Genomic DNA, 57,671 nt, shown 5'->3' with positions numbered 1-57,671 from the left:
TGGAAATACGCAATAATGAATCAATGTCGTTTCCTTAAAGCCGCAGATCACGCCGGTGCGTGACAAGTTGCGCAGATTTGGTATCGGCTTTAACGGCAACAATGTCGCAAAAAAACGCCGCAGGCGCAATCAGCGTATCTGCGGCAACCATAAAAATTGTTTAGGGGAACGGCATTGAATCGTAAATGGGGAATAGAGCGGCGGGCATAAAACGGACGAACCTGGAACCTTTATTGGAATTTGAATACAGATAGATTCGTGGGTGAAAATGGGGTTGCCCATCGAGGCAGAAACGGATCTGACCTTAAACATGAAACCTTAAACCCTGAACAAAAAACGCTACCATGGAAAATAAACTACAGCAGGACCATTTTAAAGTGGCTGTTTCAAAAAAAGAAGAAGAGCAACAATATTTGCAGGGCCGGGGCGCACAGATCAATACACCCAACCGGTTCCTTAAAAATGAAACGGTAAAGGAACATATTGAAGCCATCGATGATTGGGGGGAGGCGAATGTACCTACCCAATACCTGGAACAGGAGGCGAGGACGATTGTGAATAAAGTGGAAAGTCCGGATGTGGGGATGGCTTATAGTATGAATGCCTATGCCGGATGTGAGCATGGCTGCATTTATTGCTATGCCCGTAATGTGCATGAATACTGGGGGTACAGCGCAGGGCTGGATTTTGAACAAAAGATCATTGTAAAAAAAAATGCACCGCAGCTGTTGCGCAAACAACTGATGCATCCCGGGTGGACGCCACATCCGATCATGCTGAGCGGGAATACGGATTGTTACCAGCCTGCTGAAAAAAAATACCGCTTGACCCGCGGCCTGCTGGAGGTCTGTAATGAATTCAACCAGCCCGTGGGTATTCTTACAAAGAATGCGGGTATTCTCCGGGATAAAGATGTACTGCAGGAAATGGCCCGGAAAAATATTGTACGGGCAATGGTCTCCATCACTTCTTTTAATGAAGACCTGCGCCGGGTGATGGAGCCCCGTACCACCACGGCCCTACAGCGGTTAAAAGTGATCGAGGAGCTGAGCAGTGCCGGCGTAACGATGGGCGTGATGATGGGACCGATGATTCCGGGGTTGAACGATCACGAAATGCAACGGATCATGAAAGCCGCTTCCGAACGGGGGGCTACTTTTACCGCGTATACTTTTATCCGGCTGAACGGCGCCATCAAATTATTGTTTCACGACTGGCTCTATAAGAATTTTCCGGACCGGGCAGATAAGATCTGGCACCTGATCGAGCAAAGCCATAATGGTAAAGTGAACGATTCCCGATGGGGGCTCCGGATGCGCGGCGAAGGGAATATCGCGCAGATGATCGCACAGCAATATGCCAAGTATGGTAAAATATACCATATGAACGAAGGCGAGACCGGTCTGAGCCGGAGTGCCTTCCGCCGCCCGGGGCAACAGGGAACACTGTTTTGAGCATTCGAATTTGGATCGCTATAAGGACGGGCCGCGGCAAAAGCAGAGGATCTTCCTATTGCCTGTTTATTTTGTGTTTGTGTAAAATAAATATCTTTCACATCCATATCATAAGTTCGGTTAGAAAATCAGCAAAAAATATAATGGTCATAACTATGCATTGGCAACAGTTTCTGCAACGGTGATGATCATCAATACTAAATCGGGAACTGTCAGTTTGCAGTTACAACGAAATATTGCGGATAAAATGACGACACCCTCTGTTAAGTTCAGCAGCTCCCTGCCGGTAAATAATCAAGCAATTAATAAGGGGCAGGAGGTCGACTTTGAGCTGGATGTGAAAAGCGGTGAACAGAAAAAAATGACGTATTCCTATAAAGTATATGTGCGGGAGTAAATAAAAAACAGACGCTCCGAAAACTGCGCCAGGGCATATCCGGATAGGGTTTGAGATCCGGAATCTGAGATTTGACATTTGAGCTCTGGGACCCGGCAGGCAAAGGTGTTCAATCATCAGCAGCGGGCGTTGCAGTGGCCGGCAACTGATTGCGGATAGCTGGTAGTAAAATTACGATTAAGTAAATATTAAGCTTCCGGTATAGTTTTCCACATTTTTGCCAACAGGTGGAAAATATTTTTTTCCTCTGAACCGGCAGAATTGATAATTTTCTGAAAATTTTCCAATTGATGGATTATGAGTGAAGGATCGCGGTGTGTTTCATAAACCGATAAAACCAGATTCATATGCATAATAAGACAAAACAATGGAGGAAACTGACCGGTGAAAAAATTACAACCTATATTGAAGAAGAACTGCGTGGGGTGATCCAGCGTGAGCGCCTGCTGGGCAGCCAGCTAAAGGTATGCATCGGTACCGATAGCCAGGTGAAGGGTGCGGACACTGAATTTGCAACAGCTATTGTATTCATCCGTAAGGGCCGTGGTGGTTTTATGTACCTGAATAATGAAACCACACGTGAGAAAATGAGCATTCGTCAACGGATGATGACGGAGGTTACGCGTAGTATCGAAGTGGCGTATGCGCTAAGCGGCGTATTTAACACCCACCAGGTGGATATGGAAGTTCACGTGGATATCAACACGGATCCGATGTATAAAAGTCATGATGCCCTGAAAGAGGCCATCGGTTATATCACGGGGATGGGATTTGCATTTAAAGCCAAACCCGAGGCCTTTGCCAGTTCCTGCTGTGCCAATAAGGTAGTGCAGTAAGATCTCAGCTGCCACTAACTGCTATCGCTGACGGCTGAAAGCGGATCGCTTAGAGCTGCACCGGTACAATCCGGCGGGTACGTTCTTTCATCAATGCTATAGCCTGCTCCCTGTTTTCAAACATATTGTTGATGTTTACAAGATTATCTGCAAGCTTGCCATAACGTTTTGTCATCAGGTAGATAAAAATATGCAGGTAATGAATGCCGTCAAATACGATGGCCTTCCGTGCCGCAAGTTCATCCTTGCGTTTCAGAAATTCGCCCGGCATATCCGTATAATGCAGTCCCGGTCTCAGATGATGGATGATGTGATAGCCGTCGTTCCAGCAGATCCTGTTATAATCAGTATTGATACAGTTGATCGCGTTGGTGTACAGATCTTCCGGATCGCTGTGATTGATGAACGAATGTTGCGTCCAGTTGCCCAGCATCATCACAAAACGCGCAAAGAAAAACGGGATGACATACACCATCAATGTTGCTTTGAGATTTACAAAACACATCCCGATACAAAAAAAGATAAAGACCCATTCTCCCAGGGTAAGCCGCGTATAAAGTTTCTTCCGCTTCCTCATGAAAAGGTATTGGAATGTCTGTTTGAAGCCCAGGAAAAGGAAATTAAAAAAGTAGGCAAAAAAGCTCCGGAGGCTGTCGCGTTGATATGCCATAGTGCTGCTGGCATCGTCTTCGTTGTTATTCTCAACATGGTGCATGCCCATATGATGACTGAAATAGCTTTCGGGCGAATGACCGAATAAAGGTCCGATGATCCAGGTGATGTAATTATGACCAGCCTGCTGATAGGCGGGCTTAAGGATCTTCCGGTGGCAAAGGCAGTGAAACATCAATCCGAATCTTCCTTTGAAATAGAACTGGGCCAGGTAAAAATAAGGAACTGCTACGGCCCACCATACCCATCCGCTCAGCAAGGGGGTGAAGAGCAGGATTGCCAGGGGGACCACCGTCAAATGAATGAGTGTCAGTAACCGGATAAAAGGCAGGTCCCTTTTGTCATTCATCAGTTTCAGCCAGAAGCGCTCGTAAAAATTAAACGATTTCTTTGGCTGATATACCGGATCAGTTAATATAGATAACGTTTTCATATCGGTATTCAAATTTAAGCAAAAACAGCCCGACAATATAAACAAACTTTTTAATGCAAGGCTGGGTATTGTCTATAGAGAATGTTAAAGTATATTTGGCTTTATTCTTTGTTCTCATAAGGTTACATTTGTAATTATTAAAGGATACTCGATGAAAATTGCTTTAGCGCAACAGAATTATCATATTGGGAATTTTGAGGTAAATGTTGGGAAGATCATCGCCGGGATCCGGCAGGCTAAGGAAGAAGGAGCGGACCTGGTTGTATTTACAGAGCTGTGTGTTTGTGGGTATCCGCCACAGGATTTTCTTGAATTTGATGATTTTATCAAAGCCTGTGAAACGGCTGTAAATGATATTGCCGCTCATACAGACGGGATCGGGGTGCTGATCGGGGCGCCCTGCCGTAATGAAAAAACGGAAGGCAAGGATCTTTATAATGCCGCATTCCTTCTCGAAAACGGAGCCATTAAGGGCGTAACACATAAAACCCTGCTGCCGAACTACGATATTTTTGATGAATGCCGGTATTTTGAACCCGCAGATCAATGGCAGGTGCTGGAATTCCGCGGAAAAAAGCTGGCTGTTACCATTTGTGAGGATATCTGGAATATGGGTGAAAACCCGCTCTACCGGATCACGCCGATGGATCAGTTGATCGGGCAGGCGCCGGACATTATGATCAACCTGTCTGCATCCCCTTATAACTATGCGCAGGATGTGGTACGGAACAGTATTGTAAAGGCTCATACCCTGAAATACAGTCTGCCCATGATCTACTGTAATACGGTGGGGTCACAGACAGAAGTCGTGTTTGACGGCGGCAGCCTGGTATACGACCGGTCGGGGAACAAGATCAAAGAATGCCGCTATTTTGAAGAAGATTTTTTTGTAACGACACTTGACGCGCTTACCGCTGCTGCTTCAAAAGATGCACCGGAAACGCCGATCTTTTTCTCGGCTGCAGAAGTGGGTTTGGGAAAAGATACGCTCGGGTATTTATCGGACGAAAAAAATATCGAAGAGATCTACCAGGCCCTGGTGCTGGGTATCAGGGACTATTTTGTAAAAATGGGTTTTACAAAAGCCATACTGGGCGCATCCGGTGGTATCGACAGTGCACTGGTGCAGGCGCTTGCAGTGGCTGCTTTGGGAAAGGAGCATGTGTGGGCGATCCTTATGCCTTCCCAATACTCTACCACCCATTCGGTTTCAGATGCGGAGCAATTAAGCAGGAACCTCGGCAACCCGTTTGATACCCTTCCTATTAAGCCCGTTTATGAGGCCTTTATGGGCGTGTTGGCGCCGCAATTTGAAGGTCTGCCGTTTAATGTGGCAGAAGAGAACATCCAAAGCCGGAGCCGGGGAAACCTGCTGATGGCTTTATCCAATAAATTCGGGAACATTTTACTCAATACCTCCAATAAAAGTGAGCTCGCTACCGGGTATGGCACATTGTACGGCGACATGGCGGGAGGGATCGGCGTACTGGGGGATGTTTATAAGACCCAGGTCTATGCACTGGCCAATTATATCAACCGGAACGGTGAGATTATTCCATCCAATATCATCAGCAAGCCACCTTCGGCAGAATTGCGGCCGGGGCAAAAGGACAGCGACAGTCTTCCTGATTATGCCGACCTGGACACGATCCTGGTGGAATACATAGAGGGCCGGAAAGGGCCAAGGGAAATTGAAGCCATGGGTTTTGATGCCGCGCTGGTGAACCGGATCCTGCGGATGGTGAATATGAATGAATACAAGCGGAAGCAGTTTTGTCCGATCATACGGGTAAGTTACAAGGCATTCGGAATGGGAAGAAGGATGCCGGTGGTAGGAAAATACCTTTCCTGATCCGGCGCCCGTATGGCCGAAAACAGGGCATCCGGCCCTGAAAACAACGATTAAGATTGCTTTTCGGCAAATTATTTGCTGAAGGAATAAATGATCGCATCAAAATGTACCGTTCAGGTGCATCGGAATAAGAAACAGAAATACGAAATTCAGAAATTATCGCCATGGCAAAAACGGGAGAAGAAATACGTCAGTTAAATGAAAGGATCGTAGGGGCCGGCTACTTTGTAGATGTTTTGAGGCAGGAGATCGGTCAGGTAATTGTAGGGCAGCATCATATGCTCGACCGGTTGCTGATCGGTTTGCTGAGCAACGGGCATGTATTGCTGGAAGGGGTTCCGGGGCTGGCAAAAACGCTTACCATCAAATCACTGGCAACTGCAATACAGGCTGCCTTTAACAGGATCCAGTTCACCCCCGATCTGCTTCCGGCGGATGTGATCGGGACGCTGATCTATAACCAGCAGCAAAATGAATTTGTGGTGCGTAAAGGCCCCATTTTCGCCAACTTTATCCTGGCGGATGAGATCAACCGTGCCCCGGCTAAAGTACAGTCTGCATTACTGGAAGCCATGCAGGAGCGGCAGGTAACCATTGGTGAACACACCTATAAGCTGGACGATCCGTTCCTGGTACTGGCAACACAGAATCCCCTGGAGCAGGAGGGTACCTATCCGCTGCCGGAAGCCCAGGTGGACCGCTTTATTATGAAAGTGATCGTTCGTTACCCGGAGATGCAGGAAGAACAATTGATCCTACGGTACAATGTACAGGGGGAAAAGCTGCCTCCGATCCGGCCGGTGGTTAGCATCCAGGAGATCTTAAATGCCAAGACCCTGGTGCGCGAAATCTATCTTGACGAAAAAGTAGAGCGGTATATACTGGACATTGTTTTTGCTACCCGTTACCCGGGCCGCTACCAGCTGGAAAAGCTGGCGCCGCTGATCTCCTACGGGGCATCTCCCCGGGGCAGTATTAACCTCGCACTGGCGGGCAAGGCCCAGGCGTTCTTAAACAAGCGCGGGTTTGTGATCCCCGAGGACATCCGGAGTGTGGTATACGATGTGCTGCGGCACCGGATCGGGCTCACCTATGAGGCAGAAGCGGAAAATATAGCCGCAGAGAATATTATTGATGAAGTGCTTAAAGCGGTGAATGTGCCGTAGGGAGCTGAATGCTGCTAACTCAAGTCTCAAATCTGAAATGTCAAAGTGCGAACACGTGAAGAAATATTAAAGAAAGTACGGGAGCTGGAAATCAAAAGCAAGAGGCTGGCAACAGAGCTTTTTTCCGGGGAGTACCATAGTGCGTTCAAGGGAAAGGGAATGTCGTTTAAGGAGGTTCGCGAGTATACCCCGGGCGATGATGTCCGTTTTATCGACTGGAACGTATCTGCCCGCATCGGTCATCCTTACAGCAAAATTTTTGAGGAGGAGCGGGAGCTGACGGTAATGTTGCTGATCGATATCAGCCGGAGCGGTTTGTTCGGAACTTCTTATGGTCGTAAACGCGATGTGGCTGCAGAGATTGCAGCGGTGTTGTCCTTTTCGGCGGTAGCCAATGCCGATAAGGTGGGTGCGGTATTCTACAGCGACCGCATCGAAATGTATGTTCCGCCAAAAAAGGGAAGGCAACATGCGTTGTTTATAGTAAGGGAAATGCTGGGCATAGCGCCTTCCGGCAGGGGAACAAGCACTGCAGCGGCCATCCGCTTTTTGACCAATGCGATGAAACAAAGCTGTATCGCTTTTGTATTGAGCGATTTTATCGACTCCAACTATGAAGATGCCTTGCGTGTTGCCGGAAAAAAACATGATCTGATCGGTATTAAATTATACGATCGCATGGATAAGGAACTGCCGGATGCAGGACTGATCCAGCTGATGGACGCGGAGACGGGCGAGCTGCAATGGGTGGACTCCGGAAATGCCTTTGTGCGCAGGAAATATGAAGAGGAATTTTTCAGGATCACCGCTTATTGCGCGGCCGTGTTTAAAAAAGCCAACAGTGATCTGCTGCACCTGAAAACCGGTGACGATTATATCAATGTACTCAGGCGTTTTTTTAAGAGCCGTGTAAAAGGAAGTATTAAATAAAGAAGATACAACGGATGTTCAAGAAAGGAGCTTGTTTAATTATTCTGACCGGTCTGCTGATGACAGGTTTAAGCGTGGCACTCTCCGCCCAGGACATAGTGGTGAGCGCTGCGGCCGACAAGAATAAGATCCTGCTTGGCGAACCTGTTTCACTGATTACCGAGATCCGCGCACCCCTCCATATTAAGATCCATCCGCTTAAGATTGATACCATTCCGCATTTCGAATTCCTGGATAAGGACAGTGTTGTAAAGGAAACCATTGACGGGAAACAGGTGATCCGGCAGTATTTTCGTATTACCAGTTTTGATTCCGGGCGCTGGGTGATCCCGCCGCTGGTGCTGGAAACCGATATAAAAACAGCAGCGATCCTGATGGATGTGGTGTTTACAGAACCGTTCGATCCCAGTCAGCCTTATCACGATATCCAGGACATCCGGTCGGTGCCTTTCCGGCTGAGCAAGCAGTTTGAGAAATGGTGGTATATGGTGGCCCTGCTGCTGGTACTGGTTACACTTGCCGTTTACTGGATGACCGGTGAGAAGAAACCCAGGGAGGCAGCAAAAATATATAAGGGAGCTTATGCCAGGGCCAAACAGCAACTGGGCGAACTAAAAGCGTCAAGGGTGCCGGAGAACCGTTTTTATGCGCGGCTTGTTGAGATCCTCAGGGCCTATCTTTCAGAACGGGCCCGCGTAAATTCATTGCAGCAGACATCGGTAGACCTGGTAGAAAAGATCCATCCGCTTTTCAGGGATGAGCAACTCTACCGGAGCCTGGAGCAGGTGTTGTCTCTCTGCGATCTTGTAAAATTCGCAAAATATGATCCCGAGGATGCGGAGGCGCAATCGGCCTATGAGGTCATCAGCCATGGTGTGGATCATATCGAGGAAGGAATCAAAAATGCCATAAAGGCAAAGCAGGCCGCCCAGCCGGCGGTGGAAACCGATGAAGGAACAAATAAAAAATGATTTACGACTGGTTGCAAAATATTAAGTTTATCTGGCCGGAGAATTTTATTTTTCTGGCGATCATTCCGTTTTTGATAGCCCAGTATGTTAAGAACGGAAAACGGGCCAGAAGTGCCATTCTTACTTCGGGTCTGCAGCTTAAAATTCCCGGTACATTTAAAACAAGGTTCCGGCACCTGCCCTTCATACTGCGTCTTATTGCTATTGCCTGCCTGGTTACTGCGCTGGCCCGGCCGCAACACCAGCAGGATCTTTCACGCAGTGAGGGAGAGGGGATTGATATTATGCTGGTGATGGACGTAAGCGGAAGCATGCTTACCCAGGATATAAAACCGCGGCGCTTTACTGTGGCAAAAGAAGTGGCGATCGATTTTGTAAAGAACCGCCCTACCGACCGGATCGGCCTGGTCATTTTTTCCGGAGAAGCCTTTACCAAGGTGCCGCTTACACCAGACAAAGCTACCTTGCTCAACCAGCTGAATGATCTCAAAGTGATGGATGGCGGATACCTGGAGCCCGGAACGCTGATCGGTGAGGGACTGGCGACCGCAGTGAACCGGATCAGCAAGGGCAGCAGCAAGACCAAAGTGATCATATTACTCACCGATGGAAAAGAGGATGCACCGCCTACCCGTATCATTGATCCGAACATGGCCCTGGAGATCGCCAAGTCTCATAATGTCCGGGTGTATTGTATCGGCCTGGGTGTAAGTGAATTTACCGAAGAGCAAATGGCCTCCGGCGTGCGGAATTTTCTGGATGAAGACCTCCTGAAAAAGATCGCCGGTCAAACGGGCGGCCAATATTATCATGCAATAGACAAGTCTTCGTTGCAGGCGATTTATAACCAGATCAACAAACTTGAAAAAACAAAAGTGGAAGTGATCCGGTACAAACAAACGGAAGAAATGTTCCTGCCGCTGGCGCTGGCTGCACTGGCTTTATTGCTGCTTGAAATGGTGCTTCGCTATACCGTATTCAAACGGTTCCCCTGAGCTGTATACAACTATTTTTGCGGAGGCTGTAAAATGATGACCGATATCTGGTTCGGTTTTTGCTGTGGAAGGGCATGAGAAAGCCGTGCTTGCCGGTAGGGCAAATTTCTTTTAAATTAGTAGGACGTAATGCCGGAACAGTTCCGGAGTTTTAGTAACTTCAAAAATTAGTTGAAGCTGCCAGGGTTTTTTGTGTTGGCCTGAATTTGTTTATTCATCCTTAAAACATAAATCTTATGAAGGTAACTGCTGTATCTAAGTTTTTCGCCGAACTGCTCGGGACGATGGTCTTGGTGCTTATGGGATGCGGAAGCGCTGTAATTGCCGGTGCTGACGGAACGACGGGCGTTGGCCTGTTGGGAATTGCCTTTGCTTTCGGGTTAAGTGTGGTCGCTATGGCATATGCTATCGGTCACATATCCGGATGTCATATCAATCCGGCCATTTCGATTGCCATGGTTGCTGCCGGTCGTATGAAAGCCGGGGAGGCTGCCTATTACATCCTGGCACAGATTATCGGTGCCATTATCGGAGCTGCTCTGCTGTCACTGATCGCCAGCGGTAAGGTTGACTATATGGGCGGACTGGGACAGAACGGATATGGCGAATTCTCTCCGCAGAAGTATTCCCTTCAGAGCGGGCTGATTGCCGAGATCATGTTTACGTTTATTTTCCTTCTGGTGATCCTGGGTGCCACTTCCACTAAGAATATCCATGGAGGTTTTGCCGGCCTTAGCATCGGGCTCAGCCTGGTACTGATCCATATTGTGGGAATACCCGTAACTGGGGTTTCTGTGAATCCAGCGCGGAGTATCGGCCCTGCCCTGCTTAAAGGCGGAGAGGCATTAAGTCAGGTATGGTTGTTTATAGTAGCACCCATAGCCGGAGCGATCCTGGCGGCCGTGGTATGGAACCTGCTGCTGGAGCGACCTGAGCGAAAAGCGGTCTGATCCTGTTAAACATATTTTGCCGGTGCCGTAACCGGTATGAAGGAGTATTGTATGACCTGCAATACTCCTTTTTATATGCTCTTTTGTGTCTGTTACTGAAGGGTGCAATGCCGGGTTGAATGGCGTTTTTTAAACCGGTCATACAGCCTGCGGCTGTCTTTTGCAATAATTTATAACATGCCCAGTTGTTGCCAAAGCTGGAAGAAGCGCTGGTCACCGGGATAATACTTTTTAAGCGTAGCAGCATAGGGCATGGCAGCGGCGGGGTTTTGCTGCTGCAGGTGCAGCACACAAAGCGCATAATTGATGTCTGCGTCCGCAGGTGCCAGCTGTAGTCCGTGTAAATATTGTTGTTCTGCTTCCTTGTATTGCTGCCGTTGCTGCAGCAGGATCGCGTAATTATAATAGACCCGCGGATTGAGCGTTTTGAGATCAATGGCCTTTTTCAGGCTTTTTTCTACATTTTCCGGCTGATTCAGCTCGTTATACAGCAATGCCAGGTTAAAATAGACCCGGTCGTTTTTGGGGTCAATGCGTGCTGCGTCTTCCAGTGTTTGCAGGGCCGCCTGGTTGTTGCCCGTAATATTATAAACAGTGGAGAGGTTCAGCCGGGCATAGTTCATCTGCGGGTCCTTCTGCAGCCCTTTCAGGTAAAAGGATTCGGCCTTCTGGTAGTTTTTAAGTTTTAGATAATAATCAGCCGCCATGATATTACCTGAGGCAAAGTCTGTCTGATACAGCACATAATTGTTTAATTCTGCAAGGGCATTGGTATACGCGGTACCCAGCCCGGCGATCAGGTCGGCATCATTGGCGCTCAATACCAGGTTGGCGGCAGCAATGCGCACGGCGCGTACCTTATCGGTAAGCAGCTCTTGAATGGGATCCCGCCACAGGGCAGGAGCGAAATTATTTAACCCGGTAACCGCGCGGTAACGGACCTGGGCATCTTTATGGTTCAGCTGTTGCAACACGCTTCTGTCAGGATGATCGCCTCCCGGCAGGCCAGACAGATAATGCACCGCAGTTGCCTGTATGATGGCCGGTGTGGCAGTATCCTGTAATAATTTCAACAGGTGGGCCTGACTGCCGGCATCCATGCTGCTTCCGGGGATCAGGTCCTCTGCAAAATGATACGCCCGGTCGGGACCGAACCATTTATTTACGGCAGTTTCTGCCCAGGCTGCGGACCGGCTCGTATGACAGTTATTGCAGGCATTGGGGGTACCGTATTTTACAGAAAGGTCCGGTCGCGGAACACGGAAAGTATGGTCGTTCCGCCAGTCGTTGCCCATATAGAATTTACCCGGCATGTGGCAGTTCTTACATTCAGCGCCTGCCGTGTTCACCGCATGGAAGGTATGGGTGGGAGCGTCGTATTTCTTATCATGGCACTGCAGGCAAACGCCATTCCCTGCGATCAGCAGCTTACCCGTGTGCGGGTTATGACAGTTGCTGCATTTTACACCGTGCTTATACATTTTGCTTTGAAGAAAAGAGGCATAGGTGTAGTCTTCGTCATCGGCCTGTCCGTCTGCATGAAAAAATTCCGTTGTGGGGATCTCGGGAAGATAATCGTCCAGGATCTCATTGCTGTTCTTCAGATCCGCGCTGATATTGCCTTTGCGGGCATGGCAGGGGAAGCAGGTCTGTATTTCTGAGAGCTGGCTGCTGTTCCGGGGCGCCCTTAAATAGGAACCGGGTTGTTTATCGCCATCCTTGTAAGCGCTGCCGTTGATATAATCAATATGCTGTTTGGCCGGACCATGACAGGCTTCGCAGCTTACTGTTAATGCGCTGTAGGTGGTATTATACGTATCTGCTTCAGCATTATAGTTCTTTTTGAGGTCGGTGCTGTGGCACTCAGCACACATGGTGTTCCAGTTTTGTCCGTTACCCGTCCAGTGCAGCCAGTCGTTGGCAGCTATTTTTTGTCCTGCATACTGCTGGAACCATTTTTTATCCTTGCTGTTCCAGGATTGACGGGTGGCCTGCATGCGGCCCTTGTCGAACTGCACCAGGTATTGCTGAAGGGGGTAGTATCCAAATGTGTATTTGATTTCATAATCATGGTTCTTCCCGTCGGGGCCTTCTGTATTGATAAAAAACCGGCCGTCTTTTTTAAAGAACCGGGAGGTGACGCCATCGGCGGTGTAAGAAGCATTATTGAAATCTCCCAACACGGTAGAATCGTTGGCAGGCTGCATGGCCTTAAAATGATCCGACAGTTTCCATTGATCGTGTTCGCTCTTATGACAACTGATACAGGCGGCATCTCCTACATATTCATTGACCGTTTCCCTGTCTTTTTTTTTGTCGGGCTGGGAACAGCGCACGACGACCAGGCTGCCCAAAAAAAAGAGCAGGATAGAAGAAAGTACAAGAATGGTCTTTTTATGATGCCCCCACCTCATAGGGAACAAATATAGGCATCAGCACCCAGATATCAGCTTTGAGCTGCCGGCTTTCAGCAGCCAGGCTTCAGCATTTGCTGCCCTGAAAGTCCGGCACTAAACAGCGCTTCCGGCTAACAACTGATAGCTATCAGCTACCTTTCGCTTTCACCCGTCCCTGATTTACCAGCATATGTGCCAGCCTTGTGGGCTCGGGGATACGGTATTTGCCGCAACAGCGGGTGATAAGCTCCAGGCTTTGGTCCATGCTGACCTTATTGCCGGGGGACACGAATATGGGTTTACAATTAGGTTTGGTACGCAAAACGGATCCGATCTTTTCCTGCTTGTCAAACAGGGGCGTATGATCCAGTCGCCGGTTACCGGGCTCCTGGTAGTTGCCAGTAAGCCGGGTTTTGGCACAACCTATGGTCGGTATATTTTTTATGATGCCAAAATGTGTGGCAATGCCCAGCCTGCGGGGATGTGCGATACCATGACCATCCAGCACCAGCACATCGGGTTTTAAGGAAAGCGCCTCCCATGCTTTTAACAATGCCGGTACTTCCCGGAATGCCAGTAACCCCGAAATATAAGGGAACTGTACGGTGCAGGTAACAGAAGCATGTGCCTGCACTACCAGCTCCGGGTACTTCAGCACCACAATGCCCGCATACACTGTTGTTTCATATTTGTTGAATGAAATATCCGCTCCGCCGATAAACTGTACAGGAGCCGGACGTGGCGTAAGATCGATCTTTTCGCGGAGTTCTTTTTGAAGGGCAACGGCCTCAGAGGGAGTGAGGTTGTCATAAAATTCGGGTGTGATCATGACCTAAAGATACAGCATCCTGCCTTTTCCGGCGACCGGCAAAAGACGGGATGCTTATTTTCCGGCGGCAGGCAGGCGTACCGTGAATTCGGTGCCCACCCCAAATTCACTGACAACATCGATGCGTCCTCCCTGCGCTTCGATCAGTTCCTTACTGATCGACAATCCCAGACCTGTTCCTTCTTTTTTGGAACCGGGAACCCGGAAATAACGGTCAAATATTTTATCAAGATAGAAAGGTGCAATGCCCTGGCCATAATCCTTAACGGTAAAAACGACCTCGTCCCCGCTGGCAGCAACTGTTACGGTAAGGGAACCGTTCTCATGACTGTAACGGATGGCATTGGAAATAAGATTACTGAAGATCCATGAAGTTTTATCCGCATCAGCATTTAAAAAAGGAAGGTCTTCCTGCAGCACCGTCTGAATGCGGATGTTCTTGGAAGCTGCGGCTGTTTCATTGATGTGAACCGCCTTGCCGATCAGCTCTTCCGGACGGCATAGTACGGACTGTAGCTCCAGTTTACCGCTTTCCAGCTGGGTTACGTTCAGTAGTTCGCTGGTGATCTTCAGCAGGCGGGCCGCATCATCCTGTATGCTTTCTACCAGCTCTTTTTGTTCGGTGTTCAACTTGCCGATCCGGTCGTTTTCGAGCAGCTGGGCACTCATTTTTATTGAGGAGATGGGCGTCTTGAGTTCATGGGAAACCGTGGCGATAAAGTTGGTCTTTGCATAGTCCAGCTCCTTGAAAGGGGTGATGTTCTTCAGAAAGATCACATCTCCCAGGTGCTGCGCCTCTTTTTCGCCCGTGGGAACGATGCTGATGGGAATGATCGTTTTTTCGAAATAACTTTCTTTGTTGTCGGCATAGATCTTCAGGGGCTCGTGTGCCGTTACCGGTTCAAAAAAATCCCGGATCAGCATCCGGATCAGGTCATTGCTTACCGCAAGGTCCTGGACCGGTTTTCCCAGTACATCCGAAGGTTGGGTATTGGTGATCCTGGAGGCCTCTTCATTGATAAAAATGACCCTTTTGGCTTCGTCCAGACCGATCACCGGTTCATGTATATTATTGATCAGTGTTTCCACGCGCTGCTTTTCACTCATCAGCCGGGCCAGGTTGCTGTTATTGTATTCTTCCAGTTTTTGCGCCATGGTGTTAAAGGCCTTTGCCATATCGCCGAACTCATCAGGTTTGTTGTAATAGATCCGTTGTGAATAGTTTTTTGAAGTGATGCCGCGGATGCTTGAGGTAAGGGTTCTGATGGGATTGGAGATGGCAGCGGGCAGGTTCAGCAGGAGGGTAAAAGCAATGATAAAGCAAAGGGTTCCGCTTACGGCGATCCAGACAATGGCTTTATCTGCGGTCTTCCCGGCAATGGTACTTTTCCGTTGAATGGCCTGCATATTCAGCAGCATAATATCTGCAAGATCTTTCCGGATCTGGCGGATCAGCAGGGTATCACCCGGCATATTTTTGATCCGCTCAAAGTCGGCATTTACCCGCTCTGTAGCTTCGAGCTCATTGGGTTCGGTTATGTTTTCTTTTTGGCGTTTCAGCTGCGCCTCAAATTTTTGCTGGATATAGGGCTGTTGAATGCCTTCGTCCAACGCCAGCAGCATTTCCCGGGAGTACGAAACGGAATTGTAATTAGCCACCAGGATATTTTTTGTTTCTGCCGAAAGCCGGTTGATGTAAATACCCGAAAGGATGGCGAGGAAAGCCACCAACGCAAAGAGCGCACCCAGACCCAGGACTAATTTTGTTTGAATACGCATTTTTTAATTTTTATGCATAAGCAAAAATAAAACAACATTAACTCAGTATCACCAGATCGATCTGGCTGTCGCTTAGTTTTTTTAAAAGATTATTGAAAATATTGGTAGCCGCAATGACCTGCATCAGACTCAAATGCGGTTTGCCGATACAAATGGTGGTGATCTTCCGCTCTTCGGCCTGCTCCACGATCGCGGCTGCAATGCGGTCGGCCTTTATCTTTATAATTTCCGCACCGAGCTCTGTGGCCAGCTGAAAATTATTGATCAGGTACCGTTGCTTATTCAACCGGATCTTATCGGCACTTTCCGAAGGGGTCTCTATGTACAGTACATACCATTTGCTGTGATAATAATTAGCCAGGCGTGCGGTTTTGCGGATAACGGTCTTGGACGTTTTTTCATTACTGCTGATACAGGCCATAAACCGTTCCTGCTGCAATGGAAGTTTTACGATTTCTGTTTCTACCTTCCGTTCCACGGCAGAAGCCACTTCTTTTAGTGCCAGCTCGCGCAGTTGCAGGATATTGTCGTGCTTAAAAAAGTTATTGAGCGCAGATTGGATCTTGTCGTTTTTATAGATCCGGCCTTCCTTCAGCCGGGTGATCAGCTCATCGGAAGGCAGATCGATGTTTACGACCTCATCGGCTTCTTTAATAATACTGTCCGGGATCCGTTCTGCTACATTAACGCCGGTGATGGCCAGGATGTCCTCGTGCAGGCTTTCAATGTGCTGGATGTTCACGGCTGAGATCACATTGATACCTGCATCGAGGATATCCCGCACATCCTGCCAGCGTTTGTTGTTCCGGCTTCCTTCTATATTGGTGTGCGCCAGCTCATCTACAAGAACCACTTCCGGCCGGAGGTTGATAATGGCATCTGTGTCCATTTCCTCCAGTTCTTTCCCCTTATAAAAGAGTTTCCGCCGGGGAATTTCAGGAAGACCTTCCAGTAACGCGTGGGTTTCTTCGCGCCGGTGGGTTTCAATATAACCGATGCGTACATCGATCCCGTTCCTGAGCAATACATGGGCTTCCTGCAACATGCGGTAGGTTTTTCCCACACCGGCACTCATGCCGATATAGATTTTAAACCGGCCGCGTTTGTTATTCCGGATGAGTTTTAAAAAATCAGCAGCTGCTTCCATGATGACAGGTATTTAAAAAGAGAATGCCAGGGAACTTGTAATTGCGAAGTTATTATTTACCGGAAGATCGCGGTTTAAAAAGATCCGGTCGCGACTGTTAAACCCGCGGCCCTCGATCCGCCATACGAACTGATCGGTTATTTTGCGATCGATATTTACTGAATACCCGATCGTTTTAAAACCATGTGCCGTACCCGTGGCAATGAGCACCCCATTGCGGTCGTCAAAATATTCACCCCGTAAACCAATATTCCATTTCTCGTTAAACCAGGTGGCGATCACCACGGGCGTATACCAGCTGTTGTAGCCGCTGCTTTTTTTGGCCTTTTGTTCCACACCGATATCAAATCCCAGCGTCAGTGAAAAATGGGGCGACAGCAGGAACTGACCATAAAGATCATGAAAGTAACGCATCTGCCGGGCGCTATCCGGTTTGTCATTGCCAATAAAAGAACTGCTGTTCACTGTTATCTTATCGGTGGGCTTAAAAGTGAGCTGGTGGCCAAATGCCAGGGTATTGTTTCCTTCCACCCGTTCAATGCGCTGCCATCCGTTCAAGAGCAGACCACTAATGTACCACTTGCCGTTACCGGAAGTGTATGAGAGGCGGGCGCCGGTTTCAAAATAGGGCGAATTTTCTGCTGCGATACTGCGGGTCAGTGTCTGGCAATCCTTTCCGATGGCGCTTTCCCAGCCGATATGCGAGGGAAGAACACCCGCATCGATCCAGAGATTGCGGGTCTTTGAGAGTTTGAAACCCGCATTGGCCTCATAGATATTTTTTAGTACGTTTTTTTCAGCGGCCATATTATCATTGCTGTAGGTGCCGGTCATTAAGCCGATGTTGCCTCTTATACGCTCTGTTGTGTAGCTGGCTTTAACCAGGGCCAGGTTTACATTGAAGGTATTGTGCCGGTTGTAACTGTAAAGGAAGGGCTGTTTGATATGATTGGCCGGTCTTCCGAAATCATAGCTGTAAAAGGCTTCGCCATAACCACTGATCTTGAGGAGCCTTTCGGGATTTTCAGTTTGTGCCGCTGCTTTTTGAAAGGTGATCAATGGAGCAGCCATTGCGAGGTAAATAATGCGGTTGCGGATTGTTCTGCTGTTCATACATTTTGTTTTTCTTCTTTGTTATTTGAGCGCTTCTCCGGGGTCAGGTACCGTTGTTCCGGCCTGGTTTTATTGAAAGGCAGAAACATGAAGGTGCCGGTTATGGGGTTATAAAGGGTTTAATGACCGAGTTGATCCAGATCGATATTTAACTTCAGTACGTTTATTTTCTGAGGCCCCAGCACCGGCCGGTCGATATGTTTGTTTACCAACTCCTGAACGGTCTGCTGCGACAGCTTCCGGGCTGTTGCGATCCGTACTACCTGGGCGTTTGCAGCTGCAACGGAAATATCGGGGTCCAGTCCGCTGCCGCTTGCTGTTACAATATCGGCGGGGATTGCAGCCCCGGGATTCTTTTGTTTGAAATCCTCAACCCGTTGCTGCACTTCTTTCAGATAATCGGGATTATTGGGCCCTTTGTTGCTGCCGCCGCTTCCTGCGGCGTTATAGGCTACAGCTGAAGGGCGCGAACTGAAGTAAATGACGCTGTCGAAACGTTGTCCGATATTGGCATAGTAGCTTTTGCCATTACGGCCGGAGATCTTTTCTCCTTTTCCTTTTTCCGGTGTAAGTTGGGCAAAGCCTGATAACAGGAGTGAATAGACCACTACACAGAGTACCATCAGTATAAGTGTCAGGCGTATGGCGGGAATGATATGTTTCATTGTTGATTTTTTGAATAAAAAATGAATAGTAAGATGCTATTGGCGGCGAATAGCCGGCGGACTGTTGTTTAAAAGAGTAGTCCCACCAGCAGGTCGATCAGTTTGATACCGATAAAGGGAGCAATGATGCCGCCGAGACCGTAAATAAACAGGTTCCTTCTCAGCAGGGCGCTGGCGCCGATGGGTTTGTAGGCCACACCTTTTAGCGCCAGGGGAATCAGCAGGGGGATAATGACCGCATTGAAAATTACTGCCGAAAGGATCGCGCTTTCCGGGCTGTGCAGCCGCATGATATTTAGCCCGTGCAACGAAGGAATGGCTGCTATGAACAGGGCCGGGATGATGGCAAAATATTTGGCCACATCGTTGGCAATACTAAAGGTGGTCAGTGTGCCGCGGGTCATCAGCAATTGTTTCCCGATCTCTACAACCTCGATCAGCTTTGTAGGATCGTTGTCGAGGTCTACCATGTTACCTGCCTCTTTAGCGGCCTGGGTGCCGCTGTTCATAGCCACACCTACATCGGCTTGTGCAAGGGCGGGCGCATCATTGGTGCCGTCGCCCATCATGGCCACCAGGCGGCCTTCTGCCTGCTCACTGCGGATATAATTCATTTTGTCCTCGGGTTTGGCCTCTGCGATAAAATCATCTACCCCGGCCTTCCCGGCAATGAACTTTGCGGTAAGCGGATTGTCACCGGTCACCATCACTGTTTTGATCCCCATCCGGCGCAGCCGTTCAAACCGTTCCTGTATACCGGGTTTAATAATATCCTGCAATTCGATAACTCCCAGTACCCGGTCGCTTTTTGCCACAACCAGCGGCGTTCCGCCGTTGCTGGCGATCTCTTTTGTTTTGATCATGGTTTCCGCCGGGATGATATTACCGGCTTTCTGTACCAGTCTTGTAATGGCATCCATAGCACCTTTGCGGATATGAATACCATTGAAGTTCACGCCGGAGCAGCGGGTCTCGGCGGTGAACGGGATCGGCTTGTAACTGCTGTGTTCTGCAAAGAACTGTTGCTGTGTATCCGGAATATAGTTTTTGTCCTTATGAAGGCCGGAAGCCAGCTCCACAATGGATTTTCCTTCAGGTGTTTCATCTGCCAGAGAACTGAGCACTGCCGCCTCAATGAAATCCTGGTCGCCGATGCCGGCTGCCGGCCAGAAATGTGTGGCTTTCCGGTTGCCGATGGTAATAGTTCCTGTCTTATCCAGTAGCAACACATCGATATCCCCGGCCGTTTCAACAGCTTTACCGCTTTTGGTGATCACATTGGCCCTTAATGCACGATCCATACCCGCGATACCAATGGCAGAAAGCAGCCCGCCGATGGTAGTGGGGATCAGGCAAACAAATAAAGAGATCAGCGCAGCGATGGTAATGGGTGTATGGGCAAAATCGCCAAAAGGTTTTAATGTGGTGCACACGATGATGAACACGAGTGAAAATCCTGCCAGCAGGATGGTGAGCGCTATTTCATTTGGCGTTTTCTGGCGCGAGGCGCCTTCCACAAGGGCGATCATTTTATCCAGGAAGCTTTCGCCGGGACGCGTGGTCACTTTTACCTTTATTTTATCCGATAACACCTTGGTGCCACCGGTAACTGAGCTTTTATCACCACCGGCTTCGCGGATAACCGGTGCACTTTCCCCGGTAATGGCGCTTTCATCGATGGTGGCCAGTCCTTCAATGATCTCTCCGTCTGTAGGAATGATATCACCCGGCTCACAGATGAAAATGTCATTGAGCTGCAGACCGGAGGAGGGGACAATACGGACCTCATTCAGCGTCATTTCGCCGACCGGTTCTATTTTTTTTGCAGGAGTTTCTTCTCTTGTTTTACGCAGGCTGTTGGCCTGGGCTTTTCCACGTGCCTCTGCGATTGCCTCTGCAAAATTGGCAAACAGCAGGGTGATAAAAAGAAGGGAGGTGATGGTAATATTGTACGCGAGTGATCCCTGCGCTGTGCCCCCGGCCGCTGCGATCCAGATGCAGACGCCCAGCATGACCAGCGTGCCGATCCATACCAGGAACATGACAGGATTGCAGAACATTTTTGACGGACTTAGTTTGACAAAAGAATCCTTCAGCGCTTCTATGAACTGGTCCTTTTGAAACAAGGATGTATGTTGATTTTTCATTTTGATATGTTGTGAGAAATGAACTGTTTTTAGTGAAATGGTAATAGCGAAAAGCAACGTGTTTGTTAATTAAATAATGCGATTATTTATATTTTGATTATCTGTTTTACTTATGAATGCGGATCTGCAATTTATTACCCGGGAGGAATGTGATCGGTTTGTTGAAAAACTGGATACCATTGGTAAGATGATTTATGGATGGATCCTGAGTTTGAAGAAAGATTAAATAGGAGATCCGAAAAATTTTGAGTAAAAGATGAAAAGTAAGGTACAGGCGTCCTGCCTGGTTTGTTTTAATTTTTTTACCTTTCACTTTTTACTTCCGGTCCTCAGCCCATTCCAAAATATTCCGCAATTGGCCCCAGTGTTAAAGCCGGGAAGAAGGAGAGCGCCGCTACAATAACGATCACGGCAAATACCATAAAACCAAAGGTGGCGGTATCTGTTTTTAAAGTGCCGGCGCTTTCCGGGATGTATTTTTTTGCACCAAGTATACCGGCAATAGCTACAGGGCCGATGATGGGCAGGTAGCGGGAAAGTATCAGTACAAAGCCGGTGCTGATATTCCACCAGGGCGTATTGTCGCCAAGCCCCTCAAACCCGCTTCCATTATTGGCGGCACTGGATGTGTATTCGTACAACATTTCACTAAAACCATGGAAGCCCGGATTGGCGAGCGTGGAGGCCGTTTGTGAGGGGAGTGCTGCGGCTAATGCGGTGCCCGCCAGTATCAGCAACGGATGCAGCAATGCTACGATCATCGCGATCTTCATTTCGCGGGCCTCTATTTTTTTACCGAGGAATTCAGGGGTACGGCCTACCATCAAGCCGCTTACAAAAACCGCGAGGATGATGAATACAAAATAGTTGAGTATCCCCACACCACACCCGCCGTAAAAACAGTTGGTCATCATGGCCAGCAGCATATTCATCCCGCTCAGCGGCATATAACTGGAGTGCATGGAGTTGATCGAACCGGTGGAGATAACGGTGGTTGCAATACTCCAGTAGGCGGAAGCCGGCGTTCCAAAACGGATCTCTTTTCCTTCCATCGCCCCCAGGGCAGGACTGACGCCCATCGCAGTGATATTGGGGTTGCCGTTCATCTCCATAATGATGTTGGGAATACAGAGGATCAGGAAGCCCAGGGTCATTACGCACCAGATGGCCCACCCCAGTTTTCTCCGGTTGATGAATTGTCCGAATGCAAACACCATGGCAAAGGGGATCAGCATTTGCGCGATCATCTGTGTCATATTGGTGATGTAGTTCACATTTTCCAACGGATGAGAGGAATTGGCGCCGAAGAAGCCGCCGCCATTGGTACCCAGATGTTTGATGGGAACAAATGCCGCCACCGGACCGGTGGAAACATAGGTCGTATCTCCCTGCAGGGTGATCATTTGTTGTTTTCCTTCAAAGGTCATCGGGGTATGATTCAGGATAAGAATCACGCCGATGATGATGGAGATGGGCAACAGGATGCGGGTAACCGATTTCACAAAAGTATTATAGAAATTACCCAGCGTTTGATGCATGCCCTTCCGGAAGGCATAGAAGACGGCAGCAGCTGCGGCCATACCGGTGGCAGCGGTTACAAACTGCAGAAACATGAGGTAAAGCTGACTGAAGTAACTGACGCCGGTTTCCCCGGAATAATGCTGGAGATTACAGTTCACCAGGAAGGAAATAGTAGTATTAAAGGCCTGATCGGGGGTCTGGTTGGGGTTTTGATCGGGATTAAGCGGGAGCCAGGCCTGGTTCAGCAAAATAAACATTCCCAGGAAAAACCATACAAAATTGATGACCAGAAGCGCTACCAGTTGCTGTTTCCAGTTTTGCTCTTTATGCGGATCGATACCGCTGATCTTAAAAAGAAACCGTTCCAGCGGATTAAAAATGGGATCTAAAAAAGTACGCTCATTGCCATACACTTTAGCAATATACCTGCCCAGCGGCAGCGAGAGCAACAGTGTAAGCACAAACATGACGATGATGCCTAATATTTCAGTGTTCATTGTTTTTGAGAAGTTGTGGATGGTGAAAAGTAAAATGATGATAGTGGAAATAAAAAGTGCAGGCTGCCTTTTAAAACTTTTCGGGTTTGAGCAGTACATAGCACATATAAATAAATACAAGAATGGCGATGATAAATAATCCTGTCATTTTTTAAGATTGAATTGTTTGTGATGTTGTTTTATATTTTTTCAAAAAACGGAATGGACCTGAAGAACAGCATAAAACATCCAATGCCGGAAAGAATAAGAATACCTGTTAACATATGTGGTAATGATTTAATTGTTTAATGTCGACCATCCTGTACCAAATAAGGATCCGGATTTTATCAAAAGATTTAACCTGTTAGATTTCAGATGTTTACACCCGTTGCCGGCATCTGTCAAATGAAAAAAGCCTATCAAAATGATAGGCCCTGTTCTCAAAATGAGAAAGGAGATAGGGGCAGGAGCACAGGCTGATCAACGGGAGGATCAGGGCCGGTTAGTTGCCGTATTTATAATTTGTATTCTTCAATTTTCCGGTATAAAGTAGCCACACCGATCTCGAGGATGCGCGCTGCTTCGGCCTTGTTGCCTTTGGTGAATTGCAAAATGCGCCGGATATGATTCTTTTCCATTGACGCCAGTGACGACGGATTTTCTGCAGCGCCGGGTTCCTGGTTCTGGTGTTGCTGTATTTCCAGCGGAAGGTCTTCCTGGTGCAGTTCATCTTCCTGCATCAGGATCACGCTGCGTTCAATACTGTTTTTTAACTCCCGGATATTGCCGGGCCAGGGATAGTGTTCCAGCGCACGAAGTGCCTCCGCCGAGATGCTGAGTTCCTTCCGGTTTGTTTTATGCGCAAATAACCGGAGATAAAATCCTGCCAGCTCCTTAATATCTTTTTTCCGTTCTCTTAAGGCAGGAAGAGCGATCTTAAATGTAGAGATGCGGTAATAGAGGTCCTCACGGAAATGCCCGGTTTCAATTTCTTTCAGCAGGTTGCGGTTGGTAGCCGCCAGCAGGCGCAGATTTATTTTTGTCGGTTTGGTTTCCCCGATCTTAATAAATTCGCCGGACTCCAGTACCCGCAGTAGTTTTGCCTGCAGGTCGACCGGCATTTCTCCAATCTCATCCAGGAACAGGGTGCCATTGTGTGCCTCTTCCAGCAGCCCTGTCTGATCTTTTACCGCACCGGTAAATGAGCCGGCCCTGTGTCCGAAAAGTTCACCTTCGAGTAGTTCGCGGCTGAATGCGGCGCAGTTGATAGCCACAAAATTCTTGTTCCTGCGGTTGCTTGCCTCATGGATCGCTTTTGCAAATACTTCTTTGCCGGTGCCGGTTTCGCCGGTGATCAGGACTGTAGCGTCCGTGGGGGCCACTTTTTTTCCAAAAAGGATGGACTGCTGAATGGCTTCAGAGTGACCGATGATGCTGTCGAAGGAATATTTGTCACCCAGTTGCTGTTCCAGCTGCTGCACCCTTTTGTAAAGGGCTACTTTTTCTATGGCACGGTTTAATAAGGGAATGATCCGGTTGTTGTCATCTCCTTTTGTTATGTAATCAAAGGCCCCGTTCTTAATGGCCTGTACGCCATCCGGAATGTTTCCGTAGGCGGTCAGCAGGATCACTTCCGTTTGCGGTGCCTGGGCCCTGATCTTTTTTACCAGTTCCACTCCGTTGCCGTCGGGGAGCTTCACATCGCAAAGCACTACATCCACTGCAGTCTTTTCCAGTTGCTTTAAGCCGCTGCGGCAGTCGTTTGCCTGAAAAACCTCAAAACCCTCGAGGGTAATGATTCTTGAAAGGAGCTGCCGCAGTTTTTCTTCGTCGTCGATGATCAGGACACTGTGTTTCATTTTTTGCTAAACTTGCAGCAAAAGTAATATAATAAATTTGTGCCGCGGTCTTGCAAAAAATAATAGGTTTGCGCGCCTTAGGAGGCTGCATTGTGATTTTTTACCGCCTTGTGTCCGTTAGGAACGGGGTAAGGTTTTCGAACCCGCCAATGTGCCAACGGATGACCCTGCCATGCCGCTTTGTGTGGAAAAGGAGCGGATGGAAGATCTCAGCATCAACGGGATACATCCATCCGCCGGCATCGGAAGCCGGGGCAACTATTAAAATAATTGCTTATCTTTAGATTTTGCATATATTAGAACTGTGAGCGAGTCCATACCTACAATAAAAGAAATTGCCAAGCGGTTAAATGTTTCTGTCTCAACCGTATCACGGGCTTTGAGCGACCATCCGCGGATCAGTGCAAAAACAAAAGAAGCCGTTAAGGAACTGGCAAAGGCGCTGAACTATGAACCCAATTCCAAGGCCATTTTTTTTAAGCAGAAAAAGAGCTATGTCATCGGTGTGATCGTGCCGCATATCTATGAAGATTTCTTTTCAAAAGGTATCAGTGGTATCGAAGATATTGCATTGGAGAACGGGTATACCATTTTATTCGGACAAAGCCACGACCGTATTGATAAGGAACGGCGGGTAGTGGATGCCATGAAGAACCAGCGGGTGGACGGGCTGATCATATCTCTTTCCAAAGAAACCAATAAGAGCGATCATTTAAAAGCATTGGATGCGTATAACATTCCCGTGGTGTATTTCGACCGGGTACCGTCCCATTCCAATGTAAATAAGGTTTATTGTAATTTATTTACCGGAACCGTGGATATGATCGAATGGTTGTTTAAACAGGACCGGAAGCGGATCGCTTTTATAAATGGCCCGGCTGCGATCATTGCCTCCAAGGAACGGCTGGATGGATATATCGAGGGCGTTTCCCGGAGGAAACTCAAGGTGGATATGCAGATGGTGGAGCAGACGGACTTTTCTGAAGAAGGAACACATAAGGCTGTTGCCCGGCTGCTGGCGCTGAAAAAACCACCGGATGCCATCATCAGCTTTAACGACTACGTGCATATGGATGCCGTAAAATATGCGTTGAAGGAGCACGTGAAAATTAATGAGGATATATTATTTGCCAGCTATGCAAATATCTCCGTGAACAAACACACCGCCTATCCCCCGGTAGTATCGATAGACCAGTTTCCGTATAACCAGGGGGAGGCTGCTATGAAAATGCTGATGGACATTCTTCAGAATAAGCCGGATGATGACAGTGCTGTAAAAACTTTTCAGCAGAATGAAATTCCTGTTGCACTGGTTTATAATTCCTAAAGTCTGTACTGGACAATCGTTTGCACCGGTTTTTGAAAATTTTCTTAAACTTTATTTTATACATTTATCCCCTTAAACCAGATTATGGATAAAGTACTTGCCGGTTATGGATTGAAGGAAGTCCATTGTGCTATAAGACCTTACGGCAGCGGGTTGATCAATTATACATGGGTGATCTGCAGCGGGGACAATGAATTTATATTACAGAAAGTAAACCAGAATGTATTCCGGGAACCGGAAGCGATCGCCTGGAATCTCGAATTTATAGACAACTATTTGGCGCAGCAGAATGCGGAATATTTTTTTGTATCGCCGGTAAAAACCGTTTCCGGGGAAACCATGCTGCATATAGAAGGAGATGGTTACTACCGGATGTTCCCTTTTGTAAAAGGCAGTCATTCGGTGGATGTGGTGGAAGAGCCGCAACAGGCTTATGAAGCAGCCCGGCAATTCGGGTTGTTCACAAAAAAACTGTCGGGGTTAAATGTGGACGAATTAAAGATCACTCTGCCATCCTTTCATGACCTGGTATTACGGTACGAGCAGTTCCTGGAAGCATTGGAGAACGGGAATGGTCAGCGGGTAGCGGCGGCAGGGGCGGTGATCGGTGAGTTAAAAGCGCATTCTGCCATTGTAGACCGCTTCAGGGAGATACTTGAGAATCCCGATTTTAAAAGACGGGTGACCCACCATGACACCAAGATCAGCAATGTACTTTTTGATGAGGCGAATAAAGGCCTTTGTGTGATTGATCTGGATACCGTGATGCCCGGCTATTTTATAAGTGATGTGGGGGATATGATGCGCACCTACCTGTGCCCGGTAAGTGAGGAAGAAAAAGATTTTTCAAAGATCACGGTGCGCGAGGACTACTATAAAGCGATTGTCAACGGTTATCTTGAGGAAATGCAGGACGAGCTGACACCGGCTGAAAAAGCGCATTTTTTTTACTCTGGTCTTTTTATGATTTATATGCAGGCGCTTCGCTTTCTGACAGATCATTTGAATGACGACAGGTATTATGGCGCCAAATATGAAGGGCATAATTTTGTGAGGGCACAGAACCAGTTGACATTGCTGAACCGGCTGCTGGAGAAGCGGAAAATACTGGAATACGGTATTTTTTCTCATTCTTCCCACTGATTTTTATGATTTTTGCAAATTTTCCCCTACATTTGCACCCGCTTTAGTTAGCGGGAACCGGGAAGTAGCGCAGGCCGGTAGCGCACCTGGTTTGGGACCAGGGGGTCGCAGGTTCGAATCCTGTCTTCCCGACCTTTAATTACAACGCAATGGAAGTTATTCTGTTGCGTTGTATCTTTTTAGGTTTGTATCAAAACTTGTATATCCAAATTTTTTTTTGCCCCTGTCCTCAAAACCTATGACCAAGACTTAACCAAAAGATATCACGGATTTTATCCTCTATTTAACCGAGAATAGGGCTACAGCCAGTACCATTTGTAAATACAGGGGTTTACGTTCGACTTTGTATATGAAGACAATGGAATTCGGATTTGTTGACAATAATCCTGTAGGTAAGGTCAAAATGAAAAGCCTAAGGCCAAGTCGCTGAACTTTTTCACGAATGAACAAATTGAACTGATTAAAAATGAGACTACGCCGGAGGAGCTCTGGCTTGGTATTCAACTGCTTTTTTATTGTTTTATCCGACCGGGAGAAGCAAGATTATTAAAAATATCAGCAATCAATTTTGAATATTCCTTCATAGAAATTTCCGGGGAAATCAGTAAGAATAGGAAATCCGAAAAAGTCGTAATTCCTGAACAGTTTTTACAGTCTCTTTCCTTCCTTAAAGATTACCCGGATGATTTCGTCTTTTAGAACTCAATATCGCCGATCCAATCAGCATCGGTAGTAAGGTCCAGGTTAGGTTTGATCACGATCAGCGTGTTGCTGACCCAAAGTCAGGTAGCCGAGATCCAATCTAAACAGAATGCGAATGTGACGAAGGAGGAGGTGGTGACGCCACAATTCTTCCTGTTTTTCTTGCCGTTGTATTTATATTTATTGAGAACATTCTGGCTGTGACTGATGTCCATCCCAAATGCATCTGTAAAGCCTCAAATATCAATACCCACCGGATTACTCACACAACAATGCAGAGAAAGAACTTATGCTAACTATATACTATGGATCTTAAATCCATAGATTTAAGAGAATATTGACTTGAGTCATTTGAACTTGCTGTAAACTGTAATTACCGCTCAATACTTAAAAAAATACCCTGCAGTATACAAGTTGAAAGTCTTATTAACAGGATTGCCCGAACCATCATCAACCTGCATATCAAATGGGAATGCGTCAACCCGGATAACATTGATAATCCCAAACGGAGGACCATAAGTAGCGGGGGGGAATATATCTCTCATCACATAACTGAAGTAATTTTTTCCCAACCCATATGCCTGGTTCACTGTTTCATAGTCTGCGTTAGAATTTGTAGCCGGGTCCAGCACCAGCATAAAAATATCCAAGTCCCTGCTTTTGGGAAAGCTAATCTTTTCCGAGAGCTTACCGAATGGAATATTCCTCAAAACGCCAATCTCTTCTTCCGAAGTTCCCATCCAGTCGCCATTCTTGTCTTCATAAAATACAACATCGATCAATCCATTGCCAAAGTGTTCGTAGTTATTGAAAATCATAAAAGCTGTACTATCGGAAGCCGGACGAATAAAATCAGATCCACTCACAAATTTATTAAAGCCTAGCGTTTCATTATAGGCAAACATCAATGAGGCAACAGCCTCACTGGCAATGATGGAAGTATCCTGCAATACTTCTTCCGTATGCGCTTTTTTCAATGCGATCTCAACGCGCGCTCCACGCGGTATGATGATATTATTGAAGCTCGCGCCAATATTGAAGGTGCTATCGGCCAGGCGTCCATTGAGGTAAAGGTCCATTGGCGGGGTATCGCTGAAAAGCATGGGAATATTTAGTTCCGTGAAATGTTGCGTTGCTACGGGCTCGGCTTTTTTACAACCTGCGAAAGCAAAGAATATAAATACAAATACGTAAAGACGATATTGTTGCATATGTGTTGTTTTAGAAATGGTAGGTAATATTAAAACTAAAGGTTCTTCCGGGCGATAACTTATAATAGATCACATCTTTATCACGATCATACCTGATCTCTTTGTGGATAGGATCCCTGTGTATATCGTTCATCGGGTAAAGTGAAGTTCCACCGTTGCCATCGCTATAATGATTGGTATAGATCAATGAATAATTGTTCAGCAGGTTGGATACATTCAGCCTGAGCTCGATTCTTTTTTTCGCGAACCGGTAAGCGATCTGTCCATCCAGTGAGTTAAGGGGCTGCTCATACAAACTGGCTGAATAGATATTGGCAGGACGGAAGATGCGGCAACCAACATGATTATAGATTACGGAAATGGAAACAGCTTTTGCATCGTAAAACAAACCGGTATTGTACATATGATTACTGGCGCCCTGTTGCGGACGTTTTTGATCCGGTCCTGTTTTTTCTATATATATGATCTTTGTGGGGTCATCCGGGCTCAATTCATTGAGACTGATATCCATCGGAGTGAGAGCGGCCTCGAGGTAAGTGAAGTTTCCATATACCGTCAGCCCGTTCAAAACAGGTGCGCCGGTAAATGTAAACGATTTTCGTACTTCTATTTCAAATCCTTTGTTCCTCGCTTCTTTATTATTTTTAATCTGGTAACTCTTATTCACACCATCGAATTCCACAATCTCCATGGGGTAATGGATCTTTTTATAAAACAGCGATGCAGAAATGATCTCGCCCGGACCGGGATACCATTCATAACGCAGGTCGTAATTATCGAGGGTGGATGATTTTACGATATTGCTTTCGAAAATACCTCCTAGTTCAAAATCATATTCACGCATATATGCCATTTCCCTGAGATCGGGGCGGATGATGGATTTGGAATAGGCCAGTCGCACACTCATTTTCGGAGTAAGGGTATAAGTCAGGTTGGCGGAAGGGAAGATATTGAGGCTCGGTTCACGGTTCTTCAACATGCTGAGATCGTAATAACCCACTTCTTTACCCCGGTCGATATTGATGGATTTCTCCAATTGATCCAGCGCCTGGTTCACTTTATTCATATTAAAGTATTCGCCCCTCAGCCCCCATACCAGTCTCAGCTTACTACCGATGCGTGTATCCAGCATTGCATAACCAGCATGAAGAAGGGCCTTTCTTTTAAAATCGTCCGAGAAGCGACTGATATTAAAAACGAAGGAGGGAGCCTGTGGTGAAAACACTTCATCGATGGGGCGATACAGTTCGGTTGATGTCCCCGATCCTGTATTCAGTACATAGAAAAGACGGTCTTTACTCCATCCTGCATAACCCGTTTTGAAACTATTGCTGATAGCCAGTTTACCCAGCATGAACTGGAAGGGCACAGCCATTGAGAAGTCCCAGTTATAATTCTTTTCGTATGCCCGGCTCCACCAGCGCAATGCACCCGCATTGATGCCACTGCTCATCGGACTGGTGATGGTAAATTCGCTGGAAGGGAAAAAACCGGAGGTGTTTGTCAAGGCCAGCATCTGGTGATTGTCCGGACGGTGCCTGTCGAGCAGGGTATAGCTGCCCAGCCATTCTAGTTTGATACCAGCTTTGCCGACGGCATGTTCCCCCTTCAATTGATTTTGCCATAAGCGTGTATAAGTAGTAAGGTCATTATAGCTCATCATGTCCAGGTCTTCCGTTGCATTAGGATCGCCTCCTGTTCCAATGATCAGTTGCTGGTTGAGCAATCCCAGATACATGGATTGAAAGCTTAGTTTATGCTGTTGCGAAGTATAGCCTACGCCCAGCAATGCGCCGGTGTTGGTGGTGAAGCCATAACTTTTGTCGTTATCGATAACGAGCCCCGTCTTCGGATCATTGAAGCCAGCACGGTTTAGCGCCACCCGCTGCGTCTGCAGCGTATTCCGGTAACTCAGAGATGCAACAATTCCCAGTCGCTGATCCTGCTTCAAAGGGATCACGCGGCCCAGCGCTAATTGATAATTTTGTGATGGATGTGCTTTGCGTTCATAGGGCAACCAGTTATTGCTGACACGTGAAGGATCTTTTAGCTCATAGGCAGAACCGCCATCGGATAGCCCGTTCCATTCTGTCTGGTTCCTGATCTCCGTAGTATTGTTCCAATTCAGTTTTCCTAAAAGATTCCTGCTTTTGGAAGGAAGTCCGAAATATTCCCGGCTGCTCAGTTCCTGGGAAAGGAATTTCTTTCCGGTGGTTTGATCATTCACACTGATGCCCGCCGAAAAGCTGAAGAAGTCGGCGATGGGAATGGCCTTCGTTTCTACATTCACGTTACCTCCCCCGAATTCTGCATTCTGATCGGGGGTTATGGTCTTATAAACGATCACCTGGTCCACGAGATTGGAGGGAATGATATCAAAACTGAAATTCTTCCTGTTGAGCTCCGTGCTTGGCATGATCTGTCCGTTGATGGAGGATGAATTATAACGTTCGCTCAGTCCTCTTACCACGATGTATTTGTTATCCATGGCAGCAAGGCCGCTGATCCTTTTCAATACTTCTCCTACATTCTTATCGGGTGTGCGGGCGATCTGCTCAGCACTAATGCCATCGCTGATGCCCGGCGCTTTCTTTTGCCTGGCATATAAGGAGGCAACACTTTCTTTTTTTGCAGAAGCCCTCACCACTATGCCTGCCAATTGTCCTTTTTCCCTTTTCAAGGTCAGGTTCAAAGTAGAGACTGTATTGTTCTTTACTTCGATCTCATTCACCACTTTGCTGCCGTATCCCACAAAACTAACAGTGGCGGTATAATCGCCCTCGGGCAGGGAGATGCTGAAAGCGCCGTCGATATCCGATATCGTTCCTTTATTTCCGATATAGATACTTACCCCGCTAACAGGCTGCCCATTCTCTTCGTCGACGATCTTCCCGCTAACCTTGCCCGGTCCTTTTTGAGGCGTGGGAGCAACAGCAGGTTTATTTTTCTCAAATAATACAATTCCTCCGGCAACCTCTTTATAAGCTACATCCGCTCTCTGTAATAAATAATGTAAGATTTCCGATAAAGCAATCTGTTTAAATTCTTTCGGGGAGATACGCCATTGTGAGAGCCTTAGTTTACTAGCATCGTAAGCGATATTTACGGGACTGGCCTCTTTCAATTGCCGTATAGCGGCATCCAGTGTAACCTCCGCAAAGCGGATGGATAATTTTACTTTTTCGGGAGATTGGGCTTTTAGCCCGGGTGCCGCCAATATTATGCAGCATAGTGCCAACAATGGTCTTAGTTTGGTCGGGAGTTGTCTTCCTTTTGTTTTTTTGTTCATACCTTTATTATTCATTTTTTAAACTGGTAATGTCGCTTCGTCAAAAAATGGCATTACCAAAACGTTTGGCAAATCCCGCTGGTAACGGGATTTGCTTTTAATATAATGTGATTGTATTTCCCTGTATTTTGTACCGGATACTATGCACTTCCGCAACGGTGGCAATAATATCGTTTATAGAAGTCTTATTTATAAAGAATTTAGCATCATAATGCTGACTGCGAATACTGGCGGTGTTCGTAATTACCACTACGCCATAAATTTCCTTTAACTCAAAAGCTAGCTCAGAAAAGGAAGCCGCTTCCAGCAGCAAAATGCCTTTCTGCCAGGCCAACGCTTGCTTCCAGTCTAGGCTGTCAACAGTGAAATTGCCGTCTGCCCGGAGCCATTGCAATCTTCTCCCTTTTGATAGCTCTGTTAGAACTTTTGTACTATCGCTGATCTGCACACGCCCGTGCTCGACCCATACCTGTACGGCCGGGCGGCCGCTGTATGCCTGTATGTTGAAGGCTGTACCCAGTACTTTCGTTTCCAATTGGCCTGCCCTGACAATAAATGGTTTAGAGCTATCTTTTTGTACGGCAAAGAATGCTTCCCCTTCCACCAATTCCAGGCTCCTGGTTTGTTTTCCGTATTGGGAACTGTATTGCAGTGTGGTACCGGATTTCAGCCATACCTGCGAACTATCCGGTAACTGTATTTGCTTAATTTCACCCAAAGGGGCCGTTACGGTAAAATACTGTACAGGCTCTATGCGTCCGCCGGCCAGGAAAAGCCAGTAAATGCCGATCAGCAGCGCCGCTATACAGGCTGCAGCCATCAGCCTTTCACGGAGGGGCAGTATCTTCAAGCCAGCCGGGTTATGTATATGCTCCCAAATCCGGACCTGGATGCTTCCCCTGATGGCGTTTCTTTTACCGTCTTGCTGCCAAAGTCCGATCGGCTTAGTATCATCCACCGAATGATACCAATCATCAATAAACCTGCTTTCGTCTTCATTTGTCTTCCCAAGTAAATAATACCGAAGTAGTTTTAACCGGCTGTGAAGTTTCATATATAACAGTCCTCCTGCTATATACATACCGGTGGGGGCATGGAGTACTATACTTTCAATGTTACCGAATTGTGAATTCTGAAAAGGAGGGGTTGATTACAGGATAAAGGGCAGGAAAAGCGCCTGGTTTTGCAGGCGGTAGCGAAGCCGTTTAAGGGCATTGTGCAATTGGTTTTTAACCGTTTGTTCGGAAATGGACAGGCGCAACGCTATCTCCCTGATGGAAAGTTGCTGTTCGTAACTGAGGGTAAAAACTTCCCGCATCCTGACGGGCATGATAGCTATCTCCGATTGCACTCTATCTTTTAACGTGTCAAATTCGTAATGATCCTGCTTTTGTTCAGCTTCGTCAGGCAGGTTGTAAACAGATAATGGTAAATCCGTGACGCCTTTTTTGGCCGCCCGGTAAATATGGCGAATAACACTATATTTTAAAGCAGTAAATAGATAAGGTCTTAAGGTATCCTCAAGGGTGATCTGCTGCCGGTTTTCCCAAGCGTGAATAAAGATATTCTGTACAACATCTTTTGCTGTAGCTTCATCGGCAAGCCTGCGGTAAGCCATCGAAAACATTTCATCCCAGTAACGTTCAAACAAATCCGAAAAGGACGAAGTGTCGCCCTGCTTTACTTGTCTCCATAATTCAGTATCGTTCTGGATGTTTATTGCCATACACTGTTAACATTACAAAGAAAGACAATCTTTATTAAAATAATGTTAAGAGAAATTGATGCCGGCCTTCCAAACTTTGCGGTTCTTTACAAAAGACATTACAGGTGATATTATTAAGATAATGGTAGCCCCGGACGGGATCTTTCATTAATTAATGACAGCGAACAATATATAGAATACATTGAAGACTACAAAAAAAGACCTGAGTTTAAAGAGCGTTTAGGTGAATTAAAAAGGATTGCTGTATCATTTGTTTATAGATAAAAACCTTTCAGGATTTCTAGTCCGTCAGTTGGGGACGCACCACCTGATTTCGGCTAAGGACAAATTGTTGATGAGGTCCGTCCTTAACCGGCGGGGTATCGGGTTTTCGCAAGTACGCGGGCAATGGCAGCAGGAGTATTATCTGTTTTTATTTCCCCGGCAAGAGCTCCCGGTTGATATATTTTCGCAACCCAGGTTCCGGGCAGGCCAAAAGGTCACGTAAAAGAAGTTAGTTGCCGGAGGCAAATTTAGGGCGATATTGCCGCTTACGGCCATCCAAAACCCGTGAAGCTACTATGTCTGATAATACTAATAAAAGCCACGAGTCTGTACTAAATCTGGCTGACGAATGCCTTCTCGGATAGGTGTAAGAAGGGGTGTATTGCACCACATTACGAAAAGCTTTTGTTTAGTGGAAAAGCAACTATCCAAAACTGAACAAATCCAGGCCGGGAAAAGCCCGCAGTCTTATTTCTGAGCCGTAAACATCATTTTTCAGGTGCAAAGTATTAAGATGAAGAATTTAAGCCCCAGCTACAGATTGCAAGACCCGTAAAGTTTTTTTTTGTTACATTGCATGGGAAATATATTCTGATAGGGTATATCAAAGTAGATTACAGATCATCCTGTAACCTGCGTACCATTAAAATTGATTGGACGTATTTTTAACCATAAGAATGAACAGGCATAATATATCTCGAAATTCTTAAAGGAATCATTAAAAGCTGTCATAGGTTGTTGGTGCAGATTCGCAAATTCTTTTTGACGAATGCTTAAAAAGTGATTTCTTTGAAATCGGCTTATTAAGTTCTATCACACCAATACACAACTGATTGCGTTAAGCTTATAAACATTCATATTGGTAATGCAAGTCTTCGATGAGGAATATTTTAAAACTGTTTTCGAACAGTATTATGATAAAATATACACCGGTTTTTTTAGAAAGACCAGTAGTGCTGCAATCTCACAGGACTTAACGCAGATAACATTTATCAAGTTTTGGGAGTACCGTCAGTCTTATACCTTTGACTTACCGCTGGCACTGCAGTTAAACCGGAAGGCCAAACAGGTTTTAATTGACTGGCTGCGAAAAGAAGCTTACCAAAGACGTTTGATCAGGGAAATGAAAGAGTTCTCTTTAGATGCGTCTAACCTCAATAAACTGGAACTTACCGACACGCTTAGATCTGCTATTAACCAAATACCTCCTGCAAGAAAAAAAGTATTTACCCTGGCTTATGTAGAAGGTTTTTCTCACAGGGAAATAGCAGCGCAATTGAATATATCCGTAAAAACGGTTGATAATCATGTGCTTAAGGCATTGCAGCAGCTTCGGAAAATCCTGGCCCTCTATGCAATACTTGCAATCATTTCTTGATTTTTTTTTAGGACAGTAGGTAGTTTTCATTTTTCATACGTACAATTACTATTAAATGGCCGATACTGAACATAAGAAGCTGGTTGAAAAGTTCTTGTCCAATAAATGTGATTACCTGGAAGCTGAAGCGGCTTTTGGGTACCTGGAAGGAAATATTGACGCTTTGGATAAGATTATGTTTAGTGAGGATTTAGACGAGAATGAGATCCTGCGATGTACGGAAAGCCAGAAAGAGAGGACGTATAATACTATAATGGGCAAAAAAGCCCCGGTGGTAAGATTGTTTGTCAGAAAAATAGCCGTTGCTGCCGCAATACTTATGTCAATTTTGGGAGCATGGTATTATTTGAGTCAGAATAAAAAGAGCGAACCCCGCCAGGTAACAGCGATTGCTGAAGTACGTATAGAAAATACAACGCAACAAAATCAGATGTATGCATTGCCTGACGGATCTGAAGTGGTTTTGAGGCCAGAGGCTGCTATTTTCTATAAAAAGAATTTTAATGAGATCAGAACGATCAACCTGGTAACCGGTGATGCTTATTTTAAAGTGTTTCATGATAAAAAAAGACCTTTTGAGGTGCTATCAAACGGTATTGCTACCAGGGCTTTGGGAACCCGGTTCTGGGTAAGAAATTTTGATGCAATGGATGCCCTGGGTATTTCGCTCACAGAAGGAAAGGTCATGATTTATTCGGGCGATAGCCGGTTTGCAATGGAGCCGGTTTATTTACGTCCGGGACAAACCTGTTCTATTAATAAGAAAACAGGCAAAGTGGCAGTATCGAATAGTACGGAAGAGAAGAGGCCTGCCACCAGCTTGAAACCTGCTGTTAAAGCAAGCGACAGCTATGCCGATCGCTTAAACCGGATCAAATCTTCCACACACAGCATCGAATTTACCAATACAACATTGAAGAATGTTTTTGCCAAGCTGGAAGACCGGTATAATGTAAAGATAGTGGCTGATGATCCGCACATCATGCGTTATAATATAACCGGAACGATCTTCTACCGCGACTCACTGGATGTTATTATGAAATCGATTTGCGAGCTAAATAATTTGATGTATGAAAAAAGAAACGATTCGCTTTATCTAAAGAAAAGATAAGCCGCTTTTAGCGCCCGTCGCTACAAAAACGATTTAGCGGTCTTTTTACCGCAGGATCATTTTAATTAAAATTCTAATTTGAAAAAGAAATTGTATGAGACGATTTGCCTCACGATTGTTATTGCCTGTATTTTTAAGTTGTTCCGGCCATTTACTACTTGCCCAATCTGTTAATGTATCAGGAAAAGTGCTTTCCGAGTCGGGAGAAGTACTCTCCAGTACAACGATCACTATCGAAAATATATCAACAAAAGAGAAAAAAGGTATTGTGGCCGATATGCAGGGAAGCTTCCTGCTTCAGAACCTGAACGTAAAGCAGCGGTATAATATTTATTTCGATCATGTGGGCTTTCAACCTGATTCTTTGACCAGCTATTTCGTTTTAGCAAATGAAAAAAACAGCCTGCTTATCCGCATGAAACCGGTAAAGAATGCGCTCGACGATATTGTAGTGATCGGGTATAGTAAGGCCCGTAAAAGAGACCTCACAGGCTCAGTGTCTTCTGTAGCTACCGAAGCCCTGTCTGACAGAACATTGTTATCTCTGGCTGACGCGCTCAAAGGAAAAGCTGCAGGCGTTCAGATTACTCAAAACGACGGAACCCCCGGATCTGAGAATACGATCCGCATCAGGGGCGCCAGCTCTATCAGCGGTGGCACCACTCCTTTATTTGTTGTTGACGGCGTGTTTCAGGATGATATGAATAATCTTAACCCGGGCGATATTGAATCCGTTGATATTTTGAAAGATGCATCCGGAACTGCTATGTACGGTGCCCGCGGAGCTAATGGTGTTATTTTGATTACCACCAAAAGCGGGAAAGCCGGTAAAACAAGGCTGGAGTTATATGCTAATATGGCATTTCAAAAACCTGGTCATATGTTTGGAGTACTCAATGCCCCGGAATATGCACATGCCAGGTTTCTGGCTACCGGTTATCTTTTTACGCCGGCAGATGCGAACGATCCCGACAAACCTGCCTCTGTGCAGCCGGGATATACTTATTTCCGCGACAGTCCCTTAGGTACTCCGGGTAATTTCTGGGGAGTCGCATTAGATCAAACCTATGCGAACTGGCAAAGTTATGCGAGCCCTGATAGTATTAATACAGACTGGCAAAGAGCAATGTTTCAGAACAGTACTACACAAGACTACAGGATCAATATGACCGGTGGCACAAAAGATACCAAGTTCTCATTTTTGGGAGGGTACCTCGACCAGGGAGGGCTGGTAGTATATAGTGGTTACAGAAGATATAACGGAAGGTTTAATTTCCAGCAAAAACTGGCACAGGGTATCAATATCAGCACCAATATTGCCTATACAAAAAGCGAAACGAACGGCTTCCTCGCTAATTCGTTAAACGGAGGTATGACTTCCAATGCTATCATATCGAGTATGCTAGCTAAACCTCCGGTACAACCCTTAACATTTACAGATGAGGAAGATAATGCGGATGCAGAAGGCTTTATTACCACCAATCCTTATTCTTTGGCGAAAAATATAACCAATAAAAAATCGGTAGCAGATTGGTTGACGCGGCTGGCGTTGGATTGGACGATCTCCAAAAACTTCAGCTTCAGAACTACGGGAAATTTTACCAGCAATAGCGTTAATACTGATGCGTATTATCCCAAATTTACATCTGCCGGTTCCCGGTTTAACGGCAGGGCTTACTTGTCAAGAGGTAGTACCAACCGGTTCATGAATGAAAACCTGTTGTATTATAAAGGCCGTATAGGAAAAGACCACAGCTTTAATGGCGTAGCCGGCGCTACATTTGAACAAAGCAAACTAAACCTGGTTACAGCTGAGAATCAGGACTACGATGTGGAGCTGCTGGGTGTTTATGGCCTGCAAAATGGTAAAGTACCCATTATACCAACTTACAATATTACCCAATGGAGCATGGCGTCTTTCTTGGGCCGGTTAGAGTATGCTTATAAAGGTAAATATCTGGCTACGGCAACTTTCAGGGCAGATGGCTCCTCGCGATTCAGCCGCGATAATAAATGGGCCTATTTTCCTTCTGCAGCACTGGCCTGGCGTATATCTGATGAAAATTTTATGAAAGATCTTCGCTCCGTAAGCAATCTTAAGCTAAGAGCAAGTATCGGTCAGAGTGGTAATACTTCCATCCCGTCTTATCTTACGCTTTCTACTATCGGAACTTATTTTTCGCCAATGGATGGTAAAACACCCGACTATGGTGTGATTGTAGAAAGACCTGAGAACACTTCCCTGAAATGGGAAACTACCACACAGGTAAACACAGGGCTCGATCTGGGGCTTTTTGATAATAATCTGAATCTGACAGTTGAATGGTACAGCAAAACAACCAGGGATCTGCTGATACAAAAAATAACACCGGGTTATAGTGGTTATCGATCTACCTGGACGAACCTCGGCTCTATTCGAAACAGCGGGGTAGAAGCCAGCATCAATGCAGCTATATTCAAGAAAACAAAATTTACCTGGAACATCGACGCCAATATTGGATTTAACCGGTCGAAAGCAATAGAAATAGGCGCAGACCTTGGACTTGACCCAGGTGTAGTACCTGGTATTGGTACAACCGCTATTATACGCAACGGACAACCCATCGGCCAGTGGTTTGGGTACCAGACCAACGGTATCTGGCAATCGAGGGACGAAATTCTCGCATCGGGATTAACGGTTATTAACGGGCAGGATATTAATAGTATCAGACCCGGCACGCGGCGCTTTATTGATCAGAATGGCGATGGCATTATTAATACCGAAGACAGGGTAATACTCGGATTGGGCCAGCCTACCTTTATGGGGGGTATCACCAACTACTGGTCGTATCGCGGATTCAGCTTAAATATGGTGTTCCAGTACAGCTATGGTAATAAGATCTATAATGCTAATCGTGTTTCGCTGGAATCCGGCAGAAATACCGGTAATATGACCAAAGGCATTGCCGGTGCCTGGCGGCCGTCGCTGTACGATATGTCTTCAGGGGCATTGTTCGAAGCGGGTAATCCCGGCAATACCTACCGCATGCCGGGAAGCAGTGAAGAGTTATTAATGCTTTCGGATTGGATAGAAGACGGGTCTTTTATCAGATTGAGCGATATCACACTGTCCTATGACCTGGGTAGTTCCTGGCTGAAACGCTCTGGTATCAGGGGTGTGACCCTATTCGTCAGTGGCAAAAACCTGTGGATTCAAACCAAATACAGTGGTTACGATCCTGAAGTAAATACAAGACAGGGAGGATTTGGGGACCTGATGCCTTCGCTGGATTATGCCTCTTATCCCAGATCTAAATTCTATTCAGCCGGTCTTAAAATACAGTTTTAACGATTTTAACATGTTACATATGAAATCAGATAATATTAAAGTTTGGATGCCGGTGATGACGGCGCTTATACTGCTTGTATCGTCTTGTAGTAAGTTCCTGGAAGAGGAACCGCAAACACAATATACGGCCAACAATTTTTTTGTAGATAAAGTAACGCTTGATGCAGGTATCGTAGGAATGTATTCATCCGCCAAAGATCTGTTCGGCGTTTATACAAACACGCCCTTGTTTATGACGGAGCTGGGAACAGACGAAGCGATGTTCAAAGGCACTTCAGGGGTACGCTTCAACTTCGACAGGCATAGCTTTTCGGTAAGTGAAGGTGCTATTTATGAATATTGGATCAGGCATTACCAGATTGTTGCGAGGGCAAATATTTTGATTGATGCGGCTTCAAAACTTAGTGTACTTACAGAAGCGGAGCGAAATATTATTATAGGTGAGGCAAAATTTATCCGGGCATTTGTTTACTTCAGGCTGGTTCAGGCATTTGGTGAGATCCCTTTGATTGAGCTCCCGATAACAGGAGATTTCGATTATGGGTTGCCGCGCAGCCCGGTAAGCGAAGTTTATAAACTCATTCGTTCGGACCTCGATTTTGCCTCGGCTCCCAATGTATTACCTACTGCCAAAACCAACAATGGCCATGCCAACGCCTGGGCTGCAAAAGCATTGCTGGGTAAGGTTTATCTTACTATGGCATCAGCAAAAGAAGCCAATAAAGTACCGGGTTACCAAGCCATTTCTGAAAGTACAACGGAACTCTATACCAGGGCCTGGGAATTGCTAAAGGATGTAAAAGATAACAGCGGGGCTGCATTGCTGCCGGTATATGGCGATGTCTTTAAAATCGAAAATAAAAATGTAAATACAGAGTCCTTGTTCGAGTTGCAATTCAGTGCCATTGTGCCTTACGGTACTCAATGGACGAAAGAATATGGGATGATCTCAAGCGGGGGGACTATTAACGGAAATCCTGCCTATCATACCAATTCATTGATAGGTCAGTGTAACCTGGTATATGTTCCCAAGTTTTATAAGTACTACAAGCCCTCGCTTACAGCTCCCGACTATGATAAAAGGAGGGTTTGGAACCTTACCGACTCGCTAGTAAATATTGCCAACAATGCGCCATCCTCACTCACCTATATCTGGTCAACTTATAACCCGGACAGATACAATCAAACGGTTTTAGGACGTTGCGGGGTTACCAAATACAGGTGGGGCAATAGCTGGAGAGAAACCTCCGCGTATTTGTATTCCAACTGCCCGAATAATGTGATCGTTCTTCGCTTTGCCGACGTATTGCTGATGTTCGCAGAAGCTGATTACAAAAAGAACGGTACTATTTCCGAGGAAGGACTCGAAGCTATTAACGGGGTACGCCAGAGGGCCCGTGGATTAGATGCGAACGGTACACCGGTTACCCCCGATAAAACACCCGGTTTTAACAATTACACCGCGGGTGATATTACGATCAACGAAATTCTGATGGAACGGGCAAGGGAACTATGTTTTGAGTTTCAAAGGTGGTTTGACCTGGCGAGAACCGGTAAGTTTGAATATTTTTTAGAGCTTACAAGGCCGCCATCTAATACCGATATCGTTAATACAAGCACCCGGTTTGATCCTTCAAAAAATTACCTTTTCCCGATTCCTCAATCGGAGATAGATCTATCTACTAATAAAGACAATTTTAAACAGAATCCTAATTATTAAGATCATTCAAATGACACAATCAGCGTTGATATTACAGACAATAAAACTAAGGGCCTCGAAAACATCGATCGCCGCTGTTTTCCTGTTTTGCATTTTTATTTTATCCTTTAGATCTCCGGGGCCTATAGATCCCGCCAAAGCTGCTAACTATGATGTAGTGGTGTACGGAGGCACCGCATCTGGGGTAATGGCTGCTATATCGGCTGCCCGGGAAGGCCTGAAGGTAGTACTGCTGGAACCCAAGAGCCACATTGGCGGTATGGTAACAGGTGGACTGTCGGCTACTGATATCGGTCGCAGAACAGTGATAGGAGGATACCCGCTTGAGTTATATAAACGCCTCGGAAAATACTATAACTACCAGGTGTACACCAGGGATTCCATTGGCTGGTTTCCGGAGCCACATGTTGCCGAAAAAGTATTGAACGAGATGATTAAAGAGGCCAATGTTACTGTATTATACAGGAAAAGGCTTAAAGAAAAAGGCGGTGTTGTTAAAAAGCAGAACAAGATCGAAACTATCGTTATGGAAGATGGTTCGATCTATCATGGAAAGGTTTTTATTGATGCCACTTACGAAGGCGATTTAATGGCTTTTTCCGGGGTTTCTTATACATTTGGACGCGAGGCCCAAAGTGCGTACAACGAATATTCAGCCGGTATCCGTGAAGGATCCGGCTCACGCAAAGCCTACGGCAGTAACGGGAAACTGTTGCCGGGAATACAGCCTGACCCACCCGGCCCGGTGGGATCAGGAGATAAAAAAACACAGGCCTATAACTTCAGGTTGGTATTGACCAATACTCCGGAAAATAGAGTGCCTTTTCCCAGACCGGAGCGTTATCAGCCCGCACGGTACGAAGAATTACTGGATCATGTTTTAAGGACAATCGATAATTATGGGCCCGACTCTGCCGCCAGGAAAATGTTCCCGGGTATTGGGAAAATACCGAATCATAAAGTCGATCTGAATACGGCCGATTATGTTGGCGGTAACTGGGATTATCCTGATGGTTCCTACAAAAAACGGGCAGAAATATGGAAAGATCATATCAACTACGTAAAGGGCTATGTATACTTCCTTGCCAATGATAAAAGATTACCGCAAGCATACCGTAATGAGTTTAGTAAATGGGGCCTGTCAAAAGATGAGTTTAAGGATAATGATAACTGGCCTTATGAACTTTATGTAAGAGAAGGCCGCAGAATGCTGGGGGCTTATGTGATGATTCAGAAAGATGTGGTATCAGAACTTCAGAAGCCTGATCCCATCGGATTGGGATCGTACGGGCTGGATGTGCATAATGTTCAGGGCTATGCTACAGAAAAAGGCATATTGAAGTACGAGGGTGGTTTGCAGCGCACCGAGCCGGAAAGAATGAAACATATCCCTTACCAGATACCCTATCGTTCGCTGGTTCCCCGGAAGGAAGAGGTATCTAATCTTTTGGTTACTGTATGTATTTCTATGAGTCACGTGGTCTGCGCTTCTTTAAGAATGGAACCTCAGTATATGATTATCGGACAGGCAGCGGGAGCTGCAGCCAAACTGGCGATAGCTGAAAATACTTCTGTCCAGGATGTTCCCTACAGTAAGTTAAAGCAGTTGCTCCAAAAAGGAAACGTGCATACAGAATCAAAAATTAAACGCCTGGACGATATAAAGGAAAAATAGCTAATTCCCTATTCGATTAAACAAATACCGTTGATGATCTGCCAGACCATAATAATGTATCCGTAGTTTCAATAGAAGAACCCTTATGGCGAATCAGAATGCAACACCGGAAAGATGAAACTCTGCAATCGATGCTACGGTATAAACATTAAAGCAATCGTATGATCTCACTGAAAACCTTTGCAAAATTAGTGGGCACTTCGCCGTCTACGGTCTCTTTTGTATTGAATGGTCGGGCGGAGGAGATGCGGATCAGTAAAGCAGTGAGCAACCGGATACTGCAAAAGGCGCGGGAACTTTCTTATAGGCCTAATACTATTGCTGTGGCGCTTAGAACAGGTCAGACAAAGGTGATAGGCCTGATAGTAGAGGATATTGCCAACCAGTTTTTTTCAAGTCTTGCCCGAACAATTGAAGAAGAACTCAACACATTTGATTATAAAGTCGTGTATTGCAGTTTGAAGAATCATCATAAAAAAGAAGCAGACCTGGTGCAGCTAATGAAACACCAAAGGGTTGACGGTTTTTTAGTAACGCCTACTGCGGAGATGGAATTGTCTTTGCGTGATATTGATATTAATAAAACACCGGTTGTGCAAATAGACCGTTACCTGCCGGAGCTGCATTATCCCTATGTTTTGGTTGATAATTATAAAGGTATTGTGTCGGGCGCAGACTATCTCGTTAAAAAAGGAAAAAAGAAAATTGGTCTGATAACGGTAGGGATCGACCTGGTGCAAATGAAAGACAGGGAAACAGCCTTTGTTGATACATTAACAAGAAGTAAGCTGGCGGCTGATCTTGTTTTGCGTGTGCCCTATAACAGTGCTGATATTGACACGATTCGTTTGATACAGGACTTTTTAGCGTTACATGTTCCGGATGCCATTCTTTTTACAACCAACTATTTAGGTATAAGTGGCCTGAAGGCTATCAGGAATTTGCAACTAAGAGTTCCGGAACAGCTTTCGGTTTTATGCTTTGATGACAATATTATGTTTGATCTGTTATCTCCATCTGTAACAGCGATCAGGCAGCCTGTTGCCTCGATTGCGCAAACTGCTGTTCGCATTTTAATGGGAGAGCTGGGCGTTATCGATAAAGTTGAAAAAAGAATGGTATTAATGGAGCCACAGATAATATTTCGCGAATCTGTTTAAACAGGATTGTTTATCTAAATATGAATTTATGTGTATAGGTTTTAAAGGTGCAAAAATAAAACGGTTGTTTTGCCTGCTTGCTATGCAGCTATTGGTTAACATGGCTATTACCCAGGATACCAAGGCTGTTTCTATGTACGACCTGGTTATAGTGAGTGGCACACCCAGCGGTATTATGTGCGCCATTGCAGCCGCCCGCGAAGGGAAAAGATCTGTTATCCTTGAACGTACAAAACATATCGGCGGTCTTCCCGCAAATGGCCTGGGTGCAACCGATATAATTACGCGGTCAGCTACGGGAGGATTATTCTTGGAGTTTGTGACCCGTATCAATAAGCATTACGAGAGCGTTTATGGTAGCAATTCACCACAGGTAAGGGATGCAAAGGGCGGATATCATTTTGAGCCCTCCGTCGCCGAAAAAATAATGCACCAGATGCTGGAGGAACAACCTCTGGTAACGGTGAAAATAAACCGGCAGTTTGATGCTTATCCTGAGTATGCTCAAATGGAAAGAAATCAAATAAAGGCCATTACGGTATTGAACAGGGAAAACAATACTTCAGAAACATATAACGGAAAAGTGTTTATTGATGCCACTTATGAAGGAGACCTGATTGCGGCTGCCGGTGTGCCTTTTTCATTAGGCCGTGAAGGTAAAACAGAATACAACGAACCCTATGCGGGAATCGTTTATAAGTTGTGGGAGAAAGACGGGCAGGAGGCGGGTAGTTCCAACCTGGGCGACAATGCCATACAGGCTTATAACTACAGGTTGTGTCTGACAACTGACAACCAAAAAAAAGTACCGATACCCAGGCCCGCCAATTACAACAGGGAAGAGTATGCATCGATTGTTGATGATGTACGGTCCGGGCTGCATTCAGGCGTAGAATGGGAATTACAGTCAGTAACTGAAAAAGAGCGGAATCAACAACGTTTGCTAAAAGGCCTGCCGCCTGAAGGTAAGAATATACCACAGGGAATGCAACGCCTGGTGAATAAGGTTGTATTGCCCAATAATAAAACGGATGCCAATAATCAGCATCGCTCATTGGTTTCAACAGATCTGCCCGAGGAGAACTGGGCATGGCCGACATCTGACTGGCAATGGCGCGACAAGTTTGCTGAAAGATTGAAGGATTATACGTTGGGGCTTTTGTATTTTGGTCAGAATGACCCGGCTTTACCGGCCTGGTTTAGAGATTCATGTGCTTTATGGGGACTTGCTGCCGATGAGTATACAGATAATGGAAATTTTCCAAGGCAGGTGTATGTACGCGAGGGCAGAAGAATGAAAGGTGTTTATGTGTATAAAGCAGGAGATGCGCTCCCCGTACAAAAAGGCAGCCGGCCACCACTGCATAAAACAAGTATTACCGGAGGTCATTATGGTATCGACTCACATGCCACACGTAAAAGAGAAAAGGGGCAGAATACCCTTGAGGGATTCCTGAGTTACTCTGCGGCGCCATACACGGTTCCTTACGAAGTGATCGTTCCTCCTAATGTCGATAACCTGTTAGCGCCGGTTCCGGTATCCGCTACCCATTTAGGACTGGCTACATTGCGAATGGAGCCTTGCTGGATGGCATTGGGCCAGGCTGCGGGCGTGGCTGCTGCTGTTGCCATCGATCATAAAAAAACGGTTCAGGATATTGACCGGCAAGTGTTACAGGACAGGTTAATCGATCAGCGGGCCGTATTGATTTGCTTTAAAGATGCCGGTCCTTCCAATCCTGATTTTAAAGCATTACAGTATTTAGGTCTTAGAGGATTTGTGACAGATTGGAATGCCCGCTTAAAAGATGTAGCAACAACTGCTGCTATAAAAAACTGGGAAGAAAAATCGGGATTGGAATTGGCAGATTGGGCAAACGGGAAAACCCGCGGTGAGGTATTAACACATATTTATCAAAAGCTAAGGAAGAATTGACCTTCCTGTAATCAACATTATAATAATTAAGATGGAAAGAAAAGATTTTATCCGTAATGCATCTATGCTTTCACTGGGGCTATTGGGAGCCGGGAAGGTGAAGGCAGGTGATAATCCTGTAGAAAAGCCGGAGTTAATTGTCAATGCAGGAATAGCTGGAAATAATACTAAAAACCTGTTACAACGTATTGAGCCCGATTGTCTCAGGCATCGCCCCAGCCTGGTAGTGATGATGATAGGAACCAATGATATGAACCATGGCAAGTATGTGCCATTGCCGAAGTATAAAGAAAATCTCGAGTTACTGTCAGATGGGATTTTGAAGAGCGGCAGCCAGTTATTGCTCATGACCATTTTACCTTTTTATGAGCCTTACCTGCTTACCCGTCATCCGGCTTCTTTTTTTGAACCAGAAGGCGCAGAGGGGCGCCGAAAAGCAGTTAACGATGCTATAAAAGAAATAGCCCGGAAAAAACAAACCTCATTTTTAGATATGGGGGCCTTATTTGAAAAAGTAGGCAAAATAGGTTTGGGCGCTGATTCCCTTTTAAGAAATGAGGCTAATACAGGCAAAACGGACGGTGTTCATCCAACAAGAGACGGATATTGCCTTATGGGTGTAACAATAGCTCAGTATTGTTTATATAATCACCTCCCGGTGCAAAGAGTTGTTTGTTTTGGCGATAGCATTACCAAAGGCGACGGCAGCATAGACAAAGAGAGTTACCCCGCTTATATTAATAAAGTCCTTTCCTGATTCCTTTTTAAAAATAGTAATGAATTAAACTCAGATCATGTTTAATAAAATAATTCTTTTCCTTTTACTTACAGGATCACGTTTGCTGGTATCCGCTCAGTCAACTTATGATATTTGTGTTTATGGTGGAACTTCTGCCGGTGTTATTGCTGCCTATACGGCAAAAAAAATGGGGAAGTCGGTGATTTTGATTGAACCTACCCGGCGTTTGGGGGGTATGACTTCAGGTGGTTTAGGTTTGACAGATATAGGAAATAAATATGCCATCACGGGCCTGGCTCATAATTTTTACAGGCGTGTGGGGCGGTATTACGGAAAATTCGAGCAATGGATTTTTGAACCGAAGATAGCCGAAGCCGTCTTTTTAGATTATATCAGGGAAGGAGCTATAAAAGTGGCTTATGATACCCGGCTGCATTCAGTTGATAAAAAAGACGGTTCAATCCGTTCGATTATTCTCGAAAACGCATTGGCTCCTGACCCTGCTACCAATATAACGATCTCCGCTAAGATGTATTTGGACTGTTCTTATGAAGGAGACCTGATGGCCAAAGCCGGAGTGAGTTACACAATTGGCCGTGAAGGTAATGCACAGTATAATGAAACACTGAATGGCGTTCAGTTAGCGGAGGCAAAAAGTATCTATCATCAGTTTCCTGATGGAGTAGATCCCTATAAAATTCCTGGAGATCCCAAAAGTGGCCTTTTATGGGGCGTTAGCGGTGAGCCGCTGCAACCCAGGGGTACCGGCGATAAAAAAGTGCAGGCTTATTGTTTCCGTTTATGTCTCACCAACGATCCGCAGAATATGGTCCCCGTAACGAAGCCAGAGGGCTATGATCCTTCGCGCTATGAATTATTAACCCGCTTTTTTCCCGTACAGCTCCCTGAAACAATCTGGTGGAAACATTTTAAACCCATGCCCAATAACAAGACCGATATCAACAGTACCGGCGGCTTATCTACAGACATGATCGGAGCGAACTATAATTATCCTGACGGATCTTATGAAGAACGAAAACAAATCATTAAAGATCATGAACTATATACCAAAGGATTGCTTTATTTCTATGGTCATGATCCGCGCGTTCCCGAAGATATGAGAAAGGAAATGTTGAAATGGGGTTATCCTAAAGACGAGTATGTTGAGAATGGTCATTTCTCGCCACAGTTATATGTAAGAGAGGCCAGGAGGATGATAGGGGCGTATGTAATGACACAGCATAATTGTGTAGGTGATGCCGTTGCAGAGGATGCTATCGGAATGGCAGCTTATAACATGGATTCACACAATTGTCAGAGAGTTATCGCAAATGGGATGGTAAAAAATGAAGGAGACGTACAGGTGGGCGGATTTCCCCCTTACCCCATTTCATATCGTTCTATTACTCCCAAAATAACTGAATGCAAAAACTTATTGGTTCCGGTTTGTCTCTCGGCTACGCATATTGCCTACGGCTCCATCAGGATGGAACCTGTTTTCATGGTGTTGGGACAATCTTCGGCTGTGGCCGCGTCAATAGCTATAGACGGGCACAAACCGGTACAGCAAGTGGATATAAAAGAAGTTCAGAAGATGTTAAAGACAAATCCATTGGTGGATAACAGCGTAGTGGAAGTGTTGGTTGACGATTCGGACTCTTTACATATCGAAAAAATCGGTCAGTGGCAGGTTAAAAAGGGTGGTACCTACGGTCTTTCTGGCCTTTATTGTACCAATAACAGCCAGTTGAATGAGGTTCGATTCAAGCCTTCCATTTCACACAGTGGAAAATATGCCATTTATACGTATGTGGTGAATCGTATTGCCAATCCCACTTCTACAATTACCCATATAATCAACAATGGAACTAAAAGAACGGAAGTATTGATCAATATGGCTGATGTTTCAGTAAAAGGCCAAACAACAGGAGAATGGGTACATCTGGGCGATTTTGATTTAAAGAAAGGCAATAATGCTTATGTAGCTATTACCAATAAAAATGCTGACGGTACCGTTATGGCTGATGCCGTATTATTTGTGCCAAAAAAATAAAACAACTTAAAATAATAATCCTGAAATGAGATTCAGTTTATCAATCCTGTTTATATCTCTTTTTGCCCTGGGGGGTAAAAGTCAGAATATAAATGAAAAAATAACAGAGCCTGTCGGTTATGTGAATACACTGATGGGTACGGCATCCAAACATGCTTTGTCAAATGGTAATACGTATCCGGCAATTGGCATGCCATGGGGGATGCATTTATGGACGCCTCAGACAGGGAAAATGGGTGATGGCTGGGCCTATACTTACGATGCTGAAAAAATCGTCGGATTTAAGCAGACACATCAGCCCTCACCCTGGATGAACGATTACGGACAGTTTGCGATCATGCCGTTTGTGGGTTCTTTGAGATTTAAAGAAGACAGGGGGAGTTGGTTTTCACACAAGGCCGAGACCGCAACACCTTATTATTATAAGGTGTACCTGGCAGACTATAATGTAACCACAGAGATTGCGCCTACCGAACGTGCTGCCATATTCAGACTAACCTTTCCCCAATCTGACAGTGCTTATATCGCTATCGACGCTATGGACGGCGGAGCTTTTGTTCAGATCATACCGGAAGAAAGAAAGATTATCGGGTACAGCCGGAAAAGTAAACTGGGCATTCAGGACAATTTCAAAAATTATTTTGTTATATATGTTGACCACGATTTTGATGTTTCTTATACCTGGAATGGCAAACAATTGGATAAGACAAATAAAACCATTACATCAGAACAGGCCGGCGCCGTAATAGGATTTAAAACAAAAAAGGACCAGCAGGTTCATTTAAAAGTAGCTTCTTCCTTTATCAGTTTTGAACAGGCTGAAATAACCCTAAAGCGGGAATTATCCAGCTATAACCTGGAGCAGGTTGCAGCCCATGCTAAAAAAGTATGGAATGACAAGCTAAGCAGGATATCGGTGCAGGGTGGCCAGGTAGATGATATAAGAACTTTTTACTCCTGTTTATACCGGATGCTGCAATTTCCGCAAAAACATTATGAAATAGACGCAAAGGGGCAACCGGTTCATTATAGTCCTTATAACGGTCAGGTGGTTCCCGGGTATTTATTTGCCGGAACAGGCTTTTGGGACACTTTCCGGGCATTGTATCCTTTCCTCAATTTAATGTTCCCCTCTATCAATAAAGAAATGCAGGAAGGGCTGATAAACGCTTATAAAGAAGGTGGCTGGTTACCCGAATGGTCCAGCCCCGGGTATCGTAATACTATGATCGGAAATAATTCTGCTGCTGTTGTCGCAGATGCCTATCTGAAAGGACTGAGGGGATATGATATTCAGACCTTATATGAAGCAATGCTGAAGGGCGCCAATAATGAAGGACCTTTAACAGCCGTTGGCAGAAAAGGCGCTGCCTACTATAATAAACTGGGTTATGTTCCCTACGACGTGGATATCAGGGAAAGTGCAGCCCGCACCCTGGAATATGCGTATAGTGATTTCACTATAGCCCAGCTTGCAAAAACATTGGAGCGGCCTAAAAAAGAAATTGAGCTCTACCGTCAAAGAGCACTCAATTATAAAAACCTTTTTGACGATACCACCAAACTAATGCGCGGGCGTAATGCTGACGGCAGTTTTCAATACCCTTTTAACCCGTTTAAATGGGGTGATGCATTTACCGAAGGAAACAGCTGGCATTACTCCTGGAGCGTTTTTCATGATATCAGCGGATTGATCCGGCTTATGGGAGGTGAGAAAATGTTTATGCAGATGCTGGATTCTGTTTTTACACTTCCGCCTGTTTTTGATGAAAGCTACTATGGAAAAGTAATACATGAGATCAGAGAAATGCAGATCATGAATATGGGACAGTATGCGCATGGAAACCAGCCGATCCAGCACATGACCTATCTGTACAATTACGCCGGGGCCCCCTGGAAATCACAATTCCGTATAAGAGAGGTGATGAAGCGGCTTTATAAACCTACACCTGATGGCTATTGCGGAGATGAAGATAATGGACAAACATCTGCCTGGTATGTTTTTTCTGCATTGGGTTTTTACCCGGTATGCCCGGCTACAACGCAGTATGTTTTGGGAACGCCTTTATTTAAGAAAGCGACGTTGTTTTTAGAGAACGGAAAGACCTTTACCATCAGTGCGCCCAATAACAGCAGTGAAAATCTATATATTAATACGGCTGCTTTCAATGGCAAATCCTATGATAAAAACTGGATCGATCATTTCGACATTATGAAAGGCGGCACGTTCCGGTTGCAGATGAGTAATGTGCCGAACAGGCAAAAGGGCACTGCAGCCGACGATTATCCTTACTCTTTTTCAACCGATAAAAGCAGCTAATTTTTATCCAATAAAATACAATGTATATGATTAACGGTCGCTTATGTAAATGCCAGGTATTGATCTGTCTATTGCTATTGTCTTTAACAGCTTTTTCTCAGGGCCAGGAATCCTGGTGGCCCGAACAAAAGCTGCCGACACAGATAATAAGAGTATCCCCCTCCAATCTTGCACAGCGAAATCTCGTTCAATCTGTTTCGGGTTTGGCCGCAAGGGCTGTAAATGCAGGTACCAACAACGAATTGGTGTGGACCAATGTTTCGGGTGCCGCTTATAATTATTACCTTTCCGGGTGGCTGGCACGTACATCGGTTGCCGATAACGGAAATATTACAGTATGGAATTTAGTAGACCGGTTTAAAAACAAAGGCGTGGTAAAAGGCTATGTTTTGTATACCGAGGGAGATTATTCGGTAAACTTTGCAACATTATACGCCTCAATGTACGATGCCATTTTGGTAGAAGCCGGACTGGAATCTACGGCAATTGCTCACGGGTTGACATTAAAGTACGACGCGAGGCCGTTGAATTCAAAAACCTCCTATACTCAAGCCTGGTTTGATGGTATTAAAGGCGCGTTAAATAATAAAATGGTGGTTACTATTGCACCTAATGATTATCGTCAGCGTGAAATGGCCATCTCCAATAATTGTATGGTTTATTGGGGCGTTGATGATTTTTATAACACAATTTTGTCATGGATGAAGCCCAATAGTCCGGTTGTAGGGTGGAACGAAAATGAAGGACCGGCAGTGGTTGCCTGTTCCAAATATGGCATGTTTACTACAGGTGCTACGGTAGTGAACCTTTCCGTGTTATCGGCCGGCGCCAAGCAGTTGACACCGCCTAAGGTAACCAACATTAACCCGAGAACACTGGATTTTTCAACCGGTAGGCATTATCATTCTTTTGTGCTGAGCGACGGTGATAATATGATGATCCAGGCGACCAGTCTTCCGCTTATACCCGAATACTGGGGTAATCCCGATATTAATAACGTGCCGATGAACTGGACTAACTGTCCGGTCAACTTATCAGAAATGATACCGGATGCCTGGAATTACTTTGTGAATACTACTACTGTTCCGGGTAATTTGATTGAATTTGGCGGCGGATACCAGTATCCTGATTATTTTGCACAGTCCCGGGATGGGGATGCAGTGACCATACAACGTGAGTTTGCCGAAATCGTCAATAAAAGAATGAAAGCAACCGGCACTAAAGTGTTCAGTTTTATTACAAGAAACAGCCTGAGCAGTGCTGAAGCTTTGGGAGCCTACCAGATATATGCCGAAACGATTGATGACCTTGTGGGCATTGTAGCGATTCAATATATTCCTTACAATGCCGGCGGCGGTAATATTTATTGGGTAACGAATAAACAGGGTAAACATATACCCGTATTTACCGCAAAGTATCAGATGTGGGCAGATCTAAATCAGTATCCGAACTCTGGTAATCCAGCCGTTATTGCCAGTTTGATTAATTCCGCCGCAAATCAGTCTCCGACTCCCACTATAGACTGGACAATAGTACATGCGTGGTCCTACTTCAAAAAGGATGCAGGAGGAAATATCAGCGATGCGGTTTCAACCGATGCCGGAGCTTTAAGGGGGGTAACACCGGTTACCTGGGCAAAGGCATTATTAGATACCAATATTAATGTGGTATCAATTGAAGAATTACTCTGGCGGTTACGGATGAAATATTATCCGGCAGAAACGCAGGCCGTTATCGATGGCTTTCCGCAGCCGTTATCGACGAACTTCAGAACCATTACCGCAAATAAGATAAACGGCTCATGGAATATAAGTTGGACTGTAGACAACGAATCAAATACAAAAGAATATATCATTGAAGCGTCCGGAGATGGAAAGCAATGGAAGGAAATAGGCCGTCAGGCGGCAAAAACTATTGGTGCATCCTCACAAAAAGTGAAATACGATTTTGTTGTTCCCGGAACGGTTGAAATAGCCGGATTAAGTATAATGCTCTTGTTTCTGATTCCTGCTTTTGGGTCGCGCCTGACACGCTTAGGTATTGGAGTTGCTGCTATTGCTTTGCTGGCGGCTTGTAGCAAGAGCCATAAGATCGATAACAGTACAGATAACGGAAATGGTGTATTTATCCGTATTACCGAGCGTTCCTTTGATGGCAAATTAAGCTGCTCGAAAGCCGTCAGGGTACTGGAATGACCCTGATTGAAAAGGATTTTATCAGTAAGATTACTTTGTTGGGTTTGTTTCGGCTTCTCCGGTTTCATAAAAGTGGTTCAGGTAAAAAGTATTGAGTGTAAAAATAAAATATGAATAGTTGTATAGCATTAGGTGTAGACATCGGAGGTACACATATTACCGCATCTCTGGTCGATTTGGAGAAAAGGATAATAATTGATGATAGTCTTAAGAGAGAGGAAGTCGCCTCAACCGGGCCATCTGATATGATTTTTGATAGCTGGGTAGATCTCTTAACACGGGTAATGGATTACGCCGGGAACCGGGTTGAGCAGATAGGCATAGCAATGCCCGGGCCTTTTGATTATAAATCCGGGATTAGTCTAATTAAGGAACAGGATAAATTCAGGAATTTATATGGTCTTAATGTTGGTGATATATTGTCCGGAAGATTGGGTATAAACCGGGAAAGAATTGTATTTAAAAATGATGCAGTTTGTTTTTTAAGAGGGGAAATGCTGGCCGGAAGCCTGAAAGGCTATGAGAGTGCTATTGGGATTACCCTGGGTACCGGCCTGGGAACGGCAGCAGGAAATTACTCCCTGGAGATCGATGCCGGTTTATGGAACATGCCATTTAAAAACGGGATAGCAGAAGATTTTTTATCTACCAAATGGTTTGTATCCCGGTTTTATACGCTGTCAGGCAAATCTGTCAGTGGTGTCAAAGAATTACTAAAACAATATAATAACAATAAGAATATCGATTTCTTATTCGATGAGTTTGCCCGTAACCTGGCTCTGTTTATTAGTGAATTTCTAAAAAAGTTTCCTTCTGAAGCTGTAGTGATAGGAGGTAATATCAATAAAGCATTCGCCAGGTTTCAATCTCAGGTACAAACGCTTCTCTGGAAAAAAATAGGACGAAGAATACCCATTGTAAATTCTGAACTGGGAGAATACAGCGCCCTGATTGGGGCCGCCCTGTTCTGATTTTTGTTGCCGGATTGTATCGAAAATAGTTGATCTGAAAAGCGGGAGTTTTCCGGCTGATAATATTTAAAAATAGCATATCATGGAGTGGTTAAATGGAGTAAATGCACTGACACTGGTTTTTGCAGCGTTATTAATATTTGCAATTGCCTACCGGTTTTATGGCGTTTTTATGGCGAATAAGGTGCTGAGGCTTAACGCAAAAAATAAAACGCCGGCCATTGAATTTGCCGACGGCAAAGATTATGTAGTGACCAACAAAAATGTACTCTTCGGACATCATTTTGCTGCTATTGCGGCGGCAGGACCATTGGTAGGCCCCGTGCTGGCTGCCCAGTTTGGCTACCTGCCGGGTACTTTATGGATATTAATTGGATGTGTATTGGGCGGTGGTGTTCATGACATGATTGTATTATTTGCCTCGGTAAGACATAAAGGCGAAAGCCTGGCAACTATTGCCGGTAAGGAGGTGGATAAAGGTACAGGTATGATTGCAGGCATTGCCATCCTCTTTATTCTGATCCTTACACTGGCAGGTCTTTCCCTGGCGTGTATCAGTGCAATGCACGAAGCTCCCTGGTCGCTCTTTACGGTAATAGCTACCATGCCTATAGCGGTAATAATGGGACTTATTATGCGTTACAAAGGTGAGAGCGTAAGGCTGGCGAGTATTATCGGGGGTGTTTTGCTGATCGCATCCATTATCGGGGGGCATGAGTTGATGAAAATCGGGGAAGTCCGGAACATCTTTCATTGGAAAACAGGTACTATTTCCATTGCTATTACTGTTTATGGTTTCCTCGCCTCCATTTTACCCGTCTGGTTATTATTAGTGCCACGGGATTATCTGTCCACCTATCTGAAAATCGGCACTATCATTATGCTGACAGTAGGTGTTGTTTTTGTTGCGCCAACTATTCAGATGCCTGCTCTTACCAAATTTATAAACGGGGGAGGTCCGGTTATTGGCGGCCCGGTATTGCCCTTTATTTTTATAGTAATCGCATGTGGTGCCATTTCGGGCTTTCATGCAGTAATAGCCACAGGCACCACTCCAAAAATGCTTTCTAATGAAAAGGAAATCCTTTTTGTTGGTTATGGAGCTATGCTTGTAGAAGGATTTGTGGCATTGATGGCTTTAATAGCCGCCTGTACATTAGTACCGGGTGATTATTTTGCCATCAACACACCTAAAGAATTGTATGGCTCCTTTATCGCTGCAAATCCGCAACTCCATACTGTGGATCTCGATCATTTCAGCAAAATGATCGGTGTGGATTTACATGGGCGTACCGGTGGGGCAGTTTCCCTGGCGGTGGGAATGGCTCATATCTTTAATAAAATACCTTTCATGGACGACCTGATGGCCTATTGGTACAATTTTGCCATCATGTTTGAGGCGGTGTTTATTTTAACGGCTATTGATGCCGGTACCAGGGTAGGAAGGTTCTTTTTACAGGAAATGCTGGGTAGTGCAATCCCGAAGTTTAAAGATAAAAACTGGAAGCCCGGTATTATAATATGCAGCCTGATATTTACCTTTTCGTGGGGATACCTGGTTTATACCGGTAATGTAAACAGTATCTGGCCGCTGTTTGGCATCAGCAACCAGTTGCTGGCAGCGTGCGGGCTGATTGTTTGTACCACCATGCTGATCCGCATGAACAGGGGCAAGTATGCCTTGTGTTCCGCTATTCCGGGAGTATTTATGGCAGTGGTCACTTTTTGGGCGGGGTATGAGCAAATCGTAAATGTGTACATACCAAAAGAACAATATCTGTTAGCCGTACTGGCATTTTTTGCCATGTTGCTCATGTTGATTGTGTTTGTCAACACATTTAAAAGATGGCGTATACTTTTAAAAACGGATCATAATGAAATAGACTGGTACGGCGAACCGGTTAAAGAACTGGTGGAACGATAATATTTCACTGGTTCTGCATTTCAGGTGCCGGAGTTGCAGCGATGAACAATAATGGCGGGTGCGGGAAAAGGATCAGCCACCTTACTTATCTGATACCGCCCTTTGGAGCGCTCACCGCAAGTGCAATGGAACGTATTGAAACCAACCCCAGCCTGCGCATCTGATCATTCAGCAGCAGGAACCAAAGAAAAGCTGATAAAAGCGAAGATTGCTGCTATAAGTCCATTAGTGCCTCGGCGTCCTTTGTTGTCATTGATTCAAGATTTAATAATTTCCCATAGGTAAGCTTCCTGGTTATTGTTTTGGGCTTGTTTTCTTTTTCATCAAACATGTCCCCGCCCGTGGTTTTGCTTATTTTACGGGTGGAAAAATTGACACTTGTACTGCTTTCTTCGCCTGAAGACCTGCTAAAACTATGGCAATCATAGCCGATCAATTCAAATATCCCGTTTTGAAACCGGAATGTATAATCTGTATTGGTAACCCCGTAGGAGCCGCAGCTTAGCCAGTATTGATAGCTTAATTTTAATACACCTTTTTCGATACCAATAGCGCCGGTCTCGCTCAGCGGATCAGCCAGGCATGAAGACTCGGCATCATTCGGGCTTGGGATAAAACTTTTGTTTCTGGCTGCCAATGTGTAAGAATTGTCAGGGCCTTTGAACAGGATAAGCAGCATCCTCGGGTTCAGATCCAGCGTGTCGGGACCCAAGCGCTCGTTGCTGACCAAATTTTTCGGGTTGGTATTCTGTATGATGATCGCCACATCGCTATTGGTATCTTTATTAAGATCGCCTTTTGCTGTATAGGCGATCTTCCATCCCTGTGGGACGAAACCTTCAACTGTTGCAGCTTTTTTTTTGATAACCGGATTGTCGTCCTGTGCAAATAAAATAGCAGTAGTAAACAAT

40 protein-coding genes and 1 tRNA gene (1 of these 41 cut by a window edge) are annotated in these 57,671 nt (G+C 45.6%); 25 read left to right on the top strand and 16 right to left on the bottom strand.

Going from position 1 to position 57,671, the window contains the following annotated elements:
• Nucleotides 1–344 precede the first annotated feature (344 nt).
• From K7B07_RS25615 to K7B07_RS25605, 3 genes are all read left to right on the top strand, one after another.
• Nucleotides 345–1,454 (top strand): PA0069 family radical SAM protein, encoded by a 1,110-nt coding sequence (locus K7B07_RS25615; RefSeq protein WP_223713396.1) that lies wholly within the window; start codon nucleotides 345–347, stop codon nucleotides 1,452–1,454.
• A 160-nt stretch (nucleotides 1,455–1,614) separates the two neighbouring features.
• Nucleotides 1,615–1,851, top strand: a complete 237-nt coding sequence (locus K7B07_RS25610) for a hypothetical protein (RefSeq protein ID WP_223713395.1) — start codon at nucleotides 1,615–1,617, stop codon at nucleotides 1,849–1,851.
• A 347-nt stretch (nucleotides 1,852–2,198) separates the two neighbouring features.
• Nucleotides 2,199–2,687 (top strand): ribonuclease H-like YkuK family protein, encoded by a 489-nt coding sequence (locus K7B07_RS25605; RefSeq protein ID WP_223713394.1) that lies wholly within the window; start codon nucleotides 2,199–2,201, stop codon nucleotides 2,685–2,687.
• A 49-nt stretch (nucleotides 2,688–2,736) separates the two neighbouring features.
• On the opposite strand, the gene K7B07_RS25600 is transcribed toward K7B07_RS25605, so the two are convergent.
• On the bottom strand, nucleotides 2,737–3,792 hold the full coding sequence (locus K7B07_RS25600; protein WP_223713393.1) for a fatty acid desaturase family protein: 1,056 nt from the start codon (nucleotides 3,790–3,792) through the stop codon (nucleotides 2,737–2,739).
• Between the two features lie 151 nt (nucleotides 3,793–3,943).
• Between K7B07_RS25600 and K7B07_RS25595 the strand changes: the two genes are divergently transcribed.
• The 6 genes from K7B07_RS25595 (at nucleotide 3,944) to aqpZ (ending at nucleotide 10,656) form a co-directional block, all read left to right on the top strand.
• A complete protein-coding gene (locus K7B07_RS25595) occupies nucleotides 3,944–5,644 on the top strand; it encodes an NAD+ synthase (protein ID WP_223713392.1) in 1,701 nt (566 codons plus the stop codon).
• Nucleotides 5,645–5,808: 164 nt separating this feature from the next.
• The gene (locus K7B07_RS25590; RefSeq protein ID WP_223713391.1) at nucleotides 5,809–6,810 is read left to right on the top strand and encodes an AAA family ATPase; all 1,002 of its coding nucleotides are present in this window, start codon (nucleotides 5,809–5,811) and stop codon (nucleotides 6,808–6,810) included.
• Between the two features lie 45 nt (nucleotides 6,811–6,855).
• On the top strand, nucleotides 6,856–7,740 hold the full coding sequence (locus tag K7B07_RS25585; protein WP_223713390.1) for a DUF58 domain-containing protein: 885 nt from the start codon (nucleotides 6,856–6,858) through the stop codon (nucleotides 7,738–7,740).
• Between the two features lie 14 nt (nucleotides 7,741–7,754).
• Complete coding sequence (locus K7B07_RS25580) at nucleotides 7,755–8,711, top strand: hypothetical protein (protein WP_223713389.1); 957 nt, start codon at nucleotides 7,755–7,757, stop codon at nucleotides 8,709–8,711.
• Nucleotides 8,708–9,706, top strand: a complete 999-nt coding sequence (locus K7B07_RS25575) for a vWA domain-containing protein (protein WP_223713388.1) — start codon at nucleotides 8,708–8,710, stop codon at nucleotides 9,704–9,706. The genes K7B07_RS25580 and K7B07_RS25575 overlap by 4 nt, the downstream gene beginning before the upstream one ends.
• Before the next feature lie 236 nt (nucleotides 9,707–9,942).
• Nucleotides 9,943–10,656 (top strand): aquaporin Z, encoded by a 714-nt coding sequence (gene aqpZ / locus K7B07_RS25570; protein WP_223713387.1) that lies wholly within the window; start codon nucleotides 9,943–9,945, stop codon nucleotides 10,654–10,656.
• Between the two features lie 170 nt (nucleotides 10,657–10,826).
• Here the strand turns inward: aqpZ and K7B07_RS25565 are convergent, their stop codons facing one another.
• The 10 genes from K7B07_RS25565 to K7B07_RS25520 form a co-directional block, all read right to left on the bottom strand.
• Complete coding sequence (locus K7B07_RS25565) at nucleotides 10,827–13,070, bottom strand: multiheme c-type cytochrome (RefSeq protein ID WP_223713386.1); 2,244 nt, start codon at nucleotides 13,068–13,070, stop codon at nucleotides 10,827–10,829.
• A 130-nt stretch (nucleotides 13,071–13,200) separates the two neighbouring features.
• On the bottom strand, nucleotides 13,201–13,881 hold the full coding sequence (gene nfi, locus K7B07_RS25560; protein ID WP_223713385.1) for a deoxyribonuclease V: 681 nt from the start codon (nucleotides 13,879–13,881) through the stop codon (nucleotides 13,201–13,203).
• 54 nt (nucleotides 13,882–13,935) lie between these two features.
• Complete coding sequence (locus tag K7B07_RS25555) at nucleotides 13,936–15,660, bottom strand: HAMP domain-containing sensor histidine kinase (RefSeq protein WP_223713384.1); 1,725 nt, start codon at nucleotides 15,658–15,660, stop codon at nucleotides 13,936–13,938.
• A 37-nt stretch (nucleotides 15,661–15,697) separates the two neighbouring features.
• Complete coding sequence (locus tag K7B07_RS25550; RefSeq protein WP_223713383.1) at nucleotides 15,698–16,807, bottom strand: sensor protein KdpD; 1,110 nt, start codon at nucleotides 16,805–16,807, stop codon at nucleotides 15,698–15,700.
• A 12-nt stretch (nucleotides 16,808–16,819) separates the two neighbouring features.
• Nucleotides 16,820–17,920 (bottom strand): porin, encoded by a 1,101-nt coding sequence (locus tag K7B07_RS25545; RefSeq protein WP_223713382.1) that lies wholly within the window; start codon nucleotides 17,918–17,920, stop codon nucleotides 16,820–16,822.
• Between the two features lie 119 nt (nucleotides 17,921–18,039).
• Nucleotides 18,040–18,585: a potassium-transporting ATPase subunit C gene (locus tag K7B07_RS25540; protein ID WP_223713381.1), complete on the bottom strand. Its 546-nt coding sequence runs from the start codon at nucleotides 18,583–18,585 to the stop codon at nucleotides 18,040–18,042.
• A gap of 68 nt (nucleotides 18,586–18,653) precedes the next feature.
• A complete protein-coding gene (gene kdpB, locus K7B07_RS25535) occupies nucleotides 18,654–20,732 on the bottom strand; it encodes a potassium-transporting ATPase subunit KdpB (protein ID WP_223713380.1) in 2,079 nt (692 codons plus the stop codon).
• A 329-nt stretch (nucleotides 20,733–21,061) separates the two neighbouring features.
• On the bottom strand, nucleotides 21,062–22,750 hold the full coding sequence (kdpA, locus tag K7B07_RS25530; RefSeq protein ID WP_223713379.1) for a potassium-transporting ATPase subunit KdpA: 1,689 nt from the start codon (nucleotides 22,748–22,750) through the stop codon (nucleotides 21,062–21,064).
• Between the two features lie 70 nt (nucleotides 22,751–22,820).
• Nucleotides 22,821–22,898, bottom strand: coding sequence for a K(+)-transporting ATPase subunit F (gene kdpF, locus K7B07_RS27940; RefSeq protein ID WP_143019645.1), 78 nt, complete (start codon nucleotides 22,896–22,898; stop codon nucleotides 22,821–22,823).
• Nucleotides 22,899–23,244: 346 nt separating this feature from the next.
• Nucleotides 23,245–24,588 carry a sigma-54-dependent transcriptional regulator gene (locus K7B07_RS25520; RefSeq protein ID WP_223713378.1) on the bottom strand — a complete coding sequence of 448 codons (1,344 nt, stop codon included), beginning with the start codon at nucleotides 24,586–24,588 and terminating at the stop codon, nucleotides 23,245–23,247.
• A gap of 304 nt (nucleotides 24,589–24,892) precedes the next feature.
• Between K7B07_RS25520 and K7B07_RS25515 the strand changes: the two genes are divergently transcribed.
• From K7B07_RS25515 to K7B07_RS25505, 3 genes are all read left to right on the top strand, one after another.
• Nucleotides 24,893–25,915, top strand: coding sequence for a LacI family DNA-binding transcriptional regulator (locus K7B07_RS25515; RefSeq protein ID WP_223713377.1), 1,023 nt, complete (start codon nucleotides 24,893–24,895; stop codon nucleotides 25,913–25,915).
• Between the two features lie 84 nt (nucleotides 25,916–25,999).
• Nucleotides 26,000–27,058, top strand: coding sequence for a phosphotransferase enzyme family protein (locus K7B07_RS25510; protein ID WP_223713376.1), 1,059 nt, complete (start codon nucleotides 26,000–26,002; stop codon nucleotides 27,056–27,058).
• A 58-nt stretch (nucleotides 27,059–27,116) separates the two neighbouring features.
• Nucleotides 27,117–27,190, top strand: a tRNA-Pro gene (locus tag K7B07_RS25505).
• A 950-nt stretch (nucleotides 27,191–28,140) separates the two neighbouring features.
• On the opposite strand, the gene K7B07_RS25500 is transcribed toward K7B07_RS25505, so the two are convergent.
• From K7B07_RS25500 to K7B07_RS25485, 4 genes are all read right to left on the bottom strand, one after another.
• On the bottom strand, nucleotides 28,141–28,971 hold the full coding sequence (locus K7B07_RS25500) for a hypothetical protein (RefSeq protein WP_223713375.1): 831 nt from the start codon (nucleotides 28,969–28,971) through the stop codon (nucleotides 28,141–28,143).
• A 10-nt stretch (nucleotides 28,972–28,981) separates the two neighbouring features.
• Complete coding sequence (locus K7B07_RS25495; protein ID WP_223713374.1) at nucleotides 28,982–32,260, bottom strand: TonB-dependent receptor; 3,279 nt, start codon at nucleotides 32,258–32,260, stop codon at nucleotides 28,982–28,984.
• A 97-nt stretch (nucleotides 32,261–32,357) separates the two neighbouring features.
• The gene (locus K7B07_RS25490) at nucleotides 32,358–33,314 is read right to left on the bottom strand and encodes a FecR family protein (protein ID WP_223713373.1); all 957 of its coding nucleotides are present in this window, start codon (nucleotides 33,312–33,314) and stop codon (nucleotides 32,358–32,360) included.
• A 96-nt stretch (nucleotides 33,315–33,410) separates the two neighbouring features.
• Complete coding sequence (locus K7B07_RS25485) at nucleotides 33,411–33,986, bottom strand: RNA polymerase sigma factor (RefSeq protein ID WP_223713372.1); 576 nt, start codon at nucleotides 33,984–33,986, stop codon at nucleotides 33,411–33,413.
• Between the two features lie 1,129 nt (nucleotides 33,987–35,115).
• Between K7B07_RS25485 and K7B07_RS25480 the strand changes: the two genes are divergently transcribed.
• The 13 genes from K7B07_RS25480 to K7B07_RS25420 all read left to right on the top strand — a co-directional run bounded on the left by K7B07_RS25480 (nucleotide 35,116) and on the right by K7B07_RS25420 (nucleotide 56,760).
• Complete coding sequence (locus K7B07_RS25480; protein ID WP_223713371.1) at nucleotides 35,116–35,628, top strand: RNA polymerase sigma factor; 513 nt, start codon at nucleotides 35,116–35,118, stop codon at nucleotides 35,626–35,628.
• A 55-nt stretch (nucleotides 35,629–35,683) separates the two neighbouring features.
• On the top strand, nucleotides 35,684–36,739 hold the full coding sequence (locus K7B07_RS25475; protein WP_223713370.1) for a FecR family protein: 1,056 nt from the start codon (nucleotides 35,684–35,686) through the stop codon (nucleotides 36,737–36,739).
• A gap of 94 nt (nucleotides 36,740–36,833) precedes the next feature.
• Nucleotides 36,834–40,067, top strand: coding sequence for a SusC/RagA family TonB-linked outer membrane protein (locus tag K7B07_RS25470; protein WP_223713369.1), 3,234 nt, complete (start codon nucleotides 36,834–36,836; stop codon nucleotides 40,065–40,067).
• A gap of 19 nt (nucleotides 40,068–40,086) precedes the next feature.
• Complete coding sequence (locus K7B07_RS25465) at nucleotides 40,087–41,787, top strand: RagB/SusD family nutrient uptake outer membrane protein (protein ID WP_223713368.1); 1,701 nt, start codon at nucleotides 40,087–40,089, stop codon at nucleotides 41,785–41,787.
• Between the two features lie 10 nt (nucleotides 41,788–41,797).
• The gene (locus K7B07_RS25460) at nucleotides 41,798–43,462 is read left to right on the top strand and encodes an FAD-dependent oxidoreductase (protein WP_223713367.1); all 1,665 of its coding nucleotides are present in this window, start codon (nucleotides 41,798–41,800) and stop codon (nucleotides 43,460–43,462) included.
• 161 nt (nucleotides 43,463–43,623) lie between these two features.
• Nucleotides 43,624–44,622 (top strand): LacI family DNA-binding transcriptional regulator, encoded by a 999-nt coding sequence (locus K7B07_RS25455; protein WP_223713366.1) that lies wholly within the window; start codon nucleotides 43,624–43,626, stop codon nucleotides 44,620–44,622.
• Nucleotides 44,623–44,650: 28 nt separating this feature from the next.
• Nucleotides 44,651–46,558, top strand: a complete 1,908-nt coding sequence (locus K7B07_RS25450; protein ID WP_223713365.1) for an FAD-dependent oxidoreductase — start codon at nucleotides 44,651–44,653, stop codon at nucleotides 46,556–46,558.
• A gap of 31 nt (nucleotides 46,559–46,589) precedes the next feature.
• Nucleotides 46,590–47,315: an SGNH/GDSL hydrolase family protein gene (locus K7B07_RS25445; protein WP_223713364.1), complete on the top strand. Its 726-nt coding sequence runs from the start codon at nucleotides 46,590–46,592 to the stop codon at nucleotides 47,313–47,315.
• A gap of 37 nt (nucleotides 47,316–47,352) precedes the next feature.
• Entirely contained in the window at nucleotides 47,353–49,350 is a 1,998-nt protein-coding gene (locus tag K7B07_RS25440; RefSeq protein ID WP_223713363.1) for an FAD-dependent oxidoreductase, read from the top strand.
• Nucleotides 49,351–49,375: 25 nt separating this feature from the next.
• Nucleotides 49,376–51,670 (top strand): GH92 family glycosyl hydrolase, encoded by a 2,295-nt coding sequence (locus K7B07_RS25435; RefSeq protein WP_223713362.1) that lies wholly within the window; start codon nucleotides 49,376–49,378, stop codon nucleotides 51,668–51,670.
• A 26-nt stretch (nucleotides 51,671–51,696) separates the two neighbouring features.
• The gene (locus K7B07_RS25430) at nucleotides 51,697–53,865 is read left to right on the top strand and encodes a GxGYxYP domain-containing protein (protein ID WP_223713361.1); all 2,169 of its coding nucleotides are present in this window, start codon (nucleotides 51,697–51,699) and stop codon (nucleotides 53,863–53,865) included.
• 110 nt (nucleotides 53,866–53,975) lie between these two features.
• Nucleotides 53,976–54,836: an ROK family protein gene (locus tag K7B07_RS25425; protein ID WP_223713360.1), complete on the top strand. Its 861-nt coding sequence runs from the start codon at nucleotides 53,976–53,978 to the stop codon at nucleotides 54,834–54,836.
• An 82-nt stretch (nucleotides 54,837–54,918) separates the two neighbouring features.
• The gene (locus K7B07_RS25420; protein ID WP_223713359.1) at nucleotides 54,919–56,760 is read left to right on the top strand and encodes a carbon starvation CstA family protein; all 1,842 of its coding nucleotides are present in this window, start codon (nucleotides 54,919–54,921) and stop codon (nucleotides 56,758–56,760) included.
• Nucleotides 56,761–56,974: 214 nt separating this feature from the next.
• Here K7B07_RS25420 and K7B07_RS25415 read toward each other — a convergent pair whose 3' ends face one another.
• Nucleotides 56,975–57,671, bottom strand: partial view of a hypothetical protein gene (locus K7B07_RS25415; protein ID WP_223713358.1) — the 3' portion only. It continues 29 nt past the right edge of the window; 697 of the gene's 726 nt are visible here — the last part of the coding sequence; the start codon falls outside the window, past its right edge; its stop codon occupies nucleotides 56,975–56,977.

It is taken from the genome of Niabella beijingensis (assembly GCF_020034665.1).
Taxonomy (GTDB): Bacteria; Bacteroidota; Bacteroidia; order Chitinophagales; family Chitinophagaceae; genus Niabella; species Niabella beijingensis.
The sequence above is the reverse complement of the archived record's forward strand: the minus strand, read 5'-3'. Positions and strand labels throughout refer to the sequence as shown.

Coding starts and splice junctions, on each gene's coding strand:
- K7B07_RS25615 (WP_223713396.1), top strand. CDS start 345: ATGGAAAATAAACTACAGCAGGACCATTTTAAAGTGGCTGTTTCAAAA.
- K7B07_RS25605 (WP_223713394.1), top strand. CDS start 2,199: ATGCATAATAAGACAAAACAATGGAGGAAACTGACCGGTGAAAAAATT.
- K7B07_RS25600 (WP_223713393.1), bottom strand. CDS start 3,792: ATGAAAACGTTATCTATATTAACTGATCCGGTATATCAGCCAAAGAAA.
- K7B07_RS25595 (WP_223713392.1), top strand. CDS start 3,944: ATGAAAATTGCTTTAGCGCAACAGAATTATCATATTGGGAATTTTGAG.
- K7B07_RS25590 (WP_223713391.1), top strand. CDS start 5,809: ATGGCAAAAACGGGAGAAGAAATACGTCAGTTAAATGAAAGGATCGTA.
- K7B07_RS25580 (WP_223713389.1), top strand. CDS start 7,755: ATGTTCAAGAAAGGAGCTTGTTTAATTATTCTGACCGGTCTGCTGATG.
- K7B07_RS25575 (WP_223713388.1), top strand. CDS start 8,708: ATGATTTACGACTGGTTGCAAAATATTAAGTTTATCTGGCCGGAGAAT.
- aqpZ (WP_223713387.1), top strand. CDS start 9,943: ATGAAGGTAACTGCTGTATCTAAGTTTTTCGCCGAACTGCTCGGGACG.
- K7B07_RS25565 (WP_223713386.1), bottom strand. CDS start 13,070: ATGAGGTGGGGGCATCATAAAAAGACCATTCTTGTACTTTCTTCTATC.
- nfi (WP_223713385.1), bottom strand. CDS start 13,881: ATGATCACACCCGAATTTTATGACAACCTCACTCCCTCTGAGGCCGTT.
- K7B07_RS25555 (WP_223713384.1), bottom strand. CDS start 15,660: ATGCGTATTCAAACAAAATTAGTCCTGGGTCTGGGTGCGCTCTTTGCG.
- K7B07_RS25550 (WP_223713383.1), bottom strand. CDS start 16,807: ATGGAAGCAGCTGCTGATTTTTTAAAACTCATCCGGAATAACAAACGC.
- K7B07_RS25545 (WP_223713382.1), bottom strand. CDS start 17,920: ATGAACAGCAGAACAATCCGCAACCGCATTATTTACCTCGCAATGGCT.
- K7B07_RS25540 (WP_223713381.1), bottom strand. CDS start 18,585: ATGAAACATATCATTCCCGCCATACGCCTGACACTTATACTGATGGTA.
- kdpB (WP_223713380.1), bottom strand. CDS start 20,732: ATGAAAAATCAACATACATCCTTGTTTCAAAAGGACCAGTTCATAGAA.
- kdpA (WP_223713379.1), bottom strand. CDS start 22,750: ATGAACACTGAAATATTAGGCATCATCGTCATGTTTGTGCTTACACTG.
- kdpF (WP_143019645.1), bottom strand. CDS start 22,898: ATGACAGGATTATTTATCATCGCCATTCTTGTATTTATTTATATGTGC.
- K7B07_RS25520 (WP_223713378.1), bottom strand. CDS start 24,588: ATGAAACACAGTGTCCTGATCATCGACGACGAAGAAAAACTGCGGCAG.
- K7B07_RS25510 (WP_223713376.1), top strand. CDS start 26,000: ATGGATAAAGTACTTGCCGGTTATGGATTGAAGGAAGTCCATTGTGCT.
- K7B07_RS25500 (WP_223713375.1), bottom strand. CDS start 28,971: ATGCAACAATATCGTCTTTACGTATTTGTATTTATATTCTTTGCTTTC.
- K7B07_RS25495 (WP_223713374.1), bottom strand. CDS start 32,260: ATGAACAAAAAAACAAAAGGAAGACAACTCCCGACCAAACTAAGACCA.
- K7B07_RS25490 (WP_223713373.1), bottom strand. CDS start 33,314: ATGAAACTTCACAGCCGGTTAAAACTACTTCGGTATTATTTACTTGGG.
- K7B07_RS25485 (WP_223713372.1), bottom strand. CDS start 33,986: ATGGCAATAAACATCCAGAACGATACTGAATTATGGAGACAAGTAAAG.
- K7B07_RS25480 (WP_223713371.1), top strand. CDS start 35,116: ATGCAAGTCTTCGATGAGGAATATTTTAAAACTGTTTTCGAACAGTAT.
- K7B07_RS25475 (WP_223713370.1), top strand. CDS start 35,684: ATGGCCGATACTGAACATAAGAAGCTGGTTGAAAAGTTCTTGTCCAAT.
- K7B07_RS25470 (WP_223713369.1), top strand. CDS start 36,834: ATGAGACGATTTGCCTCACGATTGTTATTGCCTGTATTTTTAAGTTGT.
- K7B07_RS25465 (WP_223713368.1), top strand. CDS start 40,087: ATGAAATCAGATAATATTAAAGTTTGGATGCCGGTGATGACGGCGCTT.
- K7B07_RS25460 (WP_223713367.1), top strand. CDS start 41,798: ATGACACAATCAGCGTTGATATTACAGACAATAAAACTAAGGGCCTCG.
- K7B07_RS25455 (WP_223713366.1), top strand. CDS start 43,624: ATGATCTCACTGAAAACCTTTGCAAAATTAGTGGGCACTTCGCCGTCT.
- K7B07_RS25450 (WP_223713365.1), top strand. CDS start 44,651: ATGTGTATAGGTTTTAAAGGTGCAAAAATAAAACGGTTGTTTTGCCTG.
- K7B07_RS25445 (WP_223713364.1), top strand. CDS start 46,590: ATGGAAAGAAAAGATTTTATCCGTAATGCATCTATGCTTTCACTGGGG.
- K7B07_RS25440 (WP_223713363.1), top strand. CDS start 47,353: ATGTTTAATAAAATAATTCTTTTCCTTTTACTTACAGGATCACGTTTG.
- K7B07_RS25435 (WP_223713362.1), top strand. CDS start 49,376: ATGAGATTCAGTTTATCAATCCTGTTTATATCTCTTTTTGCCCTGGGG.
- K7B07_RS25430 (WP_223713361.1), top strand. CDS start 51,697: ATGATTAACGGTCGCTTATGTAAATGCCAGGTATTGATCTGTCTATTG.
- K7B07_RS25425 (WP_223713360.1), top strand. CDS start 53,976: ATGAATAGTTGTATAGCATTAGGTGTAGACATCGGAGGTACACATATT.
- K7B07_RS25420 (WP_223713359.1), top strand. CDS start 54,919: ATGGAGTGGTTAAATGGAGTAAATGCACTGACACTGGTTTTTGCAGCG.